Origin of the sequence: Marinobacter segnicrescens (assembly GCF_900111555.1) — a bacterium.
Lineage (GTDB): Bacteria > Pseudomonadota > Gammaproteobacteria > Pseudomonadales > Oleiphilaceae > Marinobacter > Marinobacter segnicrescens.
Map to the genome: position 1 here is coordinate 1 of NZ_FOHZ01000024.1, position 42,303 is coordinate 42,303.

At 60.2% G+C, this 42,303-nt stretch carries 38 protein-coding genes, 1 tRNA gene and 1 pseudogene; 24 read left to right on the top strand and 16 right to left on the bottom strand.

What is annotated here, in order from left to right; all coding sequences use genetic code 11:
- Positions 1–359: 359 nt before the first annotated feature.
- A complete protein-coding gene (tyrS, locus tag BM036_RS16240; protein WP_091854296.1) occupies positions 360–1,565 on the bottom strand; it encodes a tyrosine--tRNA ligase in 1,206 nt (401 codons plus the stop codon).
- A 286-nt stretch (positions 1,566–1,851) separates the two neighbouring features.
- On the opposite strand from tyrS, the gene BM036_RS16245 reads away from it, so the two are divergent.
- Together BM036_RS16245 and BM036_RS16250 are read left to right on the top strand one after the other, a co-directional pair.
- Positions 1,852–3,297 (top strand): OapA family protein, encoded by a 1,446-nt coding sequence (locus tag BM036_RS16245; protein WP_091854298.1) that lies wholly within the window; start codon positions 1,852–1,854, stop codon positions 3,295–3,297.
- 4 nt (positions 3,298–3,301) lie between these two features.
- Positions 3,302–4,405 carry an anhydro-N-acetylmuramic acid kinase gene (locus tag BM036_RS16250; RefSeq protein ID WP_091854300.1) on the top strand — a complete coding sequence of 368 codons (1,104 nt, stop codon included), beginning with the start codon at positions 3,302–3,304 and terminating at the stop codon, positions 4,403–4,405.
- A 59-nt stretch (positions 4,406–4,464) separates the two neighbouring features.
- Here the strand turns inward: BM036_RS16250 and erpA are convergent, their stop codons facing one another.
- Genes erpA through argC form a run of 4 tightly spaced genes read right to left on the bottom strand, consistent with a single transcriptional unit; the run spans position 4,465 to position 7,199 of the window.
- Positions 4,465–4,818, bottom strand: coding sequence for an iron-sulfur cluster insertion protein ErpA (gene erpA / locus BM036_RS16255; RefSeq protein WP_091854302.1), 354 nt, complete (start codon positions 4,816–4,818; stop codon positions 4,465–4,467).
- A 59-nt stretch (positions 4,819–4,877) separates the two neighbouring features.
- Positions 4,878–5,405, bottom strand: a complete 528-nt coding sequence (locus BM036_RS16260) for a bactofilin family protein (RefSeq protein ID WP_091854304.1) — start codon at positions 5,403–5,405, stop codon at positions 4,878–4,880.
- Between the two features lie 2 nt (positions 5,406–5,407).
- On the bottom strand, positions 5,408–6,148 hold the full coding sequence (locus tag BM036_RS16265; protein WP_091854306.1) for a DUF6776 family protein: 741 nt from the start codon (positions 6,146–6,148) through the stop codon (positions 5,408–5,410).
- Between the two features lie 13 nt (positions 6,149–6,161).
- The gene (argC, locus tag BM036_RS16270; protein ID WP_091854307.1) at positions 6,162–7,199 is read right to left on the bottom strand and encodes an N-acetyl-gamma-glutamyl-phosphate reductase; all 1,038 of its coding nucleotides are present in this window, start codon (positions 7,197–7,199) and stop codon (positions 6,162–6,164) included.
- Positions 7,200–7,389: 190 nt separating this feature from the next.
- On the opposite strand from argC, the gene BM036_RS16275 reads away from it, so the two are divergent.
- The 5 genes from BM036_RS16275 to hemL all read left to right on the top strand — a co-directional run bounded on the left by BM036_RS16275 (position 7,390) and on the right by hemL (position 12,419).
- Positions 7,390–9,165, top strand: a complete 1,776-nt coding sequence (locus tag BM036_RS16275; RefSeq protein WP_091854308.1) for a chloride channel protein — start codon at positions 7,390–7,392, stop codon at positions 9,163–9,165.
- Entirely contained in the window at positions 9,162–9,590 is a 429-nt protein-coding gene (gene hemJ / locus BM036_RS16280) for a protoporphyrinogen oxidase HemJ (protein ID WP_245742692.1), read from the top strand. Before BM036_RS16275 ends, hemJ begins: the two co-directional genes overlap by 4 nt.
- Before the next feature lie 38 nt (positions 9,591–9,628).
- The gene (gene thiD / locus BM036_RS16285; RefSeq protein WP_281247034.1) at positions 9,629–10,396 is read left to right on the top strand and encodes a bifunctional hydroxymethylpyrimidine kinase/phosphomethylpyrimidine kinase; all 768 of its coding nucleotides are present in this window, start codon (positions 9,629–9,631) and stop codon (positions 10,394–10,396) included.
- Entirely contained in the window at positions 10,393–11,061 is a 669-nt protein-coding gene (thiE, locus tag BM036_RS16290; protein WP_091854313.1) for a thiamine phosphate synthase, read from the top strand. The genes thiD and thiE overlap by 4 nt, the downstream gene beginning before the upstream one ends.
- A 77-nt stretch (positions 11,062–11,138) precedes the next feature.
- A complete protein-coding gene (hemL, locus tag BM036_RS16295) occupies positions 11,139–12,419 on the top strand; it encodes a glutamate-1-semialdehyde 2,1-aminomutase (protein ID WP_091854316.1) in 1,281 nt (426 codons plus the stop codon).
- A 50-nt stretch (positions 12,420–12,469) separates the two neighbouring features.
- Here hemL and BM036_RS16300 read toward each other — a convergent pair whose 3' ends face one another.
- The 4 genes from BM036_RS16300 to BM036_RS16315 all read right to left on the bottom strand — a co-directional run bounded on the left by BM036_RS16300 (position 12,470) and on the right by BM036_RS16315 (position 15,670).
- Positions 12,470–13,819: a tetratricopeptide repeat protein gene (locus BM036_RS16300; protein WP_091854318.1), complete on the bottom strand. Its 1,350-nt coding sequence runs from the start codon at positions 13,817–13,819 to the stop codon at positions 12,470–12,472.
- Positions 13,820–13,963: 144 nt separating this feature from the next.
- Entirely contained in the window at positions 13,964–14,344 is a 381-nt protein-coding gene (locus BM036_RS16305) for a hypothetical protein (protein ID WP_143066630.1), read from the bottom strand.
- Between the two features lie 53 nt (positions 14,345–14,397).
- Positions 14,398–15,072, bottom strand: coding sequence for an anti-sigma factor family protein (locus BM036_RS16310; RefSeq protein ID WP_177186086.1), 675 nt, complete (start codon positions 15,070–15,072; stop codon positions 14,398–14,400).
- 10 nt (positions 15,073–15,082) lie between these two features.
- Positions 15,083–15,670: an RNA polymerase sigma factor gene (locus BM036_RS16315; RefSeq protein ID WP_245742695.1), complete on the bottom strand. Its 588-nt coding sequence runs from the start codon at positions 15,668–15,670 to the stop codon at positions 15,083–15,085.
- Between the two features lie 240 nt (positions 15,671–15,910).
- Between BM036_RS16315 and BM036_RS16320 the strand changes: the two genes are divergently transcribed.
- Complete coding sequence (locus tag BM036_RS16320) at positions 15,911–16,837, top strand: DUF4382 domain-containing protein (RefSeq protein WP_091854324.1); 927 nt, start codon at positions 15,911–15,913, stop codon at positions 16,835–16,837.
- 54 nt (positions 16,838–16,891) lie between these two features.
- Here BM036_RS16320 and BM036_RS16325 read toward each other — a convergent pair whose 3' ends face one another.
- Together BM036_RS16325 and mrcB are read right to left on the bottom strand one after the other, a co-directional pair.
- Positions 16,892–17,449 (bottom strand): tetratricopeptide repeat protein, encoded by a 558-nt coding sequence (locus BM036_RS16325; RefSeq protein ID WP_091854326.1) that lies wholly within the window; start codon positions 17,447–17,449, stop codon positions 16,892–16,894.
- Positions 17,446–19,770 (bottom strand): penicillin-binding protein 1B, encoded by a 2,325-nt coding sequence (gene mrcB / locus BM036_RS16330; protein WP_091854328.1) that lies wholly within the window; start codon positions 19,768–19,770, stop codon positions 17,446–17,448. The genes BM036_RS16325 and mrcB overlap by 4 nt, the downstream gene beginning before the upstream one ends.
- Before the next feature lie 108 nt (positions 19,771–19,878).
- Here mrcB and BM036_RS16335 point away from each other — a divergent pair, with 108 nt between their 5' ends.
- The gene (locus BM036_RS16335; RefSeq protein ID WP_091854329.1) at positions 19,879–21,462 is read left to right on the top strand and encodes a bifunctional aminoglycoside phosphotransferase/ATP-binding protein; all 1,584 of its coding nucleotides are present in this window, start codon (positions 19,879–19,881) and stop codon (positions 21,460–21,462) included.
- 31 nt (positions 21,463–21,493) lie between these two features.
- Here the strand turns inward: BM036_RS16335 and sfsA are convergent, their stop codons facing one another.
- Positions 21,494–22,216: a DNA/RNA nuclease SfsA gene (gene sfsA / locus BM036_RS16340; RefSeq protein WP_091854331.1), complete on the bottom strand. Its 723-nt coding sequence runs from the start codon at positions 22,214–22,216 to the stop codon at positions 21,494–21,496.
- A 180-nt stretch (positions 22,217–22,396) separates the two neighbouring features.
- On the opposite strand from sfsA, the gene dksA reads away from it, so the two are divergent.
- The 10 genes from dksA (at position 22,397) to pgi (ending at position 34,553) form a co-directional block, all read left to right on the top strand.
- The gene (dksA, locus tag BM036_RS16345; protein ID WP_091854333.1) at positions 22,397–22,837 is read left to right on the top strand and encodes an RNA polymerase-binding protein DksA; all 441 of its coding nucleotides are present in this window, start codon (positions 22,397–22,399) and stop codon (positions 22,835–22,837) included.
- 49 nt (positions 22,838–22,886) lie between these two features.
- Entirely contained in the window at positions 22,887–23,792 is a 906-nt protein-coding gene (gene gluQRS / locus BM036_RS16350; RefSeq protein WP_091854334.1) for a tRNA glutamyl-Q(34) synthetase GluQRS, read from the top strand.
- A gap of 62 nt (positions 23,793–23,854) precedes the next feature.
- Positions 23,855–24,031, top strand: a complete 177-nt coding sequence (locus tag BM036_RS20110; RefSeq protein ID WP_177186087.1) for a hypothetical protein — start codon at positions 23,855–23,857, stop codon at positions 24,029–24,031.
- Entirely contained in the window at positions 24,021–26,987 is a 2,967-nt protein-coding gene (locus BM036_RS16355; protein WP_091854336.1) for a sensor histidine kinase, read from the top strand. Before BM036_RS20110 ends, BM036_RS16355 begins: the two co-directional genes overlap by 11 nt.
- An 8-nt stretch (positions 26,988–26,995) precedes the next feature.
- Positions 26,996–28,396 (top strand): sigma-54-dependent transcriptional regulator, encoded by a 1,401-nt coding sequence (locus BM036_RS16360; RefSeq protein WP_091854360.1) that lies wholly within the window; start codon positions 26,996–26,998, stop codon positions 28,394–28,396.
- An 851-nt stretch (positions 28,397–29,247) separates the two neighbouring features.
- Positions 29,248–30,627: a polynucleotide adenylyltransferase PcnB gene (gene pcnB, locus BM036_RS16365; RefSeq protein WP_091854338.1), complete on the top strand. Its 1,380-nt coding sequence runs from the start codon at positions 29,248–29,250 to the stop codon at positions 30,625–30,627.
- Positions 30,624–31,154, top strand: coding sequence for a 2-amino-4-hydroxy-6-hydroxymethyldihydropteridine diphosphokinase (folK, locus tag BM036_RS16370; protein WP_091854340.1), 531 nt, complete (start codon positions 30,624–30,626; stop codon positions 31,152–31,154). The genes pcnB and folK (BM036_RS16370) overlap by 4 nt, the downstream gene beginning before the upstream one ends.
- 89 nt (positions 31,155–31,243) lie before the next feature.
- Positions 31,244–32,035 (top strand): 3-methyl-2-oxobutanoate hydroxymethyltransferase, encoded by a 792-nt coding sequence (panB, locus tag BM036_RS16375; RefSeq protein WP_091854342.1) that lies wholly within the window; start codon positions 31,244–31,246, stop codon positions 32,033–32,035.
- Complete coding sequence (gene panC, locus BM036_RS16380) at positions 32,035–32,883, top strand: pantoate--beta-alanine ligase (protein ID WP_091854344.1); 849 nt, start codon at positions 32,035–32,037, stop codon at positions 32,881–32,883. The genes panB and panC overlap by 1 nt, the downstream gene beginning before the upstream one ends.
- A 20-nt stretch (positions 32,884–32,903) precedes the next feature.
- Positions 32,904–34,553, top strand: a complete 1,650-nt coding sequence (gene pgi, locus BM036_RS16385) for a glucose-6-phosphate isomerase (RefSeq protein WP_091854345.1) — start codon at positions 32,904–32,906, stop codon at positions 34,551–34,553.
- Positions 34,554–34,565: 12 nt separating this feature from the next.
- Here the strand turns inward: pgi and folK (BM036_RS16390) are convergent, their stop codons facing one another.
- Both folK (BM036_RS16390) and folB read right to left on the bottom strand, forming a co-directional pair.
- Positions 34,566–35,066: a 2-amino-4-hydroxy-6-hydroxymethyldihydropteridine diphosphokinase gene (gene folK, locus BM036_RS16390; RefSeq protein WP_091854347.1), complete on the bottom strand. Its 501-nt coding sequence runs from the start codon at positions 35,064–35,066 to the stop codon at positions 34,566–34,568.
- A complete protein-coding gene (folB, locus tag BM036_RS16395; protein WP_091854349.1) occupies positions 35,066–35,422 on the bottom strand; it encodes a dihydroneopterin aldolase in 357 nt (118 codons plus the stop codon). The genes folK (BM036_RS16390) and folB overlap by 1 nt, the downstream gene beginning before the upstream one ends.
- Before the next feature lie 104 nt (positions 35,423–35,526).
- Between folB and plsY the strand changes: the two genes are divergently transcribed.
- Positions 35,527–36,120: a glycerol-3-phosphate 1-O-acyltransferase PlsY gene (gene plsY / locus BM036_RS16400; RefSeq protein ID WP_091854351.1), complete on the top strand. Its 594-nt coding sequence runs from the start codon at positions 35,527–35,529 to the stop codon at positions 36,118–36,120.
- A gap of 8 nt (positions 36,121–36,128) precedes the next feature.
- Here the strand turns inward: plsY and tsaD are convergent, their stop codons facing one another.
- The gene (tsaD, locus tag BM036_RS16405) at positions 36,129–37,184 is read right to left on the bottom strand and encodes a tRNA (adenosine(37)-N6)-threonylcarbamoyltransferase complex transferase subunit TsaD (RefSeq protein ID WP_091854353.1); all 1,056 of its coding nucleotides are present in this window, start codon (positions 37,182–37,184) and stop codon (positions 36,129–36,131) included.
- Positions 37,185–37,365: 181 nt separating this feature from the next.
- On the opposite strand from tsaD, the gene rpsU reads away from it, so the two are divergent.
- The 4 genes from rpsU to BM036_RS16425 all read left to right on the top strand — a co-directional run bounded on the left by rpsU (position 37,366) and on the right by BM036_RS16425 (position 41,748).
- Positions 37,366–37,581, top strand: a complete 216-nt coding sequence (gene rpsU / locus BM036_RS16410) for a 30S ribosomal protein S21 (RefSeq protein WP_007153483.1) — start codon at positions 37,366–37,368, stop codon at positions 37,579–37,581.
- A 177-nt stretch (positions 37,582–37,758) separates the two neighbouring features.
- A complete protein-coding gene (dnaG, locus tag BM036_RS16415; RefSeq protein ID WP_091854354.1) occupies positions 37,759–39,513 on the top strand; it encodes a DNA primase in 1,755 nt (584 codons plus the stop codon).
- Between the two features lie 190 nt (positions 39,514–39,703).
- Positions 39,704–41,548 carry an RNA polymerase sigma factor RpoD gene (gene rpoD / locus BM036_RS16420; protein WP_091854356.1) on the top strand — a complete coding sequence of 615 codons (1,845 nt, stop codon included), beginning with the start codon at positions 39,704–39,706 and terminating at the stop codon, positions 41,546–41,548.
- A gap of 123 nt (positions 41,549–41,671) precedes the next feature.
- Positions 41,672–41,748 (top strand) — tRNA-Ile (locus BM036_RS16425).
- A 262-nt stretch (positions 41,749–42,010) separates the two neighbouring features.
- Here the strand turns inward: BM036_RS16425 and BM036_RS16430 are convergent.
- Positions 42,011–42,303, bottom strand: a pseudogene (locus BM036_RS16430) (mercury(II) reductase); the annotation flags it as partial.

Consider the following 42,303-nt stretch of genomic DNA (forward strand, 5'->3'; position numbering starts at 1 on the left):
TCTTGCTCAAGACAAAACTCATATTTCGACGAGTCGCTGCCTCGATATCTGTTGCCAGATGGTCTCGGCCAGCGCCCACACGAATTACTTGGTCAACTTGTTAAAGAGCGTTGAGCGTCTGCTCAATCAAGGCCGCGTATTCTACATCAGATCGCTACCTTGTCAACGGTTATTTTGAAGTTTTTGTCGCCGCTTCCGAAGAAGCCTTACACCGAAAAAACCCAAACCTTACAACCGCTTACTTCCCTTCCCGGTTCCGCCGTCGCCGGCGTTCCCTGTCGAAGTGGGGCGCATTCTACAGCCCCACCGTTTTCTGTCAACGACCTTTTTGAAAAAAGTTCGTTTTTCTTCAGAATCGCTCAATCGGTAACCAAAACCCGTGCAATTTTCTTCTTGCCAGCCTGGATCACCACATTCTCGCCCCTGGAGAACTGCCGACCGACATCTTCGAGCTGCTGCCCATCTATATAGACAGCACCCCGCCCGAGCACATCCTTCGCCGCTGCACCATTCTTCACCAGCCCGGCCAACCGAAGCACCGCCGAGATTGGCAGACTATCCTGGCCATCGAGCGACACTTCAACTTCCGGAACGTTCTCGGGGATCTCGCCAAGCGCCACCCGGTTACCCGCAGACTTATGGGCGCTGGCTGCCGCTTCCGCGTCATGGAAACGAGTAATGATTTCCTCCGCGAGGATCTTCTTGAATTCCTGGGGATTCGCCCCGCCCTCAACGGCCTTGCGATACTCCGCCACCTCAGTCAGCGGGCGGAAGCTCAACAACTCGAAGTACCGCCACAGCAACTCATCCGGCATGGACAGAAGCTTGGTGTACATTTCGCCCGGCGTATCACTGACACCCACGTAGTTGCCCAAGGACTTGGACATCTTCTGGACACCATCAAGCCCCTCAAGGATCGGCATGGTCAAAATGACCTGGGGTTCCTGGCCGTAGTGCTTCTGCAGAATACGCCCCATGAGGAGGTTGAATTTCTGGTCGGTACCACCGAGTTCGACGTCAGCTTTCAGTGCGACGGAGTCGTAACCCTGAACCAGCGGATAAAGGAACTCGTGAATGGCAATGGGCTGCTCGGCGCGGTAGCGCTTGTCGAAATCATCCCGCTCCAGCATCCGGGCTACGGTATACTGGCCGGCCAGGCGAATCATGTCCGCCGCCGTCATCTTGCCCATCCACTCGGAATTGAAGACAACGGTGGTTTTCTCCGGATCAAGGATCCTGAACACCTGCTCTTTATAGGTGATGGCATTTTGCCGCACCTGCTCCTCAGTCAGCGGCGGCCGGGTTGCGCTCTTGCCCGTAGGGTCACCAATCATTCCAGTGAAGTCACCGATGAGAAAGATAACCTCGTGCCCCAGGTCCTGGAACTGGCGAAGCTTGTTAATCAATACAGTATGACCAAGGTGCAGGTCAGGAGCCGTGGGATCAAACCCGGCCTTGATGCGCAGCGGGCGACCCTGCTTCAGCTTCTCGACCAAAGCTTCTTCGGGAATCAGCTCATCCACACCACGCTTGATGATCGCCAGCGCTTCCTCTATCGATGCCATAATCCTCGAACCCCATAGCAAAAACGGGCGCTGCCGTTACAGACCTCAACAAAAGTAAGCTGAGCGTAACGGCAAACCCTGATACATTTAACGCGTCACCGGCTGCCCGGACACAGAAAAGAAGTCGCGGATTATATCAGCCGAATCGGGAAAATCTGCCGTTACGCTGTTTTTCGCTGTGACGGCGAGCGCTTTTTATACGATTCTGCTTGCTCTATACTTGAGCCAGAACTTGAATCAGATCATACAAGCTACCGACGTAGCGACAAAAATACAGGTTTTCGACGTGATCAAAACGTTCCCCAAGCTCCATCTCATCGCCGCCGCCGGTATCAGTCTCGTGGTGGGCGCCACTTTGGTTTTCAGCCCCAGTGCTGATGTCGAAGCCAAGCGCATGACTGTCAACCTGGACCTGGAAAAGCCTGGACAGCCCGTATCGGCACTGCAACTGACAGCACGGTCCGAACAGGCCAGCTCACCAAGCCCGGAAAAATCCGCACCCTCCCAGCCGGCTGAAGCCCCGACGGCGACAGACACCAAGCCAACCGCCGAGGCACCAGAAGAGTCCGTAGCAGACGCTCCCACCGAACCGGCCGAACCGGCTCTGACCTGGAGCGAACTGAAGGTTGAGAGGGGCGATACCCTGTCTTCCCTGTTCAAGCAGGCCGGATTCAATGACCGCCTGATGCTTGCCGTCATCCATGGCGAAGGCGAAGCCGACAAACTGCAACACCTCTATGTTGGCGAAACGCTGGCCTTTGCCACCAACGAACAGGGTGAGCTGGTCAAGGTGCGCCTGGACCGTAGCCGGCTTGAGTCACTACTAATCACCCTTGCTGAAGAAGGCTATGTCGGTGAAACGGTAATGGCAGAGCCCGAGCCAAGACTGGCGTTCGCCTCCGGAGAGATTGAAGGCTCCCTTTACCTGGCTGGCAAAGAAGCCGGGCTGGATGATCGCATCACCATGGAACTGGCCGGCATCTTCGGCTGGGATATCGATTTCGTCTACGACATCCGTAAAGGCGACAGCTTCGAGGTGGTTTACGAGGAGCTGTACCTGGATGGCGAAAAAATCGATGACGGCAAAATTGTTGCTGCACGCTTCGTCAACCGTGGCCGCGAAGTCGTCGCCCTTCACTACACCGATTCCAGTGGCGACAGCGATTACTACACTCCGGACGGCAACAGCATGCGCAAGGCTTTCCTGCGCACACCCATCAACGCCCGGGTGTCATCACCGTTCAACCTGCAGCGTCGCCACCCGGTACTTGACGTGGTTCGTCCCCACGAAGGTACAGATTATGCCGCACCCCCCGGCACGCCGATCAAGGCTGCCGGCGATGGACGAGTTTCCTTTGCTGGCTGGAAAGGCGGCTATGGCCGCACCGTGGTGCTCTCCCATGGTGACAACATCAGCACCCTGTACGCCCACATGAGCGGCCTGGGCAAGGGCATTTCCAGCGGCACCCGGGTCAAGCAGGGACAGACGGTTGGCTACGTCGGGTCATCCGGCATGGTGACAGGCCCGCACCTGCACTACGAATTCCGGGTTAACGGCGTCGCCCGCAACTCCAGGACCATCGACCTGCCGGAGGCGAGCCCGATCCCCGACAGCGAGATGGCCCGGTTCAAGACCGCCACTCAACAGCAGGTTGCACAGCTGAACACGCTGGGAGAGGGCTTCCGCCAGATTGCCATGGCCCAGGAAGCCGTTTCCGACCGGGACCAGTAAACCAGTGGCCCTGTACATCGGCCTGATGTCAGGCACCAGCATGGACGGCGTCGATGCCGCGCTGGTGGACCTGACGGAGGCCGGCAGGGCTTCCTTGATTGCCACACACACCGAAGCCATTCCCACCACGCTCCTTCAGACCCTGACAGCGCTCAGCCAGAATCGGGGCACACCAGACGAACTCGGTCATAGCGACCATGAGCTCGGCGAGCTCTTCGCCACTGCAGCCAATGCGCTGATCCGCAAGAGCCCGGAATCCGGTCCAATAAAGGCAATCGGCAGTCACGGTCAGACTATCCGCCACGTGCCCGATGGTGCCACTCCGTTTACCCTGCAACTGGGTGATCCCAACATCATCGCTGAACGCACAGGTATCACGACGGTCGCTGACCTTCGGAGACGGGATATGGCGGCCGGAGGCCAGGGTGCGCCCCTGGTGCCCGCGTTTCACCATGCCGTTTTTGGCTCGGATACCCAGCACCGGGCACTGGTCAACATAGGCGGCATCGCCAATCTCAGCTGGCTCCCCGCCGGCAATGAGTCAGCGGGGGGAGGATTTGACACAGGCCCTGGCAATGGCCTGATGGACAGCTGGGCCCAGCACCACCTGGGCGAACCTTTTGACCGTAACGGCGACTGGGCGGCCAGCGGACAGCTGCAAGCTCGTATTCTGGAGGGACTCCTTCAGGAGCCCTACTTCGACAGACCAGTCCCGAAAAGCACCGGTAAGGAACTGTTCAACGCCGCCTGGCTGGATGCGAAGCTACGCCAGTGGCCGGATACGGATCCTGCTGACGTCCAGCGCACCCTTCTGGAGCTGACCGCTCTCACCATTACCCGCCAGCTACCCGAAGCCCGGCCGTTGGCGGTCTATGTCTGCGGTGGGGGCGCGAAGAACGTGGCATTGATGAACCGTCTGCGGGATCTACTGGAACCAGACAAGGTTTCAGTCAGCACCACCTCGGAGTTGGGAATTGATCCGCAATGGGTTGAGGCAGCTGCCTTTGCCTGGCTAGCCAGGCAAACCATGGAGGGCCTCGCCGGCAACGTGCCTGCAGTAACAGGGGCAAGTGGCCCGCGGGTTCTGGGGGGCATCTACCCAGCGTGATTTACCGGCAGAGTGTGAGCGGGTACCGGCACACTGGCGTGCGCTGGTACCGACTGTTGCTAGATAGAAAACGACGAGCCGCACCCACAGGTGGAAGTGGCATTGGGGTTCTGAACCACAAACTGCGAGCCTTGCAGCCCTTCCTGATAGTCAATCGTTGCGCCAACCAGGTACTGGTAGCTCATAGGATCCACAAGCAGGGTCACGCCGTCCCGCTCGATGGCGGTGTCGTCTTCCTGCTGGCTGTCATCGAACGAAAAACCGTACTGGAAGCCGGAACAGCCACCACCGGTGACGAACACCCGCAGTTTGAGGTCAGGGTTACCCTCTTCTTCTACGAGCTCTTTTACCTTGGCGACCGCACTGTCGCTGAAAAACAGGGGTACGGCTATTTGTTCCTGAACTGCGCTCAATTCTGCCTCCTGACATCCTGGAATGATGCCATTATGGTATTCCCGACCAATTTGATCAACTATTCTCCACCAGCCTGACCGGCTGACTTCCGTTCATCCATCGGGTTCGCACCCGGCTCACCCGGACTGTCATCCGGCAGGTCGTCTCCCTGCAGCCCGACCGGCTTCTGCTTATCCGCCGCACCCGGCAGCTGAGGTCGCGGCAAAGAGTCTGGGTCCCTGCTGTGAACCATATTGCCATTAACTGACGCACCGGCCGCCATTTCCACAAGGTTGTAATATACGTTACCCGTTATGGCGGCCTTGGGCGCCAGTTCAAGATGCTCACGGGCAAAAACGTCACCTTTTACGGTGCCGTTGATGATAATGTTGGGAGCGACGACATCTCCCTCGACTTCACCACACTCGGACAGGCGGACCAACGCTGCCCCGGACTCTTCATCAGCAATGATGCTGCCCTGAACACGGCCATCCACATGCAACCCACCGGTGAAGTGGATATTTCCTTCTACCCGTGTCTTTGCCGATATCAGGGTATCGAACCGACCCTGGGGACGCCTGCCTTTCTGCTTTTTCCTGCTCAACATGCTCAATTCCTCGTGATTTGCCGCCAGTCGAAGGTTCGCTCAGCCTCAGAGGCCTTATTTCCTTCAGCCTTGGCAACCACCTGGATTTCGTAGGGTTCAAAATTATCCGGCAAGGTCAGCATTCCCTCCACATCCTGGAAATACCGGAAGCGGAAACGCACGCCCAGCTCCTCCACGTCACCGGACAGGTCCCGCAGGGGAATCACTTCCTGTTCGCCGTTCCGGTCCCCTATGATATTCACTACCACGACGCCCGAAATGTAGCTTTTGTTGTCACCAACCTGGGTCAATACCAGTTTGAAAGCGTACTGACCCTCGACCCTACCTTGCCGCAGGCTCAGTTGATCCACCTGCAGCCCCTTGCTGACCTCGGACGGTGCCATGATTTTTCGATAGAAGGTGAGGTCCGCTTCCAGCGCCGCCTGGCGCCCCTCCAGTTCCGCAATGGTGTTACGAGCTGTCGTCAGGGCCTGCTCGTCAATCGCACTGGCCCGCTCAAGCTGCACCATCCTGCGGCGAACCTCGTCGTACTCCTGGGTAACCTCGGCAAGCTCCCTTGCCAACGAAGGCCGGGTCTGCACCACATCCACGATACGGTGCCCGCCCTGAGACCAGCCGACACCATAACCAACGGCACCCGAAAGGGCGCATAGCATTAACACACCTATCACCCGCCAGGGCTTCGGGTGCCGCCGGCGAGGGACAATGACATACTCATCCCGGGAATTTCGCGTTTCGCTCAAGGCGCCAATTCCATCAGGGCAACAGCGCAGGAACCCTGAGGCCCGCACGCTCATCAAGACCAAACATGATGTTCATATTTTGTACGGCCTGGCCCGCGGCTCCCTTCACCAGGTTGTCGATAACAGAGGTAACAATGACCACCGGGCTGTCTTCCTGCCGGTGCAGCGCCATGCGACAACTGTTTTCACCCCGCACGCTGCGGGTCTCCGGATGGCTACCGAAAGGCATGACATCGACGAAAGGCTCATCCCGGTAGCGCTCTTCATACAACGCCTGCAGGCGATCAAAGTCTGCGGGATCATTCAGTTCAGCATAGAGCGTTGCTTCGATACCCCGGATCATCGGGACAAGGTGCGGTACAAAGCTGACCCCTACCCTGCCAGCGGCCATCTGCTCCAGCCCCTGGCGAATTTCGGGCAGGTGCCGGTGTCCGGAGGCACCATAGGCCTTGAAGCTCTCGCCTACCTCACCATGGAGCATCCCAACCTTGCCCTGGCGCCCGGCTCCGCTGGCGCCAGACTTGGCATCCGCAACCAGGTGACCCGTCCGGACCAGTCGATTCTCCAGCAATGGCAGGAAGCCCAACTGTACCGCTGTAGGATAGCAACCGGGATTGGCAACCAGCTCGGCCTGCCTGATGGCCTCACGGGCCACCTCCGGCAAACCGTATACGGCCTTCGCTGCCCATTCTGCCGTTTCGTGGGGCATACCATACCAGCGAGCCCACACATCCAGGTCACGAATCCGGAAATCTGCTGACAGGTCCACAATCCGGACACCCCTGGCCAGCAATTCAGGTGCCATGCGCATGGCAACACCGTGGGGAGTCGCAAAGAAGACCAGGTCACAGCCTGCAAGCACCTCCACGTCAGGCTCGGTAAAGCTGAGGTCGTAGTAGCCGCGAAGATTGGTATACATATCAGCGACAGCCATACCGGCTTCCGATCGCGAGGTGATACAGGACACCTCCACATCCGGATGCGTGGCCAGAATCCTCAGAAGCTCAACCCCGGTGTACCCTGTTCCGCCGACAATACCTGCTTTAATCACCAATCTCTCCTGCTCGGCCTGTGAATATGACAATGCGTGCCTTCACCCCACCGCACGGTCAGGGCTCTGAAGGAACGTCATCATTAACGTCTTAGTCTACCATGATAAACCAGTGTCTTATTGCAGAGGCGGCAGGGCCGGTTACAATGCGTCCTAACTTGCTGAAACGGCGGTGTGCAGCGGCGATGTAATGAACGATCTGAAACAGAAACTGAGCGACAGGCTGATACCCGGATTCCGCCGGAGACTGGCCGGAGTAGATGCCCTGCCGCAACTGGCGCTGCTCGGCTTGCTCTCTGGGGTCTTTACCGGCGCCGTTATCCTGCTGTTCCGGTTCGCCATCGAATTTCCCCTTGGCTACCTGTTGCCGGAAAACGACGCCGAGAATTACGAAGACCTGGCCATGCTTACCCGCACACTCCTGCCACTGGGCGGGGCGGTCCTGCTCGGCTTGCTCCTGCACTGGCTTGCATCCCGCGACCGCAAGGTAGGGGTGGCCCATGTCATGGAGCGCCTGAACTACCACCAGGGTTACATCACCTTTCGCAGTGCACTGGTCCAGTTCGCAGTCGGGGTAGGCACCCTGCTGACCGGCCAGTCAGCGGGTCGGGAAGGGCCTGCAGTGCATCTCGGTGCAGCGGTATCCAGCCTGATGGGCCAGTGGATGCGCCTTCCCAATAACAGCATCCGCACGCTGGTAGCCTGCGGCTGCGCTGCAGCAATATCCGCTTCATTCAACACCCCCATCTCTGGCGTCATTTTCGCCATGGAAGTGGTGATGATGGAGTACACCATCGCCGGCTTCACCCCAATCATCCTGTCAGCGGTCAGCGCGGCCATTGTCACCCAGGCCGTGTACGGCAGCGAACCGGCGTTCTCGGTTCCGGCACTGACCATGAACTCACTTCTGGAAATCCCCTGGATTCTGGCGCTAGCGGTAGTGATCGCCATTGCAGCCGCCAGCTTTATCCACATTCTTTCCTGGGCCAATCGTTTCAATCATCGGCCCATTTTTCTGCGAGTCGTTTCGGCGGGCGTCCTCATGATGCCCTTCGCCCTGATCATCCCGGAGGTCATGGGCATCGGCTATGACACCGTTTCCCTTGCGATTCATGGTGAACTGCCGTTCTGGATCCTGCTTGGCGCCGGCCTCGCCAAGGTGCTCGTGACCGCACTGACAGTCGGCCTCGGCATGCCCAGCAGTATTATTGGCCCCACGATATTCATGGGTGCCACCCTGGGGGCCGCAATGGGAATGGTGGGCGCCATGGTAGCGCCTGAGCTGGCATCATCCGTGGGCTTCTATGCCATGCTCGGCATGGGCGCAATGATGGGAGCGGTTCTCCAGGCCCCGCTGGCGGCACTAATGGCACTCATGGAGCTGACCCGCAATCCGAACATCATCCTGCCGGGGATGCTGGTCATTACAACCGCCTCACTGGTGACCAGTGAGGTCTTCGCGAAGCGCTCAATCTTCCTGACCATGCTTCAGAATCAGGGCCTCAGTTACCAGAACTCACCCATTATCCAGGCGTTACGCCGGGTCTCAGTGGGCGCCATCATGGATCGTAGCGTGACCCGCATCGACAGGGAAATCAGCTATGACGCTGCGCGGGAACTCCTCAAAAGCGAACCGAAATGGCTGGTTGTCGAAGGCAGTAACGGGCCCTCTGCCCTGCTACCCTCTGTGGACCTGGCACGCTTCCTTGAGCACCTGAAAAACCGACAGGCGGAGGAGGACAAATCCCTGCCAGAGGTAATCGACCTGATGGAAATGCCAGCAAACCGCCGGGACATTGCCCCGATCCAGTACCAGGCGACCCTGGAAGAAGCGCTGGACCAGTTCGAATCCACCCAGGCCGAGGCACTTTACGTGCAGCGTCATGTCGCACCGATGATTCAGCGCATTTACGGTATCGTGCTCAAGTCCGATATCGAGAGCTACTACCAATACCGACGGAGTTGACCATGCTTTGGGTTAAAACCCTGCACATTATTTCCCTGGTTTGCTGGTTTGCCGGCATCTTCTACCTGCCAAGACTCTTCGTTTACCATGCCGCCTGTGAGGACCAGCCAGGGCGGGAGAGGTTCAAGGTCATGGAGCGCAAGCTGTACCGGGGTATCACCACTCCCTCCATGGTCGCCACGGTGATCTTCGGTGTCTGGCTCCTGAGTTACAATGTATCCGGCTATTTCAGTCAGGGCTGGCTGCACGCCAAGCTGTTGCTGGTGGCGCTACTGATCGCCTATCACTTCTATTGCGGCCACCTGGTCAAGGTATTCCGGGATGACCGTAACCGGCGCAGCCACGTATTCTATCGCTGGTTCAACGAATTGCCGGTGCTGGTCCTGGTTATCGTGGTCATTCTGGCCGTGGTCAAACCATTCTGAGGAGTTACGCCATCAACCTACATCAACGCCCCCAGGTTCTGATCGTTTCCGGACTGGACCCGTCTGGCGGAGCGGGCGTGCAGGCCGACATACAGGCCACCACCGCCCTTGGCTGTCACCCCCTGCCGGTACTGAGTTGCCTGACGGTGCAGGACACCCGCAATGTTTATAACGCCGAGGCGGTGGACGCCGACCTGGTTCGGCAGCAACTGGAGTACCTCGCGGCAGATTGCCGGATCGATGCCGTCAAGACGGGCGCCCTGGGCAATGCTGCGGTGGTCAATGCAGTGGCGGATTTTCTGGACCAGCACACATTGCTCCCGCTGATAGTCGACCCGGTCATCAAGGCAGCGGGCGGCGGTGACCTGGCTGACGATGAACTCCTCAGCGCCATGCAGCAGCGCCTCTTCGCGCGGGCCGAAGTCATTACCCCCAACGGTATCGAGCTGACGCAGCTTGGCGGGTTTGAAGACCAGCGAGACAGCGCGCGGCACCTGCTGGACGGGGGCTGCCAGGGCGTGCTTGCTACCGGCGGCCACGGTATCGGTGAGTTCATCACCAACACACTCTACCGCCAGGACCAGGCGGAAAAATCCTGGCAAATTGAACGGGTAGGCGGCGAGTACCATGGCACGGGGTGCACCCTGGCCGCAGCCATTGCCGCGGGGCGAGCGGCCGGACTATCCCTCGAAGATGCCATTGAGCAGGCTCAGCGGTTTGTCAGTGGCGCCATTAACCACGCGCTTGCGGTTGGTCACGGGCAACCCGTGCCTGACCGGGGTGTGACCTGGGCAGCTCAGGGATGACAGGACCTGTTTTCGCCAAGGGCCTGCGCCCGGGCCTTTATGCCATCACTGACAGCCGCTTGCTGCCGGATCACCAGCTGGTGGCCGGTGTAGCTGCCGCCATTCGAGGCGGTGCCGTACTGATCCAGTACCGGGAAAAGGACCTCAATACAGCGGACAAGCTCCGACAGGCAACAGCACTGACCGAACTTTGCCAGAGGGAAGGTGTTCCGCTGATCATAAACGATGACCCTTACCTGGCTCAGCAATGTGGCGCCGACGGGGTTCATTTGGGGCAGACCGATGGATCCATTGAAACAGCCCGCCACATCCTGGGGCCCGACGCCATTATCGGCGTCACCTGCCACGGCGATCTCGCCCTGGCAGAGACGGCCCGTACAAGGGGCGCGGATTACCTGGCATTCGGCCGGTTCTTCACCTCAGAGACCAAACCGGGAGCACCCCGGGCCGAAGCGGTAATTTTGGGCAAGGCGGCAGACCTGAACCTGCCACGTACCGCCATTGGCGGGGTAACCACGGATAACGGCGCGTCGCTGATCCAGTCCGGGGCAGACCTTCTGGCCGTTGTCGGCGGCCTGTTCGCCGGGAGCAGCGAGCAGATCGAATCACGGGCCAGGGCATTCACCCGGCTGTTTGCCGAGCACCACCCTCTTTTCAAACTCTGATAGCATTGCGGTCACTCTCACTGCCGAGTCCTGACCGGACTACCAACTTTCCCCGGCGACCATCAAGGAGCCTACAGATGACCCATTCCGAGACCCTGTTCGAGCAGGCCCAGAAATACATCCCCGGTGGTGTGAATTCCCCGGTACGCGCCTTCAAGGGCGTGGGCGGCTCTCCAATCTTCTTCAAACACGCCGAAGGTGCCTACCTGTATGACGAGGATGACCGTCGCTACATTGACTACGTGGGCTCCTGGGGACCCATGATCGTCGGGCACTCCAACGAGCACATCAAGCAGGCCCTGCATACCCAGATCGAACTGGGCGTAGGCTACGGTGCGCCAACCGCCATCGAAACCGAGATGGCGATGAAGGTCTGCGAACTGGTGCCTTCCATCGAACTGGTCCGCATGGTCAACAGCGGCACCGAAGCCACCATGAGCGCCATTCGCCTGGCCCGGGGCTATACCGGTCGGGACAAGATCGTAAAGTTTGAAGGCTGCTATCACGGCCACGTGGACTCACTGTTGGTAAAGGCGGGCTCCGGTGCCCTGACCCTGGGCGTACCCAACTCACCCGGCATCCCCGCCAGCCTGGCAGAACATACCATTACCCTGACCTACAACGACATAGAGGGAGTTCGCAAAACCTTCGAGGAGATCGGAGACCAGGTGGCTGCGATTATCGTGGAGCCGGTGGCCGGTAACATGAACTGCATTCCACCGGTACCAGGCTTCCTGGAGTCCCTGCGGGAAGTTTGCGACCAGCACGGTACAGTGCTGATCTTTGATGAAGTGATGACCGGCTTCCGGGTTTCACTCGGCGGCGCCCAGGGCCATTACGGCATTACCCCGGACCTGACCGCCCTTGGCAAGGTGATTGGCGGTGGCCTACCGGTTGGTGCCTTCGGCGGCAAGCGGGAGATCATGGAACACATCTCTCCGCTGGGCCCCGTCTACCAGGCGGGCACCCTGTCCGGCAACCCGCTGGCGATGACCGCCGGGCTGACCACCCTGAACCTGATTTCCGAAACCGGCTTCCACGACAGGCTGACGGCGAAAACCCGCACCCTTTGCGACGGCCTGAAAAAAGCCGCCGACGAAGCGGGCATCCCTCTGACGGTGCAAAGCGCCGGCGCCATGTTCGGCCTGTTCTTCACGGACGAGCCCGAGGTCACACGGTTTGACCAGGTCATGAACTGCGACGTTGAGCGTTTCAAGGCCTTTTTCCAGGGGATGCTGAAAGAAGGCGTTTACCTGGCACCGTCCGCCTTTGAGGCCGGCTTTACCAGTGCGGCCCTCAGCGATGAGGACATCGAAGCCACCATTGCAGCTGCAAGAAAGGTCATGGCTACCTTGTGAGTCCTGAACGGGGAGCGTGCAACAGTCCGGCAGCTCCCCGATCGGGCCGATTAGAACAGGTAATCAATGCCCAGGCGATAAACCTCGTTATCGTAATCATACTGGTGCAGTGAGCTGTCGTTGCTGTGATGGCTCGCTGCTGCCACAACAGACCAGCTCTGAGTAAGGAAATACTCCGCTGTCAGCTCGACGGAGTAACGGTGATCCACCCGACGTCCTGACTCCCAGCCGATGTCGGACGTAATCTGATAGGGGTCCGGATAATCACTGTAGCGGTAGCCCAGTCCACCACCCAAGATCCAGGCAGCCCAGCCCAGGTAGCTCAGTTCCAGACCAAGCTCCTGGCGTCGGGGTGACAGGCTGGCGAACTGCCCGTCACCGGCAAGGTCCTCACGCCGGTTGAACTCCAGCCCCAGGCTCCCGGCGGCCTGCCACCGGGCCCAGCGATGGTGGTAGCTTGCCACTGCTTCGTAGCGCATACCCTCATACGGCTCGAACCCATCAAACGGACGAACGTATGAGGCTTCCAGGGCAAGCTGACACCGGCCGCCCAGATAGTCGTCTGCACAGCTATCCTGCTGGTATTTGAGTACCAGTGCGGTATGAAGCTCCCGGGAATCGCCTCCCTCCCGGAAAAAACGCTGCTCCACACCGATCTCATAACGCTCCGCCACACCCCGGGAAACCCAGGACACGCCGAGCTGGGCGGCATCCGTAATGAAGTCGCGTTCAGTATGATAGTGACGCCGAAAGACGCTGGCCGATAGCTGGACTGCCTCTGCAGAACTCCCCCCGGTCGCTCCGAGAGGCAGCACAGGACCACGGCCGGCCAGCAATACATCCGTGAAGCCATCAGACAGGTCCGATGCCGCACTGTCGGGCCTCAGGGCGAGGTTGCTTTCGTAACCGCCGCTCAGGGCGACCAAACCCAGCCAATACGCTGGCGCCGGGGACTGAGTCTGGTTCAGGATCTGCAATTGCCGCCCGGCCAGGCGGCGAAGTTTCTCCTGCCCTGCGGTATCAAACACCTGCCCGAACCACACCCGGGCCATCTTCTCGTCACCTTCCGCCAGGGCGACCAATCCAAGGTTGTAGCCCGCCAGATCCTCATGTTCGGTGCCCAGCAGTTGACGGAATGCCTGCCGCGAACGCCGATAATCACCGACCCGGTAATAGAGGACGCCCAGGTTGTAGTAGAGGGCACTGGACTCCAGGCCACTTTCCCGGGCCTGCTCCAGCAGGCGGCGGGCCTGTGCCAGCTCTCCCCTCTCAAACGCGCCGACACCTTCCTGCAGCAACTGCCAGGCATCTGTGTCAGCGGTATCACCCGGCGCTGCAAGGGACGGCAAAGCCACCATCAGCAGCGGGCCGGTCAGGAGCAGGAAAAGCAGACGCGACAAACAGATCTCCCGGCTCGGTTATGACAATCGATGGAGTAGGGTCAGGCGAGTATAGCAGGGCGGCAGGCAGGCCCAAGTATCAGGCCGGCGGCAAACGACGCCTTGAGCGAACATAAAGCGTGCCAGCGAAAGACCCGGGACTGGTCAGGGGCGCCCGCCCGGTTCGCGACCAGAACCTGGCCGGTCGTCAGGCTGCATCCCTGGTGTGGGGCGATCAGTGCGCCCCCTGCCCGGAAAGTCGGCGGGCGGAAATTCAGGCGCGTTGCCACGGCCGACAGGGGATCGCTCCTCGCGCCGCCCCCTGGCCTCTTCGGAGATCTGACGCCCAAGCTCGCGCCCTTGCTCGCGGAGATCCTCCGTCCGACCCGGACGCCCTTCACTATTTTTCGGCAGGGCTCCGGCCGGCGGCTCGGGCAGCTGGAGTTCCTGAATGACCCGGTCCTTCAGCTCCGCATCGTCAACCACCATGCGCATGGTGACATCCAAGTCATCATTACCCTGGGCTAGCAGACTACCGGGGGCCACCAGACCAATCGTCGCCAGCGCGAAAGCGACGGACGGTGTCCGCAGAATCCTGCTCATGATGAAGGCCCCCGTTCTGATTCCTCTGACTTGCCGATGCTGGGTATAGCGGCACGAAATGTCCTGGTATTACGACCGTCATCCAGGCGGGCGACTATTTCGCCTGCCTCCGGGTAGGCAATGCGCAGTGGCAACGCAATCACGTTATCCCCGGGCTTCAGGTCTACCTGCCAGGTCAACGTCTGATGGCCGGGAAAACGGGCCAGCTCTACATGGGCCGGCAACTCCAGCGTAAGGCTGACATTGTCCAGCTCGGAGCCGGAAGTAAAGGCCAGCCTGACGGTCTGCTCACGCGGCACCGGGGGCACAGCTCGCTCATCGTCAGATGCCTGCCTCGGGGCGCCGGTCCACGTGCCCGTACCAAGCACGAGCCCCAACACCAGCGCCGCTGCCACGGCACTTCCCGCTACCGGGGCCAGCCAGCGACGGCGGGCATTCGGATGAGCACGCCCGGTGGCAGCTGCAAGCACCCGGGCCTCGAAATCCGCGGACGGCTCGGGCACACGAGCCTGGTTTGCGAGTTCGTCAGTAATGCACTGATGCCACCGTAAACGACGAGCACACAGGGGGCAGCCGGCCAGGTGACGCTCAAGGGCAAGTGCGTCGGCCGGAGCAATGGCGCCGGTCACGCACTGGTCAATCAACTCGTGGCTCTGCTGGCAGCTAGTCATTTCCATCACCTCATTTACCAACACGTCGGCCCTGCATAAAAGGTTCCAGTCCGGCCACCATGTTTTTCCTCAGACTGGCCCGGCAACGGTGCAGTCGTGACTTGACGGTACCCTCCGCGATACCCAGTACCTCCGCAATATCTTCCTGGCGCCAGCCGTCGACTTCGTGCAGCACCAGCAGTGTGCGCTGGTCCGGCGACAGGCTGTCCAGCGCGGTCGCCACTGCCTGTTGCAACCGCGTTATTTCCAGCTGCCCCTCCGGGTCGACACCACTGTCCACCAGGCTGTCCAGAAATTCACGGCTGGCGTCCTCAGACATGAGAGCGGAGGCAGGGCGATCGGCCTGACGACCGTGCTTGCGTGTCAGGTCAATGAAGTGGCGGTAGAGAACCTGGTTAAGCCAGGCACCCGGCCGTTCAACCGCATACAACTTCTCGGCCTGCGGGTACAGTTTTGTCAATACCTCCTGGACCAGGTCCTCCGCGTCTTCCCGTTGCCCCGTCAGTCGATAGGCAAACCGGTACATGCCATCGAGCCAGGGCCGGACAGAGTCTTCAAATTTTCGGGCCCGGGAACGTCGGAAGGGGATCAGCGCCACGATTACGACCTGTGGATGCGTGTTTGAACGCGCTTTATAACAGAAAAAAACACCCTGTGCGTTGACCACGACCGTCAGGGAGAATACTCGCACCTTGAACATCTTGTAATACAACCCGCTGGAACCCTGACCTCCATCAAAGCGTTATACCAACAGGTGCGCGGATTTTCCGGACCAGGAGCCCGCACTGCCATAGCCAACCAAGGGATACAAACCGGGTCCTTACCCGACGGAGGTTTCATGAAGTATGCGCTGATCAAGACTTTTGGTGTTACCGCACTGGCGGCGGCTGTTGCAGCCTGTGGTGGCGGCGACAGTAGCAGTGACTCCACGGCTTCAACCGGGTCGATGTCGGTCGGACTGACCGATGCACCCGTCGATGGCGTCAGCGAGGTCAATATCGTTGTGACCGGCCTTGTTCTTCAACCTGCTGATGGTGAAAGGGTTTCCTTAACACTGGAAGAACCCGCAAACCTCAATCTGCTGGACCTTCAAGGAGGCGCAGTGGAAGCCCTGGTCACTTCTGAAGATGTGCCGGCGGGAGATTATAGCTGGATGAGGCTGCAACTCGGCGAGCAGTCTGAGTTCAGTGTTCTGACCGATGAAGGCGGCGTGGAAAATCTCCGAGTTCCGTCCGGCGACCAGCGAGGCCTTCAAACATCCGGGTTCGTCGTGCCGGCAGGTGGAGAGGTAAGTTTCACCATCGACTTTGACGTACGCAAATCGCTGGTTTATCCACCCGGCCAGGATCAATACCTTCTGAAGCCTGTTCTGCGGTTGGTAGACAACAGTGAAGTAGGCACGCTGGTTGGCGAAGTGGACTACGCCACGCTGAATCAGGATGAGACGTTGGGCTGCAACTATGAGGGGGCCGTCTACGTTTATACGGGAACAGTCACCGAGGAAAACCTGACTGACCTGAACGTCACTTTGACCGGCGACGAAGCAGAAACCCAACCGCTGGTTGTTGTGCCGGTCAACCAGGACGGCGGGGACTCGCTCTACAGCTACATCGCTGCGTTCCTACCGGCAGGAGAATACACGGTCAGCTACAGTTGCCAGATTGACGACAATGAAGCGTCTGATGATCTTACCTTCGTCGGTACTCAGCAGGTAACTATTGAGGCCGGTGAAACCACCACCGCGGCAACCATTCCCAGCGATTAAGTCCAATCAGTAAGGCCTGATGTGACAGCCCCTGCCCCGCAGGGGCTTTTTCGTTTAGAGCTGACTGGCCCGCCGCTCAGCCTGCTCGGCACCGGCTACATTGCCCCGCTCGTGCCGGATACTGGCCAGCAGCTCCCAGCCGCTTTTCTGTAGTCGAGTGTTGGAACCGGCCAACGACAGCCCTTTCATGGTGAACTGTTCTGCGGTCCCCAGGTTGTTTGTACGGGCGTAGGCTTCGGCCAGCTTGAAGTAGACCTGGGCGGACCGTGGCGAGATTCGCTGAGCCCGTTCGAGCTGACTCAGGGCGGCTTCAGGCTGGCCATCGGCCATCAGGGCGTCGGCCCGTTCGATCAGGCTGACAGCGGCGGGGGACAGGTCATCCCCCTGCTCCTGGTAACCCGGCCCAGGCGCCCGTTCCCGGGTATCTTCTTCCGGCTGTTCTGACAGGCGCGGGGAATCACGCTGCTCCTCATCTTCCACCGTTGGCGGCTGGGGCGCCGGTTGTGGGCTACGGTCACCGCCCCCCGGGGGTGCATAGATATCCGATGCGCAGCCAGCAAGGCCCGCCGACAACACGCTCACAAGCAGAAAATTTCGAAATGTCTGACTCATTGGAACAACCCTTCAAACCAGCCACGCAGGCGTCGTGAGAAATCGCCGCCACAACCTTCGAAGGTTTGCGGCTCGCTTCCGACAATAAACGGTATCAAGCGGGCATTCTCGCAATGTTCATCGGTGAGCACACCCCTTTCGCTGTTTACCCAGTGATACTGTACGCCATCGGGGACCACCGGGGAAAAGCTGTGCTGGGGAATGGATGCCATAAAACGGGTCCAGATAGGCAGGGCGCCGGTGGCGCCGGTCAGTGAAGTCGGCCCGTTGTCGTCGCGCCCCACCCACGCCACCGCCAGCAGGTCGCCACTGAAGCCGGCAAACCAGCTGTCACGGCCATCGTCGGTGGTACCGGTTTTGCCCGCCAGCCCCAGGCTTTCCGGAATGGTCCGGTACGCCGAGCGCCCTGTACCCTCACGCATGACTTCCTGCATGGCGTACTGCACCAGGTGGACCGCAGCCGGGTCCGCGACCTGGTTGACCTCGAGCTGGTAACGACTCAGTGCTTCACCTTCTGCGTCGGTGACGTCACGTATGGTTCTCAGTGGCGCATTGAACCCGGAGGTTGCCAGGCCCTGATAGGCCTGGGCCACGGCCACCGGTTCCATGGTCACCGAACCCAACAGCATGGACGGATAACGGTTGATATCCGAGGTCACACCAAAGGCCTGCAGGGTTTCGGTTACCGCCGGCACACCGACGTCCAGCCCGACCCGCACGGTTGGCAGGTTCCATGACCGGGACAGCGCCTGGTGCAGTGGCACGTCGCCACGTTGTTTGTGGTCGAAGTTGCTGGGCTCCCAGCGCTGGCCGTTCTCGAATTCCAGCGCCAGCCCCGCGTCCTTCACCGGGGTGATGAGGGTATAGCGATCGGGCTGCGAAAGCGCTGTCAGGTATACAAAGGGCTTCACCAGGGATCCGATGGGGCGCCTCGCATCGAGGGCCCGGTTGAAGCCTGCAAACCCGGCATCACGCCCCCCCACAAGGGCGAGGACCTCGCCGCTGTCACGGGAGGTAACCACCATCGCGGCTTCCAGCCGGGTATTCGACGAACCCCGGTCAAGCTGATCCAGCGTCTGGGAAGTGACCCGTTCTGCCTGCTCCTGAATGGCAGGGTGCAGGGTGGTGAATATACGCAGACCTTCGGTCTGAAGGTCCTCCTGGCGGTAGTCACGGGCCAGGTGGCGGCGAACCAGGTCAATAAAGGCAGGATATCGATTCTCTGACCAGGAAGGACGGGCCGCCACGTCCAGCGGGGCTGACCGGGCCCTTTCGGCCGATGTCCGCTCCACCGCTCCGACTTCCACCAGCAGGTCGATTACCAGGTTCCGACGGGCTAACGCACGCTCCGGATGGCGTCGAGGGTCGTAGTAGCTTGGACCCTTGACCATGCCAACCAGCAATGCGGATTCATGCAACTCCAGGTCCTGGAACCGTTTGCGGAAATAGAACTGCGAGGCGAGGCCGAAGCCATTAATACTGCGGCTGCCCGCCTGTCCCAGGTAAACCTCATTGAGGTAGGTCTCCAGGATATCCCGCTTGTCGTAGTGCCACTCCAGTAACAGGGCCATCAAGGCCTCGTTGCCCTTGCGGATCAGGGTCTGGTCCCGGCTCAGGTAGAGGTTCTTGGCCAACTGCTGGGTCAGGGTGCTGCCACCCTGGACGACGCGGCCAGCCTTGATATTGGCAAGCATGGCGCGGGCGATCGACAGGGGTGCAATACCCAAGTGATCATAGAAATCCCTGTCTTCTGTAGTGAGCAGGGCTTCTTCGAATAACGGGGGCGCATCTTCCAGGCTGACCAGCACCCGGTCTTCCCGGTGGGCCGGGTAAATACCTCCGATCTCCGCCGGCTCCAGGCGAACAATGGGTGAGCTGCCACCCTCCAGGACCCTGAACCCGCTGACACGACCACCGGACACCGTAAGGGAGAGACGACGACGGGGCTCCTCGCCGTCGGCGAAGTCAAAGCCCCGGGTACTGATCAAGAACCGATTGCCGCTCTGCTGCCAGGTGCCCGGGCGGCTCCCGTCGCCACTTCGGTAACCGGCCAGTTCCAGCTCCTGACCTAAGGCATCCGCACTGAGTGCCGCGCCATCATAGAGCTCCAGCGGCCTGGCATAGACCCGTGAGGGCACCTCGAAACGCCGCCCCTCGAAACGGGAGGTGACAAGGGCGTCCAGGTAGACCATCCAGCCGGCCAGCAGCACCAGCATGACAAGGCCCAGCCGCCAGCCCAACGACCACAAACGCTGCCGGAAGGTGGGGCGGGACTTGCGGGGTTGGCTTTTCTTTCTCTTGGCGGGTGATTTCTTTGGCATTCGCGGATTATAACCAAACCGTACCCTCAGGCGTCATCGGCCCCGTATGTTATTTGTGTAATGTGCCCGCTATCATAGTGCAGCCCTCAAACGACCAAGGAGCACACCGTGAGCGACGCCCCGGCGACCAACCTGATCGAGAACCTGCAGGACCCGGCCCTTTACGACCACCCGGTCGACAGCTTCCAGGTACTGGAAACCCATATCTCTCAGGTCGTCCTCACCGGTGACTACGCCTACAAGATCAAGAAGCCCATGGATTTCGGCTTCCTGGATTTCTCCACCCTGGAAAAGCGGCGGCACTTCTGTGAAGAGGAGGTGCGCCTCAACCAGCGCCTGGCGCCTTCAATCTACCTGGACGTCGTTCCCATTACCGGCAGCCCGGAGCAACCTGCGCTGAACGGAGCCGGGGAGCCGTTCGAATACGCTATCCGCATGCGACAGTTCCGGCAGGACCAGCTGTTTAATGGACTGCAGGAACGAGGACAGCTGTCCCCGGAGCGGCTGAGTGAGCTGGCAGAGCAGGTTGCCCGGTTCCACGACACCTTGCCGCCCGTACCTGAGGAAAAACCGCTGGGCACGCCGGCGGCCGTGTTTGCCGCGATGCAGGAAAACTTTGACCAGATTCGCCCACTGCTGGGTAGCGACCAGGTACTGGAAGACCAACTCACCGCGCTTGAAGACTGGACCCGCAGTACCTTCGAGCGCCAGCAGGACGTCATCGCCCGGCGCAGGGCCGACGGCTACGTGCGCGAGTGCCACGGCGATCTGCACCTGGCCAATATCACGGTCTACCAGGAGAAGGTTACCGTCTTTGACTGTATCGAGTTCAGCGAACCTTTCCGCTGGATCGATGTAATCAATGACCTGGCATTCCTGCTGATGGACCTGGAGTCCCGCCGTGAATTTGCCCTCGCCAGCCATACCCTGAACGCCTACCTGGAATGGCGTGGCGACTTTGATGGCATTGAGCTGCTTCCGCTGTACAAAGCCTATCGCGCCATGGTGAGGGCAAAGATCGCGCTGTTCACGCGGGGCAACCCCGGGCTGTCAGAAGCAGAAAAGGAAGCCCTGCTGCAGAAATATCGTGACTACGCCAACCTGGCCGAGCAGTACACAGGAATCCCCAACCCCTACCTGCTGGCGACCACCGGGCTGTCAGCCAGCGGCAAATCCACCGTCAGCCATGCCCTGGCCAGCGAGCTCGGACTGATCCGCCTGCGCTCCGACGTGGAACGCAAGCGCCTGGCTGGCCTTGGTCCGCTGGACAGCTCCGGCTCCAGCATTGGCGAGGAGCTTTACAGTGAAGAGAACAACCGCAAGACCTACCATCGCCTGGCGGACCTTTCCAGGCAATTATTGCAGGCTGGCTTTGGCGTGATCGTGGATGCCGCCTGCCTGCGGGAAAACGAGCGGGAGCTGCTGGATTCGGTGGCAGAAAACCTGGCCCTGCCATTCGCCCTCATCCACTGCGAAGCGCCGGAAGCAACTCGCCGGGAGTGGATCCGGGCCCGCAAGGGCGACGCGTCAGAAGCTGACGAAACCCTGTTGGAACAGCAGAGGCAGTGGGAAGAACCCCTCTCTGAGGTGGAGAAAACCCACACCGTCCACATTCATACCGACGAAGCGCTGGCGGCGGGAGAGTTGGCCCACCGTATCAGGGCCCACTTCGGGATGAACCCGGAAGGCTGAGCCTTCTGCCGCTAACATCGACTTCGACCTGTCACAAAACCACCGGCAGCTCCCGCACCAGGGTCAGGCTGCCGGATGGGCCGTCCGGCCCCGCAAGGTCGGCCTGCCAGGCGATCAACTCCACCCCCGCCCCGGCGGCCTTGCGCAACAGATCACCATAGGCAGGATCAATATGGTCCGCCGGCCTGACTTCGCGGGCCCCAGTGTGATTCACGCAGAACAGCAGCACGGCCCGGTCACCGGCACTCACCATTTCCATCAGTTCGCGCAGGTGCTTCTGACCCCGCAAGGTGACCGCATCCGGGAAGCAGGCAACGCCCCCCTCGCACAGAGTGACATTCTTCACCTCCACCCAGGCGTCCGGCTGCACGGGATGGCCCGACAGGTGCAGGTCGATGCGACTGTTTTCAGAACCATAACGGACCTCTGCCCGCACCAGGGAATAGTTTGCCAGGGAGGGTATCCGACCGGCTTCAATCGCGTCCCTCGCCTGGGCATTGGGACGCCCGGTATTCACGCAGGCCAACACCCCCGGCCCGGTCTCGACCAGCTCCCAGGTATAACGCAGCTTGCGTTTCGGGTTGGTGGCCGGGCTCAACCACACCCGGGCATCATCCGGCTGACACCCCAGCATCGAGCCGGTATTGGGGCAATGGGCGGTCACGATCTCGCCATTGGCCAGCCGTACATCGGCAAGGAAGCGCTTGTAGCGTTTGACCAGGCGTCCTTCGATCAGGTTTTCCGGAAATTCCATGACGTCTCCAGGGGCAGTTGGTAGGCTGAACAGGGATCACACAACAAGGCTGGCGCCCCCGCAACAGATCTGCTATTTTCCGCAGATTCCTGGGGAGCCGCGAAGCTCCTGATGCAGGCGGGCGCAGGACAGCACGGAAAAGCTGCGTCCTTTTGGAGTATCAATAAGAGGCCGGGTTACATGGCAAATACCGCAGAAAAAGCACGCGAGCGCTTTACCAACTTCACCCCTTACGAAGCCAAAAAGGGTGAAGAATACATGAGCCCAGAGATGCTGCAACACTTCCGCGAACTGCTCATGCAGTGGCGCCAGGAGCTCATGGAGGAAGTGGACCGCACGATGCATCACATGCAGGAAGATGCAGCCAACTACGCCGACCCGAGCGATCGCGCGTCCCAGGAGGAAGAATTCTCCCTGGAACTGCGTACCCGTGACCGGGAGCGAAAGCTGATCAAGAAGATCGACAAGACCATCGACCGCATCGACAAGGACGATTACGGCTTCTGTGACCAGTGTGGCGTGGAAATCGGCATCCGCAGACTGGAAGCACGACCAACCGCTACCCTGTGCATCGACTGCAAGACCCTGGCGGAAATCCGCGAGCGCCAGACCGGCATCTAACCGGCAACGGGTCCGGGCGCGGGGGTAAGCCCCGCGCGACAAGGTTTCCATGACCTCCCCATCCTACCGCGGGCGATTTGCCCCTTCCCCGACTGGCCCCCTGCACTTTGGCTCACTCGTAACTGCCCTCGCCAGTTACCTGGAAGCCAAAACCCGACAGGGCCAGTGGTTGGTGCGCATCGAAGACCTGGACCCGTTGAGGGAAAGCCCCCAGGCGGCCGACCTGATCCGACTAAGCCTGGATACTCACCGGCTGTTCCCCGATGGCAATGTGCGCTGGCAATCATCCCGGCTGGAGGTGTACCGGCACCATGCCGAGCAACTCGTCGGACAGGGCCGCGCCTATTACTGCGCCTGCTCACGCAAAGAACTGGCCGCCAATGGTGGTCGTCATCCCGGGCGCTGCCGCGAAGGCGGATCCCGGACGCACGGCCGACCGATTGCCATCCGCTTTGCCTTGCAGGATGAGGATGCTTACTGGCAGGACCGAATTCTGGGCGAGCAGCATCAGTTGGTACGGGCGGAAGTGGACGATCCGGTAATCATCCGCAAGGAGGGTTTCGTGGCCTACCAGCTGGCGGTGGTTGTGGATGATATCGATCAGGGAATTACCGAGGTTGTGAGGGGTTCGGACCTCCTGGAGACCACTGCCCAACAGCGACAGATCTGCCTGGCACTGGGTGGGACACCGCCCGCCTGGGCCCATATCCCGGTTGTCCTGAACAACCAGGGGCAGAAACTGAGCAAGCAGAACCACGCCCCGGCACTGGACGACAGACAGCCTGGCCTGAACCTGTGGCGGGCACTGAATATCCTGGGCCAGCAGCCACCAACAGCTCTTGCTACGGCTGATCCGCAAACCGTGCTCGACTGGGCCCTCGAAAACTGGTCGATGACAGACATCCCCCAACGTAGTACCTGTGACACGGCTGCAGTCTCCCCGGAGGGAGTCTGACCTGACAGCCGTACCCCCGCCGTGGTATAACCCCCGAAATCGACGGCCCGGATAAACACCCGATGTATATCTATCGCCTGGTTTTTCTTCTGGTTCTGGCTGTTTACATCTTTTCACCCAATATCCTGGACTGGTGGGTTTCACCAGGCAATGCCTGGTATTCCCCCTACCTGCTCTGGAGCAGCCTGATCGCCGTCGGCGTCTGGCTGGAATGGCGACGGGACCCCAATGAGTTTTAGCCTGCCGGTTCTACTGGTTATCAGCCTGGGTTACCTTCTGATACTTTTTGGCATTGCCCATGCCACCGAGAAGGGCCAGCTGCCCGGTCGCTGGGTCCGACACCCGTTGGTCTATACTCTCAGCCTTGGCGTCTACGCGGGCACCTGGGCCGTGTTCGGTGCGGTCGGGGTGGCCGCCGAATACGGCTATGGCTTCCTGGCCTACTATCTGGGCATCAGCGGCGCCTTCCTGCTGGCGCCGGTATTGCTCAATCCCATCATGCGTATCAGCCGCGCTTACCAGCTCACCTCACTGGCGGACCTGTTCGCCTTCCGCTATCGCAGCCAGTGGGCCGGCACCCTGGTGACCCTGATCACAGGTATTGCGCTGATGGCGCTCCTGAGCATGCAGATCAAGGCCGTGGCAGGCAGTGCGAGCCTGCTCGCACCCGATACTTCGCCCCACGCCATAAGCACCCTTTTCAGCATTATCGTGGTTCTGTTTGCCATGCTCTTCGGGGCCCGCCGGGACCAGACTTCCGGCAGCCATCAGGGGTTGGTGGTTGCCATAGCCTTTGACTCACTGGTCAAGCTCGGCGCCATGCTACTGCTCGGGGCCACTATCCTGGTCTCGGTGTTTGATGGCTTCGCGGGACTGGAAGACTGGCTGGCCATGCCGGGCTCAGGTGTAAGCGCCCTCAGCCTGAGTATTGACGATGGCAGCTGGCGGGCACTGATGTTGATGTCCTTCGCGGGGGCCCTGGTGCTGCCCCATATGTACCATATGATTTTCAGCGAGAACCCTAGCCCACGCTCACTGTCCCGGGCCAGCTGGGGGCTACCGCTATACCTGTTACTGCTGGGTTTGCCGGTGCCCCTGATCCTGTGGGGCGGCATGGCCATGCCCGTCGGCGACCAGCCGGCTTTCTACGCAGTGACTATCCCGCAGGCACTGGGGAGCCCCTGGTTGACCGTACTGATGTATGTCGCGGGGCTGTCAGCTGCCAGCGGCCTGATGATCGTAAGTACCCTGGCCCTGGCAGGCATGGTGCTCAACCACATAGTCCTGCCCCTGCGAACGCCGAGGGACCAGTCCGATATCTACCGGTGGCTGCGCTGGACCAAGCGGATCCTTATTGCCGTCATCATTTTCACCGCCCTGATTTTCAATGAAGCCATGGGCCGCAACCTGAACCTGTCTACCCTGGGCATCCTGGCCCTTTCGGGCATGCTGCAGCTATTGCCCGGGGCGCTGGGCGTCATCTACTGGCCGGAGGGCAACCGCAAGGGGCTCGTGAGCGGGCTGCTCGCAGGGATGATCCTGTGGGCACTGACACTGGTGTTACCCCTGTCCCATGCGACCGCCCCCCTGACCTGGGTATCCGCGCTGCCTATAACACCGGAATACGACAACTGGCACATTTTTACGTTTATCAGCCTGGGCGTGAACATCGTAATCTTTACCCTGGTGTCCATTCTCAGCCCCACCAGCCCGGAAGAGGCCAGTGCGGCCCAGGCCTGCTCCCTGGGCGCCCTTTCCCGCCCACAGCGACGGGAACTGATTGCAACCTCCTCGTCGGACTTTGTCCGCCAACTGGCCGAACCCCTGGGCTTTAACGTTGCCAAGCGGGAAGTGGTCCGTGCCCTGGAACAACTGGACCTGCCCCCCGTGGAGTACCGCCCCTACCAGCTGAGGCGACTGCGGGATCAGATCGAGATCAACCTGTCCGGCCTGATGGGCCCCTCGGTAGCCCAGGACCTGGTGCAGCGTCATCTCAGCTTCAAGCCCATGGCCAGCAGTCGTACCGCCCAGGACATCCAGTATGTAGAGCGGGCTCTGGGTGAGTACGAGAACCGCCTCACCGGGCTTGCCGGTGAACTGGACAACTTACGCCGGCACTACCGCCAGACTTTACAGAACCTGCCCATTCCCGCCTGCTCTGTGGGCGACGATGGCGAGATCCTGATGTGGAACCAGGCCATGGCAGAGCTGACCGGCATCACCGCCGATGAAGTAGTGGGCGCCCGACTACTGGCCCTACCTCCCCACTGGCGGGACCTGCTCGACGAGTTTGTCCACGGGCCTGACCTGCGTCGTTACAAACACCGCCTGGACCTCAAGGGCCGCCCCCATTGGCTGAACCTTCATAAAGCAGCACTGGCTGGCCCTGATCACCCGGAGGGCGGCAGCATCATCCTGGTGGAAGACCAGACCGAGACCCGCCTGCTGGAAGACGAGCTGATGCACAGCGAACGCCTGGCCTCAGTGGGTCGGCTGGCAGCAGGCGTCGCCCACGAGGTAGGCAACCCGGTGACCGGTATTTCCTCGCTGGCCCAGAACCTGAAACTGGAAACCGACAACCCGGACATCCTGGAAACTGCCGATCAGATACAGCAGCAGACCCGGCGCATTTCCAATATCCTGCAGTCGCTGATGAACTTTGCTCGCACCGGCAACCATGCCCAGGCCAACCGCTATGAGCCGGTACAGATACGCCGGTGTGTTGACGAATCCATCAACCTGCTTTCGCTGAGTGACAAGGGCCGCGGACTTGATTACCTGAATGAATGCCCCGGCGACCTGATGGTACTGGGTGACGAACAGCGGCTGGTCCAGGTCTTCGTCAACCTTCTGGCCAACGCCCGGGACGCCTCCCCGGAGGGAGGGCATATCCGGGTCGGTGGATTCCGGGATGAATACTCCGCTATCATCGAGGTCGCCGATGAGGGCACAGGCATACCCCCGGATCAGCTCGATCATATCTTCGAGCCCTTCTACACCACCAAGAGCGCAAGCCAGGGTACGGGCCTCGGACTTTCGCTGGTGTACAGCATCGTTGAGGAACACTACGGCACCATCAATGTGGAAAGCCCCGCCGACAAATCCCGTGGGCGTGGTACGCTGGTGCGCGTGAAACTTCCGGCCTACGAGGCCGACAGCGACGAGGGCCCGGAAGGGGAAAATCAAGGGTCATGACAGAAAACATGCATCGCATACTGATCGTAGAAGATGAAGAGATTATCCGTGCAGCCCTGCGCAAGCTGCTGCAACACAACGGCTATGAAGTGTCGGTGGCAGAGTCCGCAGAGGCTGCGACCGGAGACTATGACCTGTCTTCCTTTGACCTGATCATCTCCGACCTGCGGCTGCCCGGTGAGGCCGGTACCAGCCTGATTGGCCAGGCTCCGGGCGTTCCGGTACTTATCATGACCAGCTACGCATCGCTGCGCTCCGCCGTGGATTCCATGAAAAAGGGAGCCGTAGAGTACATCGCCAAGCCGTTTGACCATGATGAAATGCTCGGCGCCGTAGAAAGCATACTCGCGCAGCACCCGGGCAGCGGTACCGCCCAGGCCCAGGAAGCCGATGAGGCCGCTGACAGCGAGAGTGACCCGGCCCAGATCATGTTCGGTCAGTGCGATGCCATGCAACAGGTGTTCACGCTGATACGCAAGGTTGCGCCCACCGAGACCACCGTACTGATCCAGGGCGAGTCAGGCACCGGCAAGGAGCTGGCGGCCCGGGCCCTTCACCTGCTCTCACCCAGGGCCAGCAAACCGCTGATTTCCGTGAACTGCGCGGCGATTCCCGAAAGCCTGATCGAGTCCGAACTCTTTGGGCACGAAAAGGGCGCCTTTACCGGAGCGGTATCCGGTCGAACCGGTCTGATCGAAGCTGCCGATGGCGGCAGTCTGTTCCTGGATGAAATTGGGGAGCTGCCCCCCGAGGCCCAGGCACGGCTTCTGAGGGTTCTGCAGGAAGGCGAAATACGCAAAGTGGGGTCCACCCAGAGTCGCAAGGTGAGTGTGCGCATGATTGCCGCCACCCACCGCAACCTGAAGGCCATGACCCGCACCGGCGAATTCCGGGAAGACCTTTACTACCGCCTCAACGTCATGCAGGTACGTATTCCGCCCCTGCGTGAACGCAGGGGCGATATCCTGGGACTGGCCAGCCGCTTCCTTGCCCGACAGGCAGAGCGCATGGGCAAGCCCGCGCTCAGCCTTAGCCCGGAAGCCATGAAAGCCCTGGAGCGACATCGCTGGCCGGGTAACGTAAGGGAACTGGAGAACGCCATCGAGCGAGCCTCGATTCTGGCCGACGGCGACCTCATCACTCCGGCGCAACTCGACCTCGAAATGGAAACCGGCGAGGACTACGCCATTCCCAGTAGCCTCGTGGAGGGGGACAATGAACAGAAGCCACCGCCCTCCCGGGAATCTGACGCTGGCAGCGACTTGTCACTGGAAGACTACTTCCAGCATTTCGTGCTGGAAAACCAGGACCGCATGAGCGAAACCGAACTGGCCCAGAAACTCGGCATCAGTCGCAAGTCGCTGTGGGAGCGCCGGCAACGCCTTGGTATTCCCCGCAAGAAGGGCTGACGCCCCTCCAGCCGCCTTCCCCATTTACTGCCCCCCGATTCCCGGCCCTGATAGCCTCCACACGTCACCCACCCGGTAACATTCGCCCGTTACCGGTGTTACCGGCGTGGTAACAGTGGCGGTAACACGTGGGGTGTTACCCGGTGTTACCGCACGAAACACGACATAATGGAAAACCGAGACATGAGTAACACTAAGGGCGCGGTTTTTATTCCCAAATCCCATTAAAAAAATTCAAGTTGCTGTTAATAAAGGTTTTTCAAAAAGTGGCACGGGCACTGCAATACTCCAAGCGCACAACAACAAAAACAATGTGACAAAGCAGCGCCACAACAAGAACAAAAAGCTGCAGGAAAAGCGCCCGGTAACAAAAACAAGAACAGGGCGTGAGCGAACTGAGTGTTTTGGGTGCTGAGCTTTTTAGTGGTGCCTTGGCTTGCGAGGGCCGCAGTTGTAGATAAGAAGCGTCTTCCAGACGTCCACTGCCACTGCTACCGGCCATCGCGTAGTCACTACCGCTCTCTGTATTCAAAGCGTTCCGTTTGCAGAATTGACTGCCTCAAAGTGAGGCTCAAGCAGGCAACTGGCCTGCCAACAATAAAAATTGCAAAAACAACAACAATGCAGATCGTCTACTCTTCCCGGGCGGGTTCGCAACAGCGTTCCCGCCTTTTGATTTTCTGGCTCCCGGTTTTTCGATCCCCAGGCCGGCATGGGCAAATCCTGCACAAACCGTTAAACTCTCCCTCCTGCCCGTACCGTGCGTCACCTTACACGACGCCATCGCTGGCAACGTCAAATCACGGCCGGCCCCGGATCCGGGCCGCGGCCAAAGCAGTCCATGGATTTCAATGCTGAAAAACATACAGAAAAGAGTACGCGCCCTGTTTCCTTCCAGGCCTTCCCCTGAGCCGGTCTACCAGCGCCGGGAAATCCCCCGTGACCAGCACAACGTGTCACGGTCGATGATCAGCGAGCCTGCAAAGAAAGTCCTCAACCGGCTCAATAATGCCGGTTACGAAGCCTACCTGGTGGGAGGCGGGGTACGGGATATCCTGCTGGGAGAACGCCCCAAGGACTTTGACATTGCTACCGACGCAACACCGGAAGAGGTGCACGAGCTGTTCCGCAACTCACGCCTGATCGGACGCCGGTTCCGCATTGTGCATGTCCTCTTCGGCCGGGAAGTGATCGAAGTCACCACCTTCCGTGGTAACGCCGGTAACAGTGAAGAGAATGACGAGGAAGACGACGACCGCAAGACCAGTGAACACGGCTTGCTGCTGCGGGATAACGTCTACGGAAATCAGGAAGAAGATGCCCTGCGCCGCGACTTCACCGTCAACGCCCTCTACTACTGCATTCGCGATTTCACGGTCGTCGACTATGCCGGCGGCGTGGAAGACCTTCAGAACCGCCAGCTAAGACTGATTGGTAATCCGGAAACCCGATACCGCGAAGACCCGGTTCGCATGCTTCGGGCGGTCCGCTTCGCGGCCAAACTTGGATTCACTATTGAGCCGGTCACCGAGGCACCGATCCACGAACTGGCGCCCCTGCTGACCCATATCCCGCCAGCGCGGTTGTTCGAGGAAGTGCTCAAGCTGTTTTCCGCCGGCTATGGGGAGGCCACCTGGTACCTGCTGAAACAGTATGGCCTGCTGGATCCGCTGTTTCCGGAAACCATGAAGGCCATTGCCGACGGCCAGCCGGATGAGCTGATCGTCCGCGCCCTGCAGAATACCGACGCCCGCATCCACCAGGGCAAGTCAGTCACCCCCTACTTCATGTATGCCGCACTGCTCTGGCCAGCACTGCAAGCTGAATGGCAGCGTCGCCAGGATAACGGCGAACCGGTACAACAGGCATTACACCAGTCTATTGGCAAGGTCATTGGCCGGCAGGTCCAGGCGACATCCATTCCCAAGCGATTCTCCGGCCCCATGAAGGAAATCTGGGAATTGCAGATGCGCCTGCCCCGCCGTCAGGGCAAACGCGCCTATGGCGTCATGGAGCACCCACGCTTCCGTGCCGCCTATGACTTCCTGCTGGTCCGGGAAGCCGCAGGCGAGGTTGAACCGGGCCTGGGTCAATGGTGGACGGATTTCCAGGCAACGGACGACCGCGGTCGAGAGCAGATGCTCACCCAACTGGGCCAGCAGGGCCCCCGCAAGCGTAAGCGCCGCCGCAAGCCTGCAAGTCCCTCTTCAGCAAAGAGCGGTAATTCGTGAGCAAAAGGGTTCACGCCTGGATCGGCCTGGGCAGCAATCTGGAGGACCCATTAGAGCAACTGGCCCGGGCCGTCACTGGTCTGGCGACGCTGCCGGACACCACCCTGTTAGGCCAATCTGCATTCTATCGCAGCCGACCGGTGGGCCCGCAGGACCAGCCCGATTTCATCAACGCCGTGGTACTACTGGAAACCGCGCTGTCACCAGAGACCCTACTCGACCACCTGCAGCAACTGGAACAGGCTCATGGCAGGGTCAGGCTCCGTCGCTGGGGGCCTCGTACGCTGGACCTCGACCTGTTGCTATATGGCAGCGAGACAATCAGCACGCCAAGGCTGACGGTGCCACACCCGCGCCTGGCAGAACGGGACTTTGTGCTGCGACCCATGCTGGATATCGACCCGAAGGCAGCCTTGCCGGACGGTCGCACCTGCCGGGGACTGCTTGCACAATGCACCGATAACGACCTGAAACGACTCGAGCCCCCGATCACTACCGGCCTTGCCACACCACCTCCCTCGCATTAACCTTGACAGCAATCCTGCATGTCCGGAGCGGCTGCACGCAATCCTGCTGACAGCCCCGGTCCATCCATCACAGCAAAGGCATCAGTGTTATGGCGGTAACCATCAATACCCTTCGTGACTATAAGGAAAAAGGTGAGGCCTTCGCCGTCCTCACGGCCTATGACGCTGCATTCGCCCAGGTGGTCAGCGAAGCAGGCGTGGACGCCATCCTTATTGGCGACTCCCTTGGCATGGTTCTCCAGGGTAACGACAGCACCCTTCCAGTCACCCTGGAAGAAATGTGTTACCACACTCGCTGCGTGGCCGCAGGCAACCGTGGCGCACTGATCATGGCTGACATGCCCTTCATGACATACGGCACCATCCCCGATGCCCTGGATAACGCGGCAGAACTGATGAGGGCCGGGGCCCATATGGTCAAGCTTGAAGGTACCGACTGGATGAAGGACACCATCAGTGCCCTCAGTGAGCGGGGTGTTCCGGTTTGCGCCCACCTGGGCCTGACCCCCCAGTTCGTCAACAAGTTTGGCGGTTACAAGGTTCAGGGCCGTGACGAAAAACAGGCAGAGCTGATGATCGAGCACGCCAGTGACCTGGTCGCTGCCGGCGCAGATGTCATCCTTCTGGAGTGCGTACCGGCCCCCCTGGCCGCCCGTATTACCCAGGCCGTGCAGGCACCCGTGATCGGCATCGGCGCCGGCAAGGACACCGACGGCCAGGTACTGGTCCTCCACGATATGCTGGGAATCCCCGAAGGCCGCAAGGCAAAGTTCGTAAAGAACTTCCTTGAAGAAGGCGGCAGCATTCCCGGCGCCATCAAGTCCTACGTACAGGCGGTTCGTGACCGCACCTTCCCCGGCGAGGAGCATACGTTCAAGTAATGCGTACCGTACACACTCTCAAGGAGCTGCGAGCCATCATCCGCAGCTATCGCACCCAGGGTAAGCGGGTGGGCCTGGTGCCCACCATGGGCAATCTGCACGAGGGCCACCTTGCGCTGGTTCGCAGGGCACATGAAGCCGCCGATGTTGTGGTTACCAGCATCTTCGTAAACCCGATGCAGTTCGGTGCCGGCGAAGACCTGGACGCCTACCCCCGTACCCTGGCTGATGACCAGCGCAAGCTGGAGGCAGAAGGCAATACCCTGCTGTTTGCGCCGCCGATCAGTGAAGTCTATCCCGACGGCCTTGCCCGCCAGACCCGCGTCATCGTCCCCGAAGTGAGCGAAGGCCACTGCGGAGCCAGCCGGCCCGGCCACTTCGAAGGCGTCGCCACGGTAGTGTCCATGCTGTTCAATATGGTCCAGCCCGACGTCGCCGTGTTCGGTGAAAAGGACTATCAGCAGCTGGCGGTCATCCGCAAGATGGTCCGTGACCTGTTCATCCCGGTGGACGTCATCGGCCTGCCCACGATCCGTGATGAGGACGGCCTGGCCATGAGCTCCCGCAATGGCTACCTGTCAGCAGCGGAGCGGAAGAAGGCACCTGCCTTGCACCGGCTGCTTTCGGAAACCGGCGCTGCGTTGCTTGGCGGCAGCGATGACTATGCCGGGCTGGAAACAGCCGCCAGGGAGGCCCTGACCGCGGAGGGTTTCCGCCCCGACTATTTCAATATCGTTAACAGCCTTACCCTGAAACCGGCTTCACCCGGAGACCGCCAGCTCACCCTGCTGGCGGCTGCATTCCTGGGAACAACCCGATTGATTGATAACCTCTCAATCGAACGCTAAACCCAAAGAAAGGATGCAAGATGGTACAGGTACGTTCCCCCCTGACCCGGACACCGGAATGGCACGCCCTGCGTGAACACCAGGCCCGACTGGACAAGGTGCACATGCGCACGCTGTTCCGGGACGACCCGGAGCGTTTCCATCGCTTTTCCCTGACCGCTGCAGGACTGCAGCTGGACTATTCGAAGAATCGCATCGATCGCTCCACGCCAGACCTGCTGGCCGCCCTGGCGAAGACCTGTCGGCTCCCGGAAGCCCGAGAGGCCATGTTTAACGGCGATACCATCAATAACACCGAGCACCGACCCGCCCTGCATACTGCCCTGCGAGCAACCCCTGACCAGGATATCCGGGTGGACGGGATCAATATTGTGCCGGAAGTCCAGGCCACCCTGGAGCAGATGGAGGCTTTCGTGGCACAGGTGCACGGCGGCGAGCGTACCGGCTACCGGGGTGACCCCCTGACCGATGTGGTCTCCATTGGCATCGGCGGCTCCTACCTTGGTCCGCGTATGATGACCGAGGCACTGAAACCCTATAGCCGTGAAGGCATCCATTGCCACTACATCGCCAATATCGACGGCACTGATATCAGTGAAGTCCTGGCAAAGGTACGTCCAGAGAGCACCCTGTTCCTGGTGCAGTCCAAGTCCTTCGGCACCCAGGAAACGCTGGAGAACAGCAAGCTCGCACGTCAGTGGTTGCTGGATGCCGGCGCCACCGAGGCGGACCTCGCCCGGCACTTTGTGGCGGTTACCGCCAATGCCGACGCGGCCCGACACTTTGGCATCGCGCCTGAGGCCGTGTTCCCCATGTGGGACTGGGTAGGTGGTCGCTATTCCCTGTGGTCCGCCATTGGCCTGCCCATCGCACTGACCCTGGGCATGGACAACTTCCGCCGTATACTCGACGGCGCCCGGGCCATGGATACGCATTTCCGGGAAGCGCCACTGCAGGAAAACATGCCTGTGGTGATGGCCATGCTGGGCGTCTGGTACGTCAATTTCTGGGACGCCGACACCCACGCTATCCTCACCTACGACGAATATCTGAAGGAACTCCCCGCCCATCTCCAGCAGCTGGACATGGAGAGCAATGGCAAGCGGGTCGATCGCACTGGTGAGCCGGTGGACTACCGCACCGGGCCAGTAATCTGGGGAGGCGTCGGGGCCAATGGCCAGCACGCCTATCATCAACTGCTGCATCAGGGCACGGTGCTCTCTCCGGCGGACTTCATTATCCCCCTGACAAGCCACAATCCGGTCGCCAACCATCACGCCACCCTGTTCGCCAACTGCCTGGCCCAGACCCAGGCACTGATGCAGGGCAAGACAGAGGCTGAAGCCCGCAGCGAACTGACAGCCCAGGGACTGTCGGCAGATGAAGTGGACCGGCTGGCACCCCACAAGGTGATTCCCGGGAACAAGCCGTCCAATACCCTCGTGTTCGAGAAGGCCACACCGGAGGTGCTCGGAGCGCTGGTTGCGCTCTACGAGCACCGCACCTTTGTCCAGGGGGTGGTCTGGAACCTGAACTCATTCGATCAGTGGGGTGTGGAGCTGGGCAAACAGCTGGGCAAGCCCATCCTGCAACAACTTGGTGAAGGTATTCGCTACGAGGAGCTGGACAGCTCCACGGCAGGCCTGATGCGATTATTCCGGGGCGAGTAGCCTGGGCATCGATTACCCTGGCCAGCGGAAGTCCGCTGGCCAGAGCTTCTGTTCACGGTCATAGGCCTGCCACAGCTCGCGGTAGGTGCGACCGTTGACCGGGTGGCGTTGATCACCAGCCAGTTCCGCCAGCGGGCGCAACACGAACGCGTTGTAAAGAATTTCCGGACGCGGAATCTCCACCCCATCGGTGGCCTGGTCAAGGTCACCGTAGGTCAGTACGTCCAGGTCCAGGGTCCGCGGACTGAACCGGGGTGCTCCAGGCTTGCGGCCGTTGGCCAGCTCGATGGCTTTCAGGCACCGGCTCAGTTCCCCTACCGACTTCGCGGTACGAACGCCCACTACCAGGTTGAAGAAAGGAGAGCCGTCAAAGCCCACTGCCTCGCTTTCGTAGATCGGTGACACGGCCAACTCACCAAACGCCTGCGCCAGCGCCTCCAGCCCGGCCCGAATATGGTGGTGGCGATCCACATTACTGCCGACACCGATAAAAACCTGAACCGGGCCAGCCATTACCAGACGCCCCGCTGGATCTTTACCCCCACCTGGCGGGCGGCAGGGACTGCACCGGGCTTCCACAGCGTGAGCCTCAGCCCTGGCACCGCAAACGTTGACATAAGCGAGGCAGCCAGTTTTTCAGCGGCGGTTTCCAGTAACGCAGGCTGACATCCCCTGAAGAAATCCTGCACATGTTCACTCACTGCCGCATAATCCAGGGCCTTGTGAACATCATCGGACGCTGCCGCAAGACGATTATCCCAGGCCATTTCCAGGTCAACGCGCAGCTCCTGGTGGATCTCCCGTTCCCATTCATAGACCCCGATCACCGTTTCTACGACCAGGCCCTCGATCAATACGCTGTCACTCACGGCGTTACTCCACCATTGCCTATTTGCTGATTGAACCACCGACAACAACGGGCTAAGGTCGGAAGTCCCGACTCAACAGGCCGCAAACAGGAAGCGCCCCGACCATGGATTCCATCAGCCAGCCGATACTGCTTATTGCCCTGTGTGGATTCGCCTATGCGGTCGGCTCGATCCTCTTCGCCATCCCGGTCTGTCGCCTGGGCGGCCTGACCGATCCCCGGGCACTTGGCTCCCGGAACCCCGGCGCTACCAATGTGTATCGCAGCGGCGGGCCGCTCCCTGCTGGCCTTACCCTGCTGCTGGACGCCCTGAAGGGCGCTGTCCCGGTCTGGCTCGCCGGCCATTACGGCTTTTCCGTCTTTGCCCAGGCCATGGTGGCCCTTTGTGCCGTCACCGGCCACATGGTGCCTGTATGGTACCGGTTCCAGGGCGGCAAGGGCGTTGCTACCGCCCTGGGCAGTGGACTTGTGCTGGCACCTCTGACCACTACCCTGTTGGCACTGATCTGGCTGGTCATCATTTGGCGCTGGCGCATCTCGGCCCTCGCCTCGGTGATCGCCATTGGCTCAGGGCCGGTAATCAGCGCCCTGTTCGAGCCGGAAACCCTGCCCCTGTTTGGCCTGCTGGCCATTGTTATCGTCATCCGTCACCGCAACAACCTGATCCGGCTTGCCCAGGGGCGGGAAAGCCGGTTCTAGCGTCCCGTTTACGGCGCCAGTCCGTCGAGACACTCGTCGGCAAGTCCCGGCAAGGTGTCCATAGGCCAGCGCGGCTTTGCCACGATCCGGTCGCCATCCCTCTGCCCCGCCAGCAACCGCTGACAGCCCGCATAGGCGATCATGGCCCCGTTATCGGTGCAGAACTCCGGCCGGGCGTAGAACACCGATGCGCCCTGCTTGCCGGCCATGGTTTCCAGGGCCGCCCGCAGGCGCCGGTTGGCGCTGACGCCCCCTGCCATGACCAGGCGGTCGCAATCCGCCGCTTCCAGCGCCCGCCGGCACTTGATCACCAGGGTATCCACTACCGCGCTTTCAAAGGCCAGGGCGATATCGGCGCGGGTCTGCTCTGTCCAGTTATCGGCTGCCTGCTCCGCGGTCACGGTATTGAGGGTATAGGTCTTCAGGCCACTGAAACTGAACTCCAGGCCCGGCCGATCAGTCATCGGGCGCGGGAAACGATAGACGCCCTCACGCCCCTGCTCTGCCAGTGCAGCCACCCTGGGCCCTCCCGGATAGTCCAGCCCCAACATCTTGGCGGCCTTATCGAACGCCTCACCGGCGGCATCGTCCACCGACTCACCAAGCAACTCATACTCACCGATGCCGGACACCTTCACCAACTGGGTATGCCCGCCGGACACCAGCAGCGCCACGAACGGAAATCCGGGCGGGTTGTCCTCAAGCATGGGCGCCAGCAGGTGCCCCTCCATGTGATGGACACCCAGCACCGGAATATCCAGCGCCAGGCCCAGGGCATGGGCAACCGAGCCGCCTACCATCAGCGCGCCGACCAGGCCGGGGCCTGCCGTGTAGGCAATTCCCGTGATATCACTACGCGTACAAACAGCCCGGTCCAGAACCTCGTCGCAGAGGGGCAGCAGCTTTTGGACATGGTCACGGGAGGCCAACTCTGGCACCACGCCACCGTAATCGGCGTGCATGTCCGTCTGGCTGAACAGCGCGTCCGCCAGTAGCCCCCTTTCACTGTCGTACAGGGCTACGCCGGTTTCGTCGCAGGAGGTTTCAATACCCAGAATCAGCATGGGGCGGGTACCTCGGGTCAGGTGTCTGTTAAATTTGGCGGCATTCTATCAGAAACACTGTCGATAGTTTCACCAGACAATTGACGATCAAGGTCCACTGGCGCTATCATTGCCGGCCTTAAATAGGACTGGCCGAAATTTGTCCAATATTTCAAACCGAATTCAAGGTAGGTGATTTTTAATGCCAGCTGTTAAAGTGAAAGAGAATGAACCGTTTGATGTAGCGCTGCGTCGTTTCAAGCGCTCCTGCGAGAAAGCAGGCGTACTGTCTGAAGTACGTCGTCGTGAGCACTATGAGAAGCCCACGGCTGTTCGCAAGCGTAAGGCTGCCGCTGCTGTCAAGCGTCATCTCAAGAAGCTTCAGCGGGAACAACGCAAGTTCGAGCGCCTGTACTAAGAAGAACGGTCCGGAACCCTGTACGGCAGGGTTTTGAACCTGTTCATGGCGCGAGAAGCCTGTCAGATTCATACTGGCAGGAGAGCGTGATACCAATGCCGTCGGGGCATAGTTCCGACGGCATTTTTCGCTGTGGCGTCGGGCAGTGTTGCCCCAAGCACAGGATAGGGAGTAGGCATGAGCGGACTGATCCCCCAGCAATTCATCGAGAACCTGCTGGACAGGACAGACCTTGCTGAGCTCATTGGCTCCCGCATTACCCTCAAGAAAGCCGGCGCCAACTATAAGGCCCGCTGCCCTTTCCATGACGAGAAGACCCCGTCGTTCAATGTCCGACCTGACAAGGGGTTCTATCACTGTTTCGGCTGTGGCGCCCATGGCGATGCTATCAGCTTTGTAAGGGAATTCGAGGGGCTCGACTTTACCGCCGCAGTCGAGGAACTGGCCCGGCGAGCCGGCCTGGAAGTACCCTACGACAAGGTTGCCAGCCAGCAGATCCGGCAAAGTCGCACGCTGACAGATGCCCTGGACTATGCCCGCGAGTTCTATCGCAACCGGCTGGCGAGCACCGAGGGTCAGCTGGCCAGGGAGTACCTGGCCGCAAGGGGTCTGGATGACGCTATTATCGAGCTTTACCAGCTCGGCTTTGCCCCGGGTGCCGGCACCGCCCTTTACAACGCGGCCAGCGAGGAACTACGCAAGCCGCTGATTGAAACGGGCACAGTTTCTGACCGCTACGGCAGGCCCAGGGACCTGTTCCGTAACCGGGTCATGTTTCCCATCCGCAACACCCGCGGCCGTACCGTGGCGTTCGGTGGACGCACCCTGGGAGATGACAAGGCCAAGTACATCAACTCGCCGGAATCCGATGCCTTCCACAAGAGCCGGGAAATCTACGGCCTGTTCGAGGCCCGGCAAGCGTTGCGGCACATCGACAAGCTGCTGGTAGTAGAAGGCTACATGGATGTCATAGCCCTGGCCCAGTTCGGCATTCACTATGCCGTTGCCGCCATGGGCACCGCCACCAACCAGGACAGCCTGGCAGCCCTGCTCAAGCAGACCCGGCACCTGGTGTTCTGTTTTGACGGCGATACCGCCGGCCATCGGGCTGCAGACCGGGCCATGGAAAATGCCCTGGAACTGCTGGAAGACGGCATTCACCTGCAGTTCCTGATGCTGCCGGAGGGCGAGGACCCGGACACGCTCATCCGCAAGGAAGGCGCCGAGGCATTCGAGAAACGCATACAACAGGCCCGCCCGCTGTCCCGCTACCTGTTTGACCGGATGCAGGAAGGCCTGGACCTGAGCCTGCCGGAGAACCAGGGGGAGCTGCGCTCGCGGGTCGAACCGCTGCTCAGCCGTATGCCCCGAGGCAGCCTGCGGGATGCCATGTGGCACGAAATGCTGCGACTTTGTCGGCCACCACGGACCTGGCAGCCCGGTAGCGCGGGACGAAACGGCGGCAACCGAAACCCGGGGCCTGCGCCATCGACACCACAGGAGCGGGTGCCGGTCCGCCTCAGCAAGAACCATATGGTCTGCCTTGCCATGCTGGAGGCACCGGAAATGGCCGTTGAACTCAAGGACCTGTGTCGCCAGGACCGGCAACTGGACAAGGCCGCCGGCTTCGCCGAATGGCTGGACCAGCAAGGCCTTCGCACCCGCAGACAGGTTTACCAGACCCTGGCACGCTCACCGGCGGACCAGGCAAGGTTCCGCTCGTTGTTTGACGGCATTGAACACCTGCCCGGACGAGAGGAAGCCCTCGACAGCGCCCGGGCACTGCTGGCCCCCAACGATGAGGCACGGCAGAAACAACGACTGAAGGCCCTGGCAGAGAAAGCCCGGGACCTAAACTTTGCCGACCTGGGCCCGGAAGAGCGGCAACAGCTCAAGGCTTCGCTATCAGCCCATCAGGGAAAACACGGATGAAACAAACAGGAAGGATCGAAGAATCAGGAGGTTTGGTGAGAAAAGATTGGAAGCAAAGGATTTTTTCAGTGCCCACTTGAAACCACGACCACTGATCACCATCTAACCATTCGGTGGCAGTCGTCTGGTGCGGCCGCTATAATGGTTGTTTAACTTTTTTCCTTTTTACCATCAAGTTCACAGGGTGTCTATGTCAGGCAATTCTCAGAAATCCCGTTTGAAAGACCTCATTGCCCGAGGAAAAGAGCAAGGTTACCTGACTTACGCCGAGGTCAACGACCACCTGCCTGAGGATATCGCGGATCCGGATCAGGTAGAAGACATAATCCGCATGATTAATGACATGGGCATCCAGGTCAGCGAGGAAACACCCGACGCTGATACGCTGCTCATGACTGAAGGCGACTCCACGGCCGACGAGGCCGCCGCTGCCGAAGCCGCGGCTGCACTGGCCGCCGTCGAATCTGACGCCGGCCGCACAACTGACCCGGTACGCATGTACATGCGTGAAATGGGCACCGTTGAGCTGTTGACCCGTGAAGGGGAAATCGTTATTGCCAAGCGCATCGAGGAAGGTATCCGCGATGTGATGGCTGCTATTGCCCATTTTCCCGGCACAGCCGGCACCGTTATCCAGGCCTACGACCGCATCATCGAGAACGAAGGCCGTATCAGCGATATCGTATCCGGCTTCCTGGATCCGGATGACGCCGAGCCGTTTATGGGCGAAGAAACCACGGATACATCTTCAAACGACGACACCGCTTCCGGCGACGACGACGATGACGACTCCGAAGAAGAAAAGGAGAGCGGCCCGGATCCCGAGGAAACCCGGCTGCGTTTCGAACTGCTTCGTGAAAAGCTCGCCGTGGCCGAAGAAAACCTGGAAAAACACGGTCGCGCCCACAAGAAGACCCAGGAGGCCCTTAACGAACTGGGGCAGGTGTTCGCCCCGTTCAAGCTGGCTAACAAGGCCTTTGATGAGCTGGTCAACGTGGTACGTTCCACCAATGAGGTGGTCCGCGAGAACGAGCGCGCCGTGATGCGAATCTGCGTGCGGGAATGCCGCATGGACCGGAAAGAGTTCATCAAGTCGTTCCCCGGTAACGAAACCAACCTGGACTGGGCGCCCAAGATTGCCCGCTCCAAGAAGCCCTACGCTTCGGCGATTAACGAACGCCTGGACGAAATCGTGCGCCTGCAGAAGCGCATCGCCAACGTACAGAGCGAAGTGGACCTGGCAATCCCTGACATCAAGGAAATCAACCGCCGGGTGTCCATTGGTGAAGCCAAGGCCCGTCGCGCCAAGAAAGAAATGGTCGAGGCTAACCTGCGACTGGTTATCTCCATCGCCAAGAAGTACACCAACCGCGGCCTGCAGTTCCTGGACCTGATCCAGGAAGGCAACATCGGCCTGATGAAGGCGGTGGACAAATTTGAGTACCGTCGCGGCTACAAGTTCTCCACCTACGCCACCTGGTGGATCCGTCAGGCCATCACCCGCTCTATCGCGGACCAGGCCCGCACCATCCGGATTCCGGTGCACATGATCGAGACGATCAACAAGCTCAACCGTATCTCCCGCCAGATGCTGCAGGAGATGGGCCGCGAGCCGACGCCGGAAGAGCTGGGCGAACGCATGGAAATGCCGGAAGACAAGATCCGCAAGGTGCTGAAGATTGCCAAGGAGCCGATCTCCATGGAGACCCCCATCGGCGATGATGAAGACAGCCATCTGGGGGATTTCATCGAGGACATCCAGGCCCTTTCACCGGTGGATTCCGCCACCGCCGAAGGCCTGCGGGAAGCCACCCGCTCCGTCCTCGCCGGTCTCACAGCCCGGGAGTCCAAGGTACTGCGCATGCGTTTCGGCATCGAGATGAACACGGACCACACCCTGGAAGAAGTCGGCAAGCAGTTCGACGTCACCCGGGAGCGGATCCGCCAGATCGAAGCCAAGGCCCTGCGCAAACTGCGTCACCCGTCACGGTCTGACCACCTGCGCGGCTTTATCGACGACCAGGGCAACGGATAAATCCAACCCCACAGTAGCGGGCGCCATTCCTCAACGGTATAATGGCGCCCGCTTCGTTTCTGGCAGGCAACTTTCCAAAAAGAGCTTTGTGCTCAGTTGGTTAAACTGCCATGCAGTAAATTTGGGCCTATAGCTCAGTTGGTTAGAGCAGGGGACTCATAATCCCTTGGTCGCTGGTTCGAGTCCAGCTGGGCCCACCACTCCCCCTTTCTACCGATTTCCTCCTGTTCATGGGACTATAGTTTGTCCGGTTTGGCCAAACTATAGTAGAAGTTATGACCTACCTTGTCCGCGGCGAAAACAGCCTTAGAGCAGTGGACTTCCCCCAATAGATCCGCATGTTATCCCTTCGGTTACGCCATCATATTGCGACCGAAGAGTGCCACCACAAATCGACCGCTTCGGTCGCAAAGCGAACGTTCAAATTTTGGACAGTGCTAGCATTGACCAGAGCCGGAGCGATTAACCGGCACAGCAGGACAACTGCTTTACATCCTTGGTGAACGTTTGCGCACAGAGCTTGAGTCCTTCAACCATGGTCAGATAAGGGAACAAGTCATCGCCGATTTCCTGAACAGTTAAACCTGCTCGTAACGCCATCACTGCCGTTTGGATAATTTCACCACCTTCCGCTGCGACAACCTGCACCCCGAGCAAACGACCTGACGTGCGCTCTGCCACCATTTTAATAAAGCCTTGGGTGTCAAAATTGACTAGCGCACGCGGCACGTTTGCCAAGTCGAGCAGTCGGGTGT

Coding starts and splice junctions, on each gene's coding strand:
- tyrS (WP_091854296.1), bottom strand. CDS start 1,565: ATGGCATCGATAGAGGAAGCGCTGGCGATCATCAAGCGTGGTGTGGAT.
- BM036_RS16260 (WP_091854304.1), bottom strand. CDS start 5,405: ATGTTGAGCAGGAAAAAGCAGAAAGGCAGGCGTCCCCAGGGTCGGTTC.
- BM036_RS16275 (WP_091854308.1), top strand. CDS start 7,390: ATGAACGATCTGAAACAGAAACTGAGCGACAGGCTGATACCCGGATTC.
- thiE (WP_091854313.1), top strand. CDS start 10,393: ATGACAGGACCTGTTTTCGCCAAGGGCCTGCGCCCGGGCCTTTATGCC.
- hemL (WP_091854316.1), top strand. CDS start 11,139: ATGACCCATTCCGAGACCCTGTTCGAGCAGGCCCAGAAATACATCCCC.
- BM036_RS16310 (WP_177186086.1), bottom strand. CDS start 15,072: ATGACTAGCTGCCAGCAGAGCCACGAGTTGATTGACCAGTGCGTGACC.
- BM036_RS16320 (WP_091854324.1), top strand. CDS start 15,911: ATGAAGTATGCGCTGATCAAGACTTTTGGTGTTACCGCACTGGCGGCG.
- BM036_RS16325 (WP_091854326.1), bottom strand. CDS start 17,449: ATGAGTCAGACATTTCGAAATTTTCTGCTTGTGAGCGTGTTGTCGGCG.
- mrcB (WP_091854328.1), bottom strand. CDS start 19,770: ATGCCAAAGAAATCACCCGCCAAGAGAAAGAAAAGCCAACCCCGCAAG.
- sfsA (WP_091854331.1), bottom strand. CDS start 22,216: ATGGAATTTCCGGAAAACCTGATCGAAGGACGCCTGGTCAAACGCTAC.
- dksA (WP_091854333.1), top strand. CDS start 22,397: ATGGCAAATACCGCAGAAAAAGCACGCGAGCGCTTTACCAACTTCACC.
- gluQRS (WP_091854334.1), top strand. CDS start 22,887: ATGACCTCCCCATCCTACCGCGGGCGATTTGCCCCTTCCCCGACTGGC.
- BM036_RS20110 (WP_177186087.1), top strand. CDS start 23,855: ATGTATATCTATCGCCTGGTTTTTCTTCTGGTTCTGGCTGTTTACATC.
- BM036_RS16355 (WP_091854336.1), top strand. CDS start 24,021: ATGAGTTTTAGCCTGCCGGTTCTACTGGTTATCAGCCTGGGTTACCTT.
- BM036_RS16360 (WP_091854360.1), top strand. CDS start 26,996: ATGCATCGCATACTGATCGTAGAAGATGAAGAGATTATCCGTGCAGCC.
- pcnB (WP_091854338.1), top strand. CDS start 29,248: ATGCTGAAAAACATACAGAAAAGAGTACGCGCCCTGTTTCCTTCCAGG.
- panB (WP_091854342.1), top strand. CDS start 31,244: ATGGCGGTAACCATCAATACCCTTCGTGACTATAAGGAAAAAGGTGAG.
- panC (WP_091854344.1), top strand. CDS start 32,035: ATGCGTACCGTACACACTCTCAAGGAGCTGCGAGCCATCATCCGCAGC.
- pgi (WP_091854345.1), top strand. CDS start 32,904: ATGGTACAGGTACGTTCCCCCCTGACCCGGACACCGGAATGGCACGCC.
- folK (WP_091854347.1), bottom strand. CDS start 35,066: ATGGCTGGCCCGGTTCAGGTTTTTATCGGTGTCGGCAGTAATGTGGAT.
- plsY (WP_091854351.1), top strand. CDS start 35,527: ATGGATTCCATCAGCCAGCCGATACTGCTTATTGCCCTGTGTGGATTC.
- tsaD (WP_091854353.1), bottom strand. CDS start 37,184: ATGCTGATTCTGGGTATTGAAACCTCCTGCGACGAAACCGGCGTAGCC.
- rpsU (WP_007153483.1), top strand. CDS start 37,366: ATGCCAGCTGTTAAAGTGAAAGAGAATGAACCGTTTGATGTAGCGCTG.
- dnaG (WP_091854354.1), top strand. CDS start 37,759: ATGAGCGGACTGATCCCCCAGCAATTCATCGAGAACCTGCTGGACAGG.
- rpoD (WP_091854356.1), top strand. CDS start 39,704: ATGTCAGGCAATTCTCAGAAATCCCGTTTGAAAGACCTCATTGCCCGA.